Raw genomic sequence first — 57,671 nt, forward strand, 5'->3', positions numbered from 1 at the left:
GAAGGGATCCACGCGTTCCCATCTCGAACACGACCGTTAAGCCTTCCAGCGTCGATGGTACTTGAACCGCAGGGTTCTGGGAGAGTAGAACGTTGCCAAACAACTGAAAGAGCCTTACTTGGAGAAATCCAGGTAAGGCTCTTTTATTGCATTTCTCCATGAAAGAAGCGCTATGAAACCCAAATTAGCTGTAATTAATACAGCTAATTCAGTTAATGACATTTTTCAAGTTAATTATTTAGCTAAACTTGGTTACTGTATATAACAGGAAGTATCCTTACTTGATATTTTTACTAAACCAGCTTTACGATAAGGCTGGAAACGGAACAGCATCCACAACCGCGGCAGAAGCATCCAACAGTGGAAGATCGTCAGGTGGATCAGCCAAGTACCAGGTATCCAAGGATACAAGATAAGGATCAAGGCAAGTCCAATGCAGAACAGGTGAAACTGTACTTTGGTAACGAGACGTACGGATGCATTGCCTTCAGGCAAGAAACCGGACCAGAAGATGCCAAAGCGGTAGGACCAACCGCGCATGGCCATGCCAATGGTGAAGTGGAAATAAGCGCGAATGAGCAGGGTGTGGAAGATGAGCAAAAGTGGGTAGCTCACAAGTAGTGGGAGCCAATGAGATGGGTCAAATTTGTACAAGACTATTAGAATAAGGGACGCATAATAGAGAACTATTTTATAGATAGAATGATAAAATCGCCTCATTAACGTGTAGCTGTAAATCGTAGATTGTTTAGATAAATTGGATTCTTGTTTGATTGACATAAAAGGGACCTCCGCGCTGCGGTAACGTGTTATGAAGGTATTATCGGCATCTCCCTGCCAAAATATGAGCATTTAGCTAGTTTAGGAGAATCGAGAATCGGACATACTAGTCATAAAAGATCGTGGGGTGATCATATGGAGGAGAATCGGCTTGGACTATGTATGATTTGTGAGAAACAGCGGATTGGCGGTATTCATATTGTGACGGCGTTCATATGTGATGAATGTAGTGAAGAGATCGTCAAAACCAACGTTTCAGACCAGAAATATCCGTTTTTTGTGAATCAGATGAAGAAGGCATTTTACATGGGAAATTCGAGGCAGTATATGAATTAAGAGGAGAAGCTTCTTTATAGAAGCTTTTTTTGTTTTTTTATCGGTAATCCACTACTATAGAAGGGTAAATTGAAAATTGAAAGCTATTGTAGCTGGGGGAGTTTGATCTGTTTGTGCAGCGAACATTTACATAAGGCTCAAGCCCCTCTTTTTGAGGCTATGGTTGCCCATCACGCTACGAGGTCCATTAGCCTGCATGTGCCAGGTCATAAATCAGGCCAAGGGCTGCTCGAAGAAGGAACAAGCTTTCTACAATCGATCATGTCTATTGATTATACAGAAATAACGGGACTGGATGATTTACATCATCCGGAAGGCGTTATTAGGGAGGCAGAACAGCTCGCGGCAGCATGTTTTGGCGCGGAGGAGACGTATTTTCTCATTGGAGGGAGTACGATTGGTAATTTAGCCATGATCGGAGCTGTTTGTCAGAGGGATGACCTCATTCTTGTTCAAAGGAATGTACATAAATCAGTCATTCATGGGCTCATGCTGGCAGGTGCGCAAGCTATATTCTTAGCGCCAGAGGTCGATCAAGAAACAGGTGTAGCAACATATGTACATATCGAAGTTGTTAAACAAGCGATGGAGCAGTATCCAAATGCGAAGGCGTTATTTATAACGAATCCGAATTATTATGGTATAGGAACGGATTTGAAGCCTTTTGCAGAGCTAATGCATGAGAAAGGAAAGCTTTTGCTAGTGGATGAAGCGCATGGTGCGCATTTCGGCTTCCACGAAGAGGTGCCAGCATCCGCCTTGTCCCAAGGCGCTGACGCCGTCGTACAGTCGACACATAAGATGTTAACCGCTATGACCATGGGAGCTATGCTGCATGTACAGGGGCCCAGGATCAACCGGAAAGCCATCCAGCATTTGTTGGCGATGCTGCAGAGCTCAAGCCCATCCTATCCAATCATGGCGTCTTTAGACTTGGCGAGGAAGCGAATGCATACGGAAGGGCACGCGTGGTTGGAACAAGGACTTCATATGATGAAGGAATTCAGAGAAAACTTAGAGGCGTTGCCATGTTTCCATGTCTACCCAAGGGAAAATCAACAGGCGATCGGCGCGGGAGTCGTCGAAACAACAGATCCTTTTAAAATTGCTATATATGACCCTACTCTTATCCTTTCTGGAGCCGAGCTCAAAGAACGTTTAGAGGCCGAGGGCTGTTATATTGAGATGACTGATGGCTATCTAGTTTTACTGGTATTTACCCCTGCTAACTCAAGGGAGGATATGTTGCGTGTAGTCCAAGTTTTAAGCAACATTTGTTTGGACATCATGAACCGTAAGCAGGAACTTCAGGCGCCTATCTCGAATATAATTAAATTACCCACCTACGCACCCATCTCCTCACCGATAAGGTTTGACCATCGTGTCTTGTTTCAAGGGACAACTCAAATGGTTAATATAGAGGAAGCGATTGGGAAGCGTTCAGGTGAGATGGTCATTCCTTATCCGCCAGGTATTCCTTATTTATATCCAGGTGAAGTCATAACGGCTTCTGTAGCTGAGGCACTCGTATTTTTGGCTAGACAGGGGATCAGGTTCCAAGGAACCTATTTTGGACAGACGCACAAATTAACTATATACACAGATCACGAAGAGACTTCGTGAGGCAGTATGCAGGAGGAACACGTGAACGGAATATTCATAACGTTTGAAGGGCCAGATGGCTCCGGAAAAACAACACAGCTCAAAAAGATAGCGAAGGAGCTACAAAAGTTAGGACATGACGTACTTGTTACAAGAGAACCGGGTGGCACTGCAATTAGCGATAAAATCCGCAGTATTATTCTCGATCCTGTGAATGGGGAGATGGTGGATCAAGCAGAAGTATTGCTTTATGCAGCATCGCGTGCGCAACATGTTCATGAGCTTATCCTTCCAGCACTGAAAGCTGGTCGAATTGTCCTTTGCGATCGATTTATTGATGCTAGTGTAGCCTACCAATCTTATGGGCTTGGTGTAGATATCGAGATGGTGAAGAATATTTCGAAATATGCGAGCTCAGGGCTGCAGGCAACTAGGACTTATATGATGGACGTTCCCGTTGAAGTGAGTTTGGAGCGGTTAAATCAGCGAGCAGGTGCTACGGAGTTTACACAACAGTTGGATCGCATTGAGCAGAAAAATGTCGAATATCACAGCAGAGTACGAGCAGGCTTCCACCAAATTGCAGCCGATCATCCTAAACGAGTCATCATGATTGATGCTAATCGAGATGTAGAACGCATCGCCGCGGATATATGGCAGGATTGCAAACAGTTGCTTGAGGAACATATTTCCGTCTAAAGCAGAAAACCAATTCTTAGTTTATAATATAAGGAGGCATCACTTATGAAACTAGTCGTAGCCGTTGTTCAGGATAAAGACAGTAACCGTCTCTCTAACGCTTTAATTAAGGAAGGGTTTAGAGCCACGAAGTTGGCAAGTACCGGTGGGTTTTTGCGTGCGGGGAACACAACCTTTATGATTGGTACGGAAGATGATCGTGTGCAAGAGGTGATGCAGGTGATTCGAGCAAATTGTAAAATTCGCGAGCAGTTGGTGACACCTGTTTCTCCAATGGGAGGAACGACGGATTCGTACATTCCATTCCCTGTGGAAGTACAAGTGGGTGGAGCGGCCGTTTTCGTATTGCCAGTCGAACGATTCGAGCATTTCTAAATATAATCAGCTCTACACAAGGATGGATGCGTCTTGAAAATTAACCCGGGGCTGCAGCCCATCGGTAAGAATATTAAAGTTGGTGAGAATGTTCCTCCGCCGCAGATGGCTCCGCGCAATTTCTCTGACATCATGCAGCAGCACGATGAGAAGTATACGCAGGAACAGTTGACCAAAATGGTACAGCAAATTACACTTCAAGGCGACCGCTTATCGAGAGGCATGACAGTTAGAGAGCTTCTGCAATATAAGCTTCTCATTCGTCAGTTTCTCGAAGAAACGGCTCGTCGAGGTGTTAACTTAAGAGATACGAAGGGCTGGGATCGTCGCGGTCGTTCGAAGCGATATAAGCTTTTGGAAGCAATCGATCAAGAGCTCCTCTTGTTAGCCGATGAATTATTGGAGAATGAGCAGGGGCGGATCGAAATTTTGCATAGAATCGGAGAAATCCGAGGCATGTTGATTAACTTGTTATTTTAAAAATATAAGTGTGTAATGGGGCGAAAATAAATGTCCTTTCAAGCTATACCGGGACAAGCAGCAGCCAAACGGCTGCTGCAGAACGGACTACGTCAAGACAGGCTGTCGCATGCGTATATTTTTAGTGGTCCTGTTGGGACAGGGCGTTCCGAGATGGCAATCGCACTCGCCAAAGCGATCTATTGTCAGAATGGGACAGATGATGCATGCGGTGAATGCCTAGAATGCCGTAAGGTCGAACATGGCAATCATCCAGATCTCCATATGGTCGCTCCTGAAGGCGCTTCAATTAAGATTGAGCAGATTCGGGAGTTGCAGAAAGAGTTCGCCTACAGGGCAACAGCGTCTGGAACGAAAATATATGTCTTATACCATGCAGAGAAAATGACGGTACAGGCTGCGAATAGTTTGTTGAAATTTCTAGAGGAACCGAACTCTCGTGTGGTCGCGATTCTGATCACCGAGAACGGAAATGCGCTGTTACCTACGATTCAATCGCGGGCACAGTGGATCCAATTTACACCAATGGCACGTGAACAGATGGTGCTCACATTGCTGGAAGAAGGACTTCCAGCGGCATTAGTACAACCTGCAGCGCATGTAACAGCAGGTTTGCAAGCGGCAAGAGATTTAATTGCAGCAAATTGGTTTGCAGAAATGAGAACCGTAATGTTACAATTAGCGAAGGAGACGCTCACACGTTTCCCTACTTCCATGATTACCGTACAACAGCGGATTGTGAAAACAGAACTTGCGGATCATGTTTCGGCTTTGTTCGACTTATTGATCCTCTGGTTTAAAGATATGGTGCAGTTGCGCCTTGAGCGCAGAGATAAGCTTGTATATAATGACCAGCTAGACTGGATGAGCTCCCTCGCTTTAAGTCGAGATGTCTCGGTCTGGGTGCGTATGATGGAGCAAGCCGTAGATTTACAAAAGCGACTGCGTTCCAATGCCAATTCTCAGCTGGTTATAGAGAAAATGCTCGTGGAGATGCAGGGGGTGTAAGATGTACTCAGTGGTTGGCGTCCGCTTCAAGAAGGCGGGTAAAATATATTATTTTGATCCCATTGATTTACCGATCGAGAAAGAAAGTGCCGTTATAGTTGAGACCGCACGCGGTGTAGAATACGGCAAGGTCGTGGTGGGCAAAAAGATCGTCAAAGAAAACGATGTGGTTCTGCCACTCAAAAAAGTCATTCGCATTGCGGATGATACGGATGCTGATCTGGTTGAAGAGAATAAAAAAGCAGCCAAGGACGCTTTCCAAACGTGTCATGATAAAATAAAAGACCACAGTCTTAAGATGAAGCTAGTGGACGTAGAGTATACCTTCGACCGAAATAAAATTATTTTTTATTTTACAGCTGAAGGACGCGTCGATTTCCGTGAGCTTGTGAAGGATTTGGCTAGTATTTTTCGGACAAGAATCGAGCTCCGTCAAATTGGTGTGCGTGATGAAGCGAAGATGTTGGGTGGCATAGGTCCGTGTGGGCGAATTCTATGTTGTTCTTCCTTCTTAGGTGATTTCGAGCCAGTCTCCATTAAGATGGCGAAAGATCAGAATCTGTCCTTGAATCCGACCAAGATATCAGGGTTATGCGGAAGATTAATGTGTTGCTTGAAATATGAACATGATAACTATGAAAGTGCCAAAGATTCGTTGCCGACGGTTGGCCGATTAGTGATTACTTCTTTTGGCAGTGGCAAAGTATTGGGACTTAATATTAAAGAACGTACGGCAAAAGTTCAATTGTTTGATCTTGGGAAAGCGCTAGATCTACCATTCGATGATGTTGTTGAACAAGAGTAGAAGATCGAGGATCCAAGGAGGCGCTGGCCAGTAAGCATGCATGGCACTAGAGGTGAAAGCGTGGATAAACAAGATATTTTTGGACAAATAGATGGGATCGAAGAACGAATGGGTACCACGTATGCGGAATTAGGTGCCTTGAAGAAACGGATTATTACCCTCATCGAAGAAAATAAGAGATTAAGCATAGAGAATCAGCAGCTGCGTAAGCTCATTCGCCAAGAGGAAACGGTGGTTGAGGAGCCGACGAGAGATACTGCTGAGGAACCGGTACAGCTACCAGGAGCCGGATATGATAATTTAACCCGCTTATACAATGAAGGATTTCATATTTGCAATGTGTATTATGGACACCTTCGGACCGAGGGAGATTGTTTGTTTTGCTTATCCTTTTTAAATAAATAAGACGTTTGGCCGTAGGGGTGTATCCCTTACGGTTTTTTTCCATAATAAGCAACAAAGAGAAAGGAAAGACGTATGAAGCAAGTTTCGTTACTACAGACTGAACGAATTGATGATTTATTGACATATGATTTGAAAATTATCCAAAGTGATGAAGTGTTCAGCTTCTCGATGGATGCAGTACTCCTAGGGAGGTTCAGCAGTGTTCCGCCCAAGGGGCGAATCGTAGACTTATGCACAGGTAATGGCGTGGTGCCCCTGTTGCTGTCAACAAGGACACGTGCGGAGATCTGGGGCGTTGAGATCCAGGAACGCTTGGCGGATATGGCTGTGCGCAATGCAGAGATTAATGATCTATCGGAACGGCTGCATATGGTGCAGGGCGATTTGAAAACGATTCACAAAACCTTGGGACATGGACAATTTGATGCTGTCACGGTGAATCCACCCTATCTGCCTGTTCCCAATGGGGAGCAGAATAGTAATGCGCATTTTGCGGCGGCGCGTCACGAGATTCATTGCACGCTGGAGGATGTGATTGCGGCAAGTGCTAAGCTTGTCAAAGCAGGCGGTAAAGTGGCCATGGTACACCGGGCTACGCGGCTGGTGGACATCGTTTGTCTCATGAGGCAGTACCGTATCGAACCGAAACGAATCCGTTATGTCCATGCACGTGCTGGAGAAGAAGCGATGATGGTGCTAATCGAAGGGATGAAGGACGGTAAGCCAGAAATTCGCACCCTGCCACCTCTGATCGTATACACAGAGAAGGAAGAATACTGCCAAGAGCTGAAAGACATCTACTATGGAGGACGGAGCGCTCTGGAGTTCTCGTAGATAGGCTAACTGTACGATTAATATAAAGTGATGAGGGATTGAACTGTGAGTGTAACGATACAGAAAAGCTACCGCGAGGATGCTAGCGGTGTAGGCACACTATACCTGGTTGCCACACCGATCGGCAACCTTGAAGATATGACCTTCCGCGCGATCCGCACGCTGAAGGAAGTAAGCATGATTGCCGCGGAAGACACGCGGCAAACGCGCAAGCTGCTGACCCATTTCGAAGTCGCTACGCGACTGGTCAGCTATCACGAACACAACAAGCAAGCAAGCGGCCCGGAACTCGTCCGCTTGCTGCTTGAAGGGCAGAGCATCGCGCTAGTCAGCGATGCTGGCCTGCCGGCCATTTCCGACCCAGGTTATGACCTGGTGCGGATGGCCGTAGACGAGGGCGTGCCGGTGGTGCCCATCCCCGGCGCCAATGCGGCCCTGTCGGCGCTGATTGCATCAGGGTTGCCGACAGAGAGATTTGCCTTCGTCGGATTTCTCCCTCGGGAGAAAAAGGATCAGACGAAGTTGCTTGAAGGGCTGCAGCATGTGCAAGACACATTGCTGTTCTATGAATCGCCGCACCGCGTGGAGAAAACACTTCTGCGCATGGCGGAAGTGTGGGGGGCGGAGCGCAGGGTTTGCCTCGCCCGCGAGCTGACGAAGCGGTTCGAGGAGTTCCTGCGCGGCACAATCGCAGAGTGCCTCGCGCACTTGGAGCAGTACCCGCCTCAGGGCGAGTACTGCGTGATCGCCGAAGGCGCATCCGACGCGGCCGTGCAGATTGCTGCTGACGGCTGGTGGGAGGCGAAGTCGCTCGGTGAGCATGTCGCCCACTATGAGGAGCGCGGAATCGATCGCAAGGAAGCGCTGAAGCTGGTTGCAACGGATCGCGGATTATCGAAGCGTGATGTATACAATGCGTTACTGGAGCGTTAAGGGGCCAAGCTAAACATAGAAAAGGAAAAGGCCCCTTAAGGGGCCGATTCATCTACCATATATAGGATCATAATATTGTTGAGTCACTTCTAGATGTCAGTCTTCTATCTTCTAAGGTCTATACAAAAAAAGATCTCTAACCCGTGGCCGAAGCCAACAAAGTTAGAGATGAAAGGAGATATGAAAAAGGTTAGAATTACCAATAGGATAAGTGCTACTTCTATTATATACTACTTTTCTTATTTTGTCACAGGTGTTGGCATTTCTGATAAACAAATATGACAAACAATTTTTCCTTTGAAGTACGATACATTCTCCGCATTGCCACAGAAGATACAAGCTGGCTCATATTTCTTCAGCATGATGCGCTCACCGTCTACATATATTTCCAAAGCGTCTTTCTCGCCAATACCCAATGTGCGGCGCAGCTCGATAGGAATAACAACGCGTCCTAGTTCGTCCACTTTTCTAACGATTCCTGTAGATTTCATCATATATATAAAACCCCTTTCGATTTTATCAATTTTTTATCAATATCGTCATGTTTCGACATTTGCTTATGACTTATGATACCAACGATTCCCAAAATAGTCAACCATATTTTCACTGAAAACGAGTAGTTTCATGTCTATTTTGATTTATTATGTAAAGCGGTAAAAAACGATGATGGCGCTATCTATAAGGGGTTGTAAGGATTATATTACGAACTTTTCAAGGGCCTATTTCATAAGAAATACTGGAAAATCAGCGATTAAGTACTGAATAAATTGGAATTTGATATTCGACATTAATCGACATGACAAAAGGTTTCATGTCGAAAATGTCGAAAGTATTTAACTATATCAAGGGAGGTTCAAGCTGTATGAATGAAGAGAAGGTGTTTAAAGATCCCGTTCACAAATACATTTATGTGCAAGACGATACGATTTGGGATTTGATTAATACCCGTGAGTTTCAACGGTTGCGCCGTATTCGTCAATTAGGTACGTCCTATTTAACTTTTCATGGTGCTGAGCATAGCCGCTTCTCCCACTCGCTTGGTGTCTATGAAATTACGCGAAAAATTATTTCGCAATTCGAGCGCAATCACTATGAGGATTGGCCGAAGGAAGAGCGTCTGCTATGTTTATGCGCCGCATTGCTGCATGATTTGGGACATGGTCCTTTTTCACACTCGATTGAGAAAGCTTTTGGTACAAAGCACGAGGACTGGTCCTGCCGCATCGTGTTAGGGGATACTGAGGTGAACGAAGTACTGAGTCGTGTCTCACCTGATTTTCCGAAGAAGGTGGCAGGTGTCATTTGTAAATCCTATAATGAAGAGATTGTCGTCAGCTTGGTTTCCAGTCAATTGGATGCGGACCGTATGGATTATTTGCTGCGCGATGCTTACTTTACCGGTGTGAACTATGGCACATTCGATCTGGAGCGCATTCTACGTGTGATTAGGCCTTACAAAGGGCATATTGTTGTCAAAGAGAGCGGTATGCATGCTGTTGAGGATTATCTAATGTCTCGCTATCAAATGTACTGGCAGGTTTATTTTCATCCCGTTACGAGAAGTGCAGAAATTCTTTTGCATAAAGTATTTGCACGAGCTAAACATTTGTATGAGGAAGGCTATACGTTCGGATTTATGGTCGAGCCGATTCTTCATCTCATTCAGAATCAAATCTCCTTAGAAGACTATTTGCTGCTGGATGAGTCTGTCATGCAAACGATGCTGACCTTCTGGATTCAAGAAAAGGATGATATGCTGAGGGATATGTGCAAGCGCTTCTTGGATCGTAAATTGTACAAGTACAGTACCTTCGATGGTGAGCAGGGGGAGCTTATTCAGCGTATGGAAAAAGTGATGAGAGAAGTTGGTTTCGATCCGACGTACTATATGGAAATCGACTTCCCTTCGAATCAATCCTATGACGTGTACAGAGCTGGTGAAAACGATGATAATTTGCCGATTTTCTTGCTGGATCACAAGGAGACGTTAACTGAAATTACGCATCGGTCCGAAATTGTACAATCGATTAGTGGCTTCCAGATGGGTAAGCATCATGTATACTATCCTGAGGAGTTTCTTGAGCGGTTGAATGCTGAAGAGTATCCGGATGTTTGGGAGATGTTGGGGGAGCAAGAATAAGCAGGTATAAGTAGCTATAAGCAAAATGATGGAACATCATTCATATTCAGTTACATAAGGGAGAACAGTCATGCTAACGGATTCACATACACATTTAAATGCTGAGCAATTCAAAGATGATCAAGATGCAGTCATTCAGCGGGCGTTAGAGGCCGGGGTTACAAGAATTGTGAATGTCGGCTTTAATCGAGAAACGATTCCTAGCTCAATCGAGCTAGCTGAGAAATATGATTTTATTTATTCGACGATTGGCTGGCATCCTGTAGATGCGATAGATATGATGCCTGGCGATTTGGAATGGATTGAGTCCTTATGTCAGCATGAGAAGGTGGTCGCGATCGGGGAGATTGGTCTGGATTATTACTGGGACAAGTCGCCCAGGGATGTTCAGCAACGAGTCTTCCGGGAGCAAATTCGGCTTGCGCGGAAGTTGGGGATGCCAATAGTGATTCATAATCGGGATGCACATCAAGACATTCTAACGATTCTCAAAGAAGAGAAGGCGGCGGAGGTCGGAGGTATCATGCATTGTTTCTCAGGCAGTTGGGAGACGGCGAAGCAGTGTCTGGATATGAATTTCCATATTTCCTTTGGAGGCCCTGTTACGTTCAAAAATGCAGTGCAGCCGAAAGAGGTGCTGGCGCAGGTTCCGCTTGATCGATTATTGATCGAAACGGATGCGCCATACTTAACGCCACATCCTTTCCGCGGTAAGCGCAACGAAACCGGTTATGTTCGCTTGGTGGCCGAGACTGCCGCGGAAATTCGAGGGATGACGTTGGAAGAGATAGCTGAAATTACAACCAACAATGCGATTCGGTTACTCGGCCTCAAGTAAGGCGTTTTTCTTGAACTTCCGGCGTAAAACAACGCCGCATGCGAAAGAAATAAAGGCAAGACTGAGTAAAGGGACTACGATATACAGGATGGGGGTTCCCATCATAAATGGAATCGTTAGGATAACAAGCTCTAGCAAAAGGGTTAGCCAGATGATAAAGGCTAGGGAACCTGCTCTTGCTTGAGGCTCCAATGGGTACATATGGAGCCAAAATGTATATCGATGTGCACGTTCCAATGAAGTAAGCTGAACCATCGAGATCACAAGTGCGATGAGTAGGATGACGCTTCGTGCAGTCGTAGAGTCTGCAACGACTAGGGCTAAGATGCCGATCACAATCAGACGGAGTACAATGGCGAACATCTCGGTGCGCAGCAATGTCTTCATATATAAGTAGAGAAACGCCGAATCCTGTCGAAATGGAATCGTTCGGGTAATCCCGCTGATCCAACCTCGGCGGGCTATTCGCGTTGGTAATTGAGGTACATCCACGAACCAGTTAAAGAAGGCGTAGAGTCTCGCTTGCTGTTGTTTCTCTTTGGCAATCAGATAGTCCCATCCGATCACATATTTACCCGCGTATCGGAATGCAATCAGCCAGACGAATACAAGAAGTATTGCGGCAATGCTTGCCCATAAACTGCTATAGTGAAATTGGACCGTAATTAAGGCGAGGGATGCTATCCAGCGGTAACAAACAGATACGAATCGAGTTCGTTCAGCGGCAAATCTTCCTTCCTGCCAACTCGCTAATAGGTTCGCTACTTTTAATAGAAGTAATAGAGCGAAAATGAGAAGAAATGGCTGCGCTTCGGTACCTAGACAGTGCTTATATAGGGGGGTTACTGCGACCCAACCGAGAAATAACCAAGCACCCTGAAGTGATAAGCTATACAAGAAGCTGCTTCGAAAATAGACGCCCATTTCGTGTTCAATCCGTAATAGAAACATCCGATCGGCACTGCGAGTCAGTGTTCGAATGGAGCTTGAAACGACGAGTGGAACGAGCACGAGCAGCACGATCCATAGGTACGGATAATCTGTCGGAAGACGCTGTAATGTTTTTGCATAATAATAGGAAGAAACGATGACAAGAAACAACAAAAAGCCGATAAAGTTACTGCGTGCGGCATACTGCCAATATCCCATGGATTCCTTCCAATAATGTTGAAAACGCTGCTTCCATAATGCATGTGTGTTAAATGCAGGTGTACTATCCGTTATGTAACTCATGCCATGTCTCCTTGAACGAGCTTGTAGAAGATGTCGTCTAATGACGCCTGAGGCAGCGCTGTCTGGGCGCGTAATTCGACTAAATCTCCCTGAGCCACCATGTGACCTTTGTGGAGAACGACATAAGCATCGCAATATTTTTCAATTGTAGACAAAATGTGTGAGGAAATGAGAAAGGATGCACCTTTCTTCTTCATTTGAACCATGAGATCAAGCAAGGAACGAATCGCTAAAGGATCGAGTCCGAGAAAGGGTTCATCGATGATATATAAAGAGGGTTCGATTAGGAAGGCATTCATGATCATGACCTTCTGCTTCATCCCTTTAGATAAATGACTTGCGAAGCTATTGAGCTTGTCTTTCATTTGAAACTGCTCTAATAAAGATCGAGAACGGGTTTCATAATCCGCTTTAGAAATACCGTAAGCCATCGCTGTTAGCTCGAGGTGTTCACGAATCGTAAGCTCTTCGTATAACTCCGGACTTTCAGGTACATATGCGTATGTCGTTCGGTAAGGCAATGGATTTTCGGCTAATGTTAAATCGTTAATGCGAATGGACCCTTTTTGCGGTTGAAGCAGCCCGAGAATATTTTTGATGGTGGTACTTTTCCCTGCACCATTGAGTCCGATTAGCCCCATCATTTCACCTTGACGGATCGAGAAGGTAAGGTCATGAAGAACAGGTTTGTTGGGTAAATAACCACCGAATAAAGCGTTTACTTGCAAGATGGGACCCATCTCAATTGCCTCCCTAAATAGCAAATTTTTGGTATTTTTCAATCAAATACTTCCAGAATCATTATAAACAAATTTGCATTTATAGCCTAGTTTTGACCATTATACACTAAAAAATCGCGTATACGTACGTTAAAGTTAGATACGTGTAGATATAAGTGGGTTATATATGAAAAATAAACGAAATTTAAGCGATTTAGCCCTTTTTAACGGGTGTTAATCCCTTTACAGGTTGAGATTAACAGCGTAATATACTTTTCATAATAACTTAATATCCAATTTGCCAATTTTCCATTCGCTGAGTTCCAAATGTGGGAACGGGGGAACCACTGCAAGCTTAATGAGCATTCCAATGCGGTTAAGTAAGCAGACAGTAATAGGGGTGAATCATAGACGTCAAACAAGCAGTTTGCGTCTACGTAGGGCGACTCTCACGTCCGAATCCGTCAGCTAACCTCGTAAGCGTAAGAGAGGTAACGATTGTCGTGCGTGCTATTTGTATTTCATTATGCAAACTAAGCCAGCGAGAAGAGTCCTCTTCTTGCTGGCTTTTTGTCCTCATTTAGGGTTATACACAGATCATAAGACATAAAACAACCCGGAATTCATAGGATGATGAATAGGTAAAAGGGGGGGACGACCAGATTCAGCGGAATAACTTGCTGATGATGGCGAGCGTTAAGTTAAACTAAAAACCTTAGTCGCGTCAAATTAATCATGCTGTAACCTGGCGGCGAGGCTTTGAAGGAGGACCGAAGAAGTGGGCAGTATCTCAATTAGCGAGACCCATGTAAAACGATCATCCAGCATGTCCTTCGCATTGCGATGGAAGCATGAAAACTTGCGTTTGATTTTAAGCCTAGCTATAATCTCAATCGCAATGACTTTCATGTTTTTGGTGTTGTTGTACGGAACGGCTACCAAGAGCGTATCCGTGGTTGTTAATGGACAAGAAACTATTGTGCACACGAAGCAATGGGTCCTGCAACGCCTACTGGATGAACAAGCCATAACGATTGGTGAGCACGATGAAATTTCAGCTTCACTCACGACCAAGCTCAAGGGTGGAGACAAAATTGTTATCGAGCATGCCTCACCGATTCAATTGACTGCTGATGGAAAGACCACCACTGTTTACACAACTGCAAGAACGGTAGAAAGTGCATTGCAACGTTTACATATTGCACTTGGGGAGAACGATCGTATTTCTCCCGAACCGACGTCCGCTCTTACCACTGGCGATGAAATCAAGATCGTCCGTGTGAAAAAAGAGACGGAGGAAGTCTCTGAACCGATCGCATTCGAGACAGAGAAAAAGAATGACGCATCTTTACTCAAAGGGAAAGAGCAAGTGGTCCAAGAAGGTAAAGAAGGCGTATTGGTCAAGAAGAAAGAAAAGACTTTCGAAGACGGTGTTTTAGTCGCGGAAGCAGTTGTGGGTGAAGAAGTACAAACAGAAAGTGTTAAGAAAGTAGTGTCCGTAGGCACGAAAAATCCTGTGGTTGTTCTCTCCGCCTCTTCACCGAGTGTGGATGAGGTTTCCAAGAATGGTGTGACCTTCGGTTACAAGCAAATTCTCAAAAACGTGAAGCTTACTGCTTATTCAGCGGACGCTGCGTCGACAGGCAAAACCGAGGGCTCGTCTGGGTATGGTAAAACCTACACAGGTACTACCGTGACTGAAGGGCGTACAATTGCCGTCGATCCGAAAGTTATTCCGCTTGGTTGGTGGGTGTACATTGAAGGGATTGGTTTCCGTCGTGCTGAGGATATTGGCAGCGGCGTGAAAGGCCAAATGATCGATGTATATTATGAAGATCACGGATATGCAAATAAATTCGGCACGAAGCAAGGGTACACTGTGTATGTGGTTGGCCCTACAAAACCGTCCCAAAACTAACGTGTAAACGGTAGTTTCGACGGGAACACTACAATATACACGTAGCTTGGCATCTGCCTGCGCGAAAGAAGAGGAGACCCCTCTTCTTTTTCTGCGTACTGGGGAAGGAAAACGGTGATGATAAAAGAAATGATCGTTGTGGAAGGTAAGGACGATACAGCTGCGATCAAGCGGGCTGTGCAGGCGGATACAATTGAAACAGGCGGCTCCGCCATCGGACAAGCCGTACTCAAGCGAATTGCACTGGCTCAGCAGCGCAGAGGCGTCATTATATTCACGGATCCGGATCACGCAGGGGAACGGATTCGCAAAATTGTAGCAGCCAAAGTTCCTGGCTGCAAGCATGCTTTCATTACGCAGGAGCAAGCGGCGTATAAAGGTGACATCGGTGTCGAGAACGCGACGCCGGAGACGATCCGTCAGGCGCTTCAGAGCCTGCGGACAGAGTATAATGCAGCGGTCTCGCAGCTGACGATGGAGGATCTGATCGCGGCCGGTCTCATCGTGCATCCGGATGCCGCAGCTCGCCGTTTGGCCGTGGGCAATGCGCTGGGCATTGGTTATTGCAATGGCAAGCAATTTTATAAGCGCTGCGCAATGTTTCAGATTTCACGAGAGGAATTTGAGGCTGCGCTTGAATATTTGAATCAGTAGAATCCCTAGAGTCACTAGAACCCTATAGATACGAGGTCTATACTATGAATATAACCGGACAAGAGGTTGTTGTAACAGCAGAAGATGTAGCAACACCAAGTAAAACAAAACAAATTATTAAGAAGAATGGTCTCGTGCTGAAAAAAAGCTTGGGCCAGAACTTCTTGATTGATCAAAATATATTGAGCAAAATCGTTATGGCTGCTGAGCTTGGGCCTACAAAGGCTGCACTCGAGATCGGCCCCGGCATCGGCGCGCTCACACAGCAGCTAGCCAAGCTGGCTGGCCGCGTGCTGGCCGTCGAGATCGATCAGCGTCTGCTGCCCATCCTGGACGAGACGCTGGCTCCTTACCCCCATGCCACTGTCGTTCATGGGGATATCTTGAAGACCAACCTGCCGGAGTTGTTCCGGCAGCATTTCGAAGGCATGGAAGGCGTCAGCGTTGTCGCCAACCTGCCTTACTACATTACGACGCCGATCATCATGAAGCTTCTTGAAGAGAAGCTTCCCCTGGAGAATATCGTCGTGATGATCCAAAAAGAAGTGGCCGACCGCATGGCGGCTCGTCCGGGCACCAAGGATTACGGCAGCCTTAGTATTGCCGTGCAGTTCTACTGCAAGCCGGAGCTCGTCACGATCGTGCCTCGCACCGTCTTCGTGCCGCAGCCGAACGTCGATTCCGCTGTTATCCGGCTGCGTGTGCGTCAAGTGCCGCCTGTTGAAGTGGCGGACGTGGACTTCTTCTTCGCTGTTGTCCAAGCGTCCTTCGTTCAGCGTCGCAAAACCCTGTATAACAACCTCGCGGCGAGGTTCTTTACCAAAGAGAATAAGCCTGAGCTGGAAGCGTTGCTGCACGGCATTCAGATCGAGCCTTCACGCCGGGGTGAAACACTCAGCATGGAAGAGTTCGCGCGTTTGTCAACGGCGCTTCGTGCGCACGGCTGCAAATAACCCGCACCAAATGCCTAGTCTCGCCATAGGATACCCTTAGGAGGGGATTTGTGCGATGAGGCAAGGAGATTTTGTTACCCGTATTTCCTATGGCGGCGACGTCGTGTTTAAAATTGAACGAATTGAGCATCTCAAGGCCATTCTGAGGGGTGTCGATTTTCGGTTACTTGCAGATGCGCCGCTCACGGATCTGACGAAAACGAATCCTAAGGAGACCTTAGATCATCCACGGTCAAGCTCGCCTGAATTTCGTGAGTCACTGCGTCGACTTGCGGTGTCCCAAGTGCAATTGCAGGAGAAGAATCAGATAGCCGTCAACCATAAACAAAAATCACAACCGGCTCATAACAGTTATTTTGAAGTGCCGGGAAGAGTTCTTCACTTGGATGGCGATCCGAGTTATCTGCGAAAAAGTATGCAGCTCTACGGCGAATTACGCGTACCGGCAGAAGGGTTCTTCATTCCTGAGGCACAAATGGCGGAAGCGCTGCAAAGATTGCTTCCTCAATATAAACCGGACATTGTTGTCATTACGGGTCATGATGGTATTTTGAAAAATCGGCAAAGCGTGAGCCCGAGCAATCTGTCGAGCTATAAGAATTCCCAAAACTTTGTGAATGCGGTGCGAGTGGCTAGACAATTTGAGAGGAATCGGGATTCCTTAATTATTGTGGCGGGTGCTTGTCAGTCGCATTTTGAAGCGTTATTGCGGGCTGGGGCTAACTTCGCAAGTTCTCCTGCACGAATACTTATTCACGCCTTAGACCCTTTGTGCATCGCTGCTAAGCTGTCCTATACCCCAACAAGAGAAACGATTTCGATGTTGGATATTATGGATTTAACGGTGACAGGCCTGGAGGGACTAGGTGGGGTTGAGACGCGCGGTAGCTATCGGATGGGTGTTCCTGGTATTCAGCACACAGAAGAGTCTGTGTAGCTGGATTAGGCGTCTCTAGAAGAGGGGATAGGGCAGTAGTCATTTTAAGCTAATGAAAGCCTTTCTGATTCGTGTGATTCATAGAAACACTTTTTGTTCTGAACTCCGTGTGGGTGATGACAGGAAGTGTTCTTTTTTTGTCCTCATCAGGCAGTAGTTCCTTGGTATTTGCTCCATATTCGTATGTACAAGGGAAAGAAGTTTCTCCTTAACTGGAAAAGTGTGAATAATTTGCGAACATTGGTGACAACCTGAAGGGAGGAGAAATCGGAAAACCTATAAAAATGCCGTTGACAACGGGAATAGGGTGCTGATATAATATTTGCCCTCATTTGACATGGTGGGGTGAATGGGTTATAATTGACTAGGAAAGAGGTGGTAGTTGACAATGGCAAAAAATGCGCTATTGGAAATCAAACGCAGTTTGGAGCCCCATGTTGGGCAGAAGATCATGTTGAGAGCGAATGGTGGCCGTCGTAAGACTGTCGAGCGTTCCGGTGTTTTAGAAGAAACCTACCCTTCTGTGTTTATTGTGAAATTAGATCAAGAATCCCATGCCTTCAAACGAGTGTCATACAGCTACGCCGATATCCTCACCGAGTCCGTCGAAGTTACCGTATGCAACGATGATGGTCAGGTTCGCATCACTTACATACAGCATTAGCTTAATAGCGTTCCGATATTGAACAGGCCTCTGTGGCCTGTTTTTGCTTTGTATCTATCCTAACGATCAGGGCATACTATTCGAAATCGTCATTCAATCACTGCTTATGATGGTTGCAGCGTTCATTGTGCGCAAATGATAAGGAGGATTTGGTATGAGTCGAAGAAGAAGTGTGATGTCTGAGAGTTTTAAATATGAGTTAGCGAAGGATCTTGGTTTCTACGATGTCGTACAGCGAGAAGGCTGGTCAGGGATTCGCACGAAGGATGCAGGGAATATGGTGAAGCGGGCGATTCAAATTGCACAGGAGCATTTGGCCAAACAATACGTTTCGGCTCCGACCAACGCGCACACCCCCTCGTCTAACTATCGTCAGACGACCGCTAGTCAGCCGGCATTTAACGGACAGGGACATACAAACTATTCACCGTCATATAACAGTCATCATCAGCAACAAATGGGCACAGCGAATTATCCGCCGGCTGGCTACCAGCAGTCTAATCAGCAGTCCGGACAAGGCACGCAACGTCCGTATTACAGCTAAAGCAAATGCTTTAGCTTTTTTTTTATGCTTTTGTTATAATATCGGGGTGGCTAACGAGCAAAAGAAGGTGATCGGATGAAGATTTTTGAGAAAGCACCGGCTAAAATTAATTTGTCTCTTGATGTTTTACATAAAAGGCCAGACGGCTACCATGAAGTTGAGATGGTTATGACGATGGTGGATTTGGCTGATCGGATCGAAATGCAGGAGATGGCACGTGACACGATTATCATATCGAGTCAGGCGGGGTACATTCCGCTCGATGAGAAGAATCTAGCCTTTCAGGCTGCACGTCTCATTAAAGACCGCTACGACGTCAAACAGGGCGTCTATATTCACTTGGACAAGCGGATACCTGTGGCTGCAGGTTTAGCGGGCGGGAGCAGCGACGCGGCTGCAACATTGCGAGGGCTCAACCGTCTCTGGAACTTGAATATCCCAAATGAGGAGCTTCAAGTGCTAGGTGCAGAGCTTGGCTCGGATGTGCCTTTCTGTGTGACAGGAGGAACTGCTCTTGCAACAGGGCGTGGCGAGAAGCTGGAACATATCTCAGCACCGCCTCAGTGCTGGGTTGTCCTAGCGAAGCCGCCTATTAATGTGTCGACCTCAGAGATTTACGGAAAGCTGAACGCGCGCGAGATCAAGCATCATCCTTCCACGTCTGGTGTATTAAGTGCGATACGGGACAAGCAGTTCGATCGTTTATGCGACAATTTAGGCAATGTACTGGAGGAAGTGACGCTGGATCTGTATCCAGAGGTCAGACATCTGAAGGAGTGCATGCAGCGCTTAGGGGCAGACGGTGTATTGATGTCGGGCAGCGGGCCAACCGTCTTTGGTCTTGTTTCCAAGGAGGCGAAAGTGCCGCGCATCTATAACGGGCTGCGAGGCTTTTGTAAGGATGTTTACGCTGTGCGCATGCTGACCTAAAGAAGCTTGTTGGAGCCCCGCGACGGGGCTCTTTTTCATCTAAAGGGGTATAATGGTAAGGATGGATCATGAGCCTTAATCGATGTCAGATGCATGTTAAGTTTATGTTAACATATTTTTCATGGTTCGCTTGAACAAATACGTATAAAAGTGGTATATTTTCATTATAATATTCGGATTTTGGGGGGTAGTGCGATGAAAAAGTTGAAAAGGAGCGCTAGGCTGGTAGAAATGACACAATATTTGTTATTTCGCCCCCACTCGTTAATCCCTTTAACGACTTTTGCCGAGCGTTACAACTCCGCGAAATCTTCCATAAGCGAAGATCTTGCCATCATCAAGGAAGTTTTTGAAGAAGAAGGATTGGGCGAACTGAATACGCTGGCCGGAGCAGCCGGAGGCGTGAAGTTTTCACCGAAGGTGCCCAAAGAAATATCACTGAAGTTTATCCAGAACCTATGTTTGCAACTTCAACAACCAGAACGGATTCTCCCGGGTGGCTATTTGTATATGTCAGATATAATGGGACAACCCCAGTATTTGAACGAAATTGGCAAAACCTTTGCATCCGCTTTCGCTGGTCGCGATGTGGACGTAATTATGACCGTTGAAACCAAAGGGATACCGCTTGCTTATGCAACGGCTACCTATATGAATTTACCTGTTGTTATCGTACGTAGAGACAGCCGGGTGACGGAAGGTTCAGCCGTTAGCATTAACTATGTGTCGGGCTCCAACAAAAGGATCCAGACGATGTCACTTGCACGGCGTGCACTGAAGGAAGAATCCAAGGTACTGATCATCGACGACTTCATGCATGTTGGCGGAACGATTCATGGCATGATGGACCTGCTAGCCGAGTTTAAAGCAACTGTACAAGGTGTTGGTGTATTCATGGAATCCTGCGAGGCCGAGGAGCAGTTGGTGGATAACTATGTGTCACTAGCTCGGTTATATGGCGTAGACTCCAAAACGAAACAAATTACGGTAGAGCCTGGCAACTATTTTGATTCCAAATAAAGGAGATTTATACAGATGGAATTCATTTCAACATCAGCAGCACCTGCTGCGATCGGACCATACTCACAAGCGGTTAAACTGGGTAACCTGTTGTTTACTTCCGGACAAATCCCGTTAGGCTTAGATGGACAAATCGTAGAAGGCGGCATTAAGGAACAAGCTGTTCAAGTTTTCGAAAATTTGAAAGGCGTGCTTGAAGCAGCAGGCTCATCGTTCGGGCAAGTTGTGAAAGCGACTGTCTTCTTGAAGGATATGAACCAATTCGGCGAGCTGAATGAGATCTACGCTAGCTACTTCGGAGATCATAAACCTGCTAGATCTACCGTAGAAGTTGCGAGATTACCTCGTGATGTTTTTGTCGAAATTGAACTAATTGCTGTGATTCCTGTCGAAATTTAACAGAAACATTAAGAACACATTAAGTTATCAAAAATTTCAAAAAAATAAGAAGGAATTTGCATGGAGATGTTGAATATATCACCCAAGTCTCAGAGATGGAAAAAGGTGGTGAACACAAGTGCAAATTACAGATGTAAGACTCCGCCGGGTAAACTCCGAGGGGAGGATGAAGGCGATTGCTTCTATTACCATTGATAACGAGTTCGTCGTACACGACATTCGTGTCATCGATGGCAATAACGGAATGTTCGTTGCTATGCCGAGCAAGCGAACACCTGACGGTGAATTCCGCGATATCGCTCATCCGATTTCGTCCACGACTCGTGAGAAAATTCAAGCAGCAGTACTCGCTGAATATGATCGCGCGGCTGTAGAAGAGGAAGTTATTGAAGAAGGCGCATAATTCAGATTATTGAGAGAGCCCTTGGGGCTCTCTTTTCTTTTGGCAGGTAATGATGCTATATTGGGGGAAGAACTCATTGTTTTAGAGATAAGCATTAGAGATATAAAGAGAAATCATGAAATCATAATAAAGGAGTTGGATATTCGTTGAAGCTCATGGCAATTGTGCTAGCTGCAGGACAAGGGAAACGAATGAAATCAAAGCTATACAAGGTGCTTCATCCGGTCGTTGGTAAACCGATGGTGGGTCACGTTGTGGATACGCTGCAACATATAGAAGTAACGCAAACCGTGGTGGTGGTTGGATTTGGTGCGGAAGCCGTAAAAGGCTACTTAGGCGATCGTGCTCAGTATGCACTGCAAGAGCAACAGTTAGGAACGGGTCATGCCGTGCTCCAGGCCAAGGATCTGCTTGGTGAGGAAGAGGGAATGACGGTTGTTATTTGCGGGGATACGCCACTTATTACAGCAGCTACGCTGCAAGAGACGATCGAACTGCACCAACAATCTGGCGCGGCAGCGACGATTTTGACTGCAAAGCTAGGTGAGCCGCAAGGTTACGGACGAATTATTCGTGGAGAAGACGGACGCGTCGCGCGGATCGTTGAGCAGAAGGATTGCACAGATGAGGAAGCGGCTGTTCAGGAGATTAACACGGGTACGTACATTTTTGATAATCGCAAAATGTTCAATGCACTGGCGTCAGTTACGAACAAGAATGTACAGAATGAGTACTATTTGACCGATGTTATTGGGATTATGACAAGCGCAGGCGAAGTCGTTCAAGGCTATTGTATGGCAGATCCGGCTGAATCGATTGGTGTGAACGATCGTGTGGCATTGTCCGAAGCGGAGCAACTGTTTAAAGCGCGGATTAATCGCCAGCATATGTTGAATGGGGTTACGATTATTGATCCACTCCATACGTATATCGAGAAGGATGTTACGATTGGCGCGGATACGATTCTGCTGCCAGGTACGATTTTGCGCGGAAACACGCAGATTGGCGAGCTTTGTACGATTGGACCGCAAACTGAAATCATCGATTCCACGATTCAGGACGAAGTAACAATTAAGCAATCCGTTCTTCAAGAGGCTTATGTGGATAGTGAAACATCCGTTGGGCCATTCGCCTATTTAAGACCTGGCGCTAAGCTTGGCAAACAAGTGAAGGTTGGCGATTTCGTTGAGATCAAAAACGCGACGCTGGGTGAAGGAACGAAGGTTTCTCATTTGAGCTACGTAGGTGATGCGGTGGTTGGAACGAATGTGAATATCGGCTGCGGTGCCATAACGGTGAATTATGATGGGTTTAATAAAAACCTAACGGAAATCGGAAATGATGCGTTTATTGGCAGTAATGTCAATTTGATTGCACCTGTGAAAATAGGGGATGGGGCTTATGTGGTTGCTGGCACCACGATCACACATAATGTGAACGAAGGTGATCTGTCTATCGCTCGTGTACGCCAAGAGAATAAAGCGGGCTATGCGGATAAAATTAAGGCGCGGATGAAGGCGAAGAAAGAAAATAAAGGTCGTTAATGGACTGTTTATTGCCATATGCGACGGAGTAATTGAGCAATAGGAATGGAACCTCTTGAGGCGGGGTACGCTAGAAATGAAGTGCTGCCCACTCAGCCTGGTTTACGTGGAAGCGTCCGGGCTGAGCGAAACCGATAGAGGTTCTTTTTCATAGGCTAGTCCATGGAAAAGCAACTGAATTGGGGTTTGCCCCTTCAATGAAAGCGCTTAATATCCAGGGCGCGAAACAAAAGTATGCTTCTTTCTGCTATAAAAGATACGATTAATCTTAACGAAATGACGGTTGTACATTTCAATAAAGCCTATATCCTTGTGCAGATTTTGATAGTATACTTGGACGGGTACGTCCGCATCGATATGATCTTGAAAATGATCATCTTCTGTAAGCTGTTCTCCATGAAGATACATCTTTCTTTTATCACCTACAGCTTTTATGGGATGGATAACATTAGGTAACAGGTATATTGTAAACAATAACCTTTAGAAGCGGGTTCCGCAAAGGTTTTTTAGTTTATCGCTAGTTGAAATAGAAAGTTTTCGTTTTTACTTTCTAGTCAACCTGGACAAACACGCTCGTCCCTCGAAAGACAGCGTATTCGTTTATCTATGGGGGGATTTTGAAAATTATGAAATGTTTTATCGGACTGGGAAATCCGGGAAAGCAGTATGAGCTGAATCGGCACAATGTCGGGTTCATGGCGATTGATCGCTTTGCCGCCAAGTGGGGGATTACCTCTTTTCAGAATAAAGGAAAAGGGCTGCTCGCAGAAGGTAATGTGAACGGGACGAAGGTGTATTTACTGAAACCGATGACGTACATGAACCTTTCAGGTGAATCCATGCGCGCCTTCCTTGATTTCTATAAAGCGAAATTGGAAGACGTCGTGATTGTTTATGATGATATGGACACATCATTCGGTCAAATTCGTCTTCGTTATCAAGGGAGCCCAGGTGGACATAACGGTATTAAGTCCATTATTCAGCATGGAGGCACACAGATCTTCAATCGGATTCGGATTGGTGTGAATCGCCCGGCGCCAGGCTATAACATTGCGGATTATGTACTGTCTAACTTTTCCAAAGATGAGATGAAGTCCATTAACGACGTGTTGGATTTAACCTGTGATGCAATGGAGTTTAGCTTAGGCGAATCCTTCGAGAAGACGATGGCTAAGTTTAACAAATAATCTCAACACATGAATCTACTGTATATATGATGATATGTAAGCTCCCCATTCGAAAATGACAATGGCAGATTCGGCTAATTATTCCGAAGAATGGTCATACTAGGATGTAATCGAATTATCGAAGGAGGCATACATATGATCAAGTATATTTGCAGACATTGTCATACCTTTGTCGGGGAAATTAATCAGCGTGCGATTACCGAGCAGCAGTTAGGCTTCCATTTCTTGACCCCTGATGAGCGTAGAGATATAATATCGTATAATACGAACGGAGATGTTACGGTTAGGGTCGTTTGCGACTACTGTCATGAGGCATTAGAAGCGAACCCAGAATTATCCCTGCTAGCCAGTCCGTTGCAATAATTTATGATGAAGATAAAGAGTTAATAGCCGAGGCAAGTGTGCCGAGGCTTCTTTTTGTGAGGGGAGTGTACTTGTTTGCAAGCTTTAATTCAAGCTTTTTCTGCGGATTCCGACTTTCAAACGATCGTGACAGGCCTCAAGTCCGAAATGAAAGAGCAGCTCATTGCCGGTTTAACTGGCTCCTCCAGGCAAATCATGCTGGCCTCACTTGCGCGTGAGCTGGAGCGTCCGCTTTTCGTTGTTACGCACAATATGTTCGCTGCGCAAAAAATAGCGGAAGACCTCTTGGAGTGTCTATCCCCTGATGAAGTGCTGCTCTATCCATCTCAAGAGCTTCTGACTACCGAAGAAGCGGCTTCAAGCCCAGAGATGCTGGCGCAGCGTATTGACGTTCTCACTAAACTTGCTGGCGGATTCCGCGGCGTAGTTATTGCGCCATTTGCTGGTGTGCGAAGATTGCTGCCACTCAAACAGGTGTTCGAAGAATCCCGAGTAACGATAAATGTCGGTGACACGGTTCAATTAGACGAGCTGCTGGCTTCTTTATCCAGCCTAGGCTACGAACGGGTTGAACGGGTTGAAACCAAAGGTGAAATGAGTGTACGAGGCGGCATTCTCGATTTATTTCCGTTAACGTCGGAGAATGCGATTCGGATTGAGCTCTTTGATATCGAAATCGACTCTATTCGGACTTTCGATGTAAGTGACCAGCGGTCAATTGATAAACTAACAACGGTGACGATCCCTCCATGCCGTGAGATTCAAGCGGATAGAAAGCGTTTACAGTCAGCTGCACAGCATGCGTATGAGCTGCTGCAAGCGCAATTGGCGAAGATGACCGAGCGCTCAGCCAAAGACAAGCTGTTGGAGGTTGTAGGCCGCGATATCGAGCTTATGCGAGAAGGTCAGACGTTCCCAGGCATTTATAAATATATTTCTCTCCTATACACGGAAAGACAGACGCTCATGGACTACATGCCCACAGACTCGATTCTCATTATCGACGAACCTGCTCGCCTCTTGGAAACAGCGAAGCAGCTCGAGCGTGATGAAGCCGAGTGGATGATGCATGCGTTGACTGAGGGGAAGAGCTTGCCGGCTTTTGTGCTGTCTAAATCTTACGAAACCCTGCTGCACCGCAGACCGTTCCCGACGTTGTATGTATCCCTTTTCCTGCGTCAGGTAGCGGGTATTCAGCCGCAGAATATCGTGAACTTCGTATGCCGTGTCATGCAAAACTTCCATGGGCAAATGAATCTCCTCAAGGCGGAGATGGAGCGGTGGAAGAAGAATGGCAGTAAGGTCATTCTTCTAGCGAATGGCGATGACCGTGCAGAACGTGTACGTCGTGTTCTGGGCGACTACCAGATTGAAGTTCCTGAGATTGTAGATGGCAATCTGCAAACAGGCTTTGAAATGCCTTCGATTCACCTTGTCGTGATTACAGAGGGTGAGATTTTCACTCAGAAGCAGCGTAAAGCACGTAAAGTGGAGAAGAAGCTGGAGAACGCAGAACGGATCAAAAGCTATCAAGAGCTGAAGGTCGGCGACTACGTTGTTCACGTCAATCACGGGATCGGGAAATACGTTGGCATCGGAACATTAGAGGTTGGCGGGATTCATAAGGATTATTTGCATATTATGTATGCCGGCGGCGATAAGCTGTCTGTTCCGATCGATCAGATTGATTTGATTCAGAAATATGTTGGTTCCGAAGAGAAGGAGCCGAAGGTATATAAACTTGGCGGCGCTGATTGGGCACGGGTGAAAAGCAAAGCACGCGCATCTGTCAAAGATATTGCAGATGAGCTGATTAAGCTGTATGCCGAGCGTCAAGCTGCGACGGGTTACGGATTTAGCAAGGATAGTTCGTATCAGAATGAGTTCGAAGCGATGTTCCCTTACGATGAAACGCGCGATCAGCTTCGTGCGATTGAAGAAATTAAAACGGATATGGAAAAAGCACGTCCCATGGATCGATTGTTATGCGGAGATGTTGGCTATGGCAAAACCGAAGTTGCTGTTCGCGCAGCCTTTAAGGCAGCCATTGACGGGAAGCAGGTTGCTGTTCTCGTACCTACGACGATTTTGGCGCAGCAGCATTATGAAACCTTCCGTGAACGCTTCTCCGGTTATCCGTTCAATGTGAAAGTGTTAAGTCGTTTCCGTTCTAAGAAAGAACAGACGGAGGTCATGAAAGGGGTCAAGAAAGGCGTCGTTGATGTCGTGATTGGAACCCATCGCCTCTTGTCGCAAGACATTCAGTTCAAAGACCTAGGCCTGCTCATCGTCGATGAGGAGCAGCGTTTCGGCGTGTCCCACAAAGAGAAGCTCAAGCGTCTGAAGACGAACGTAGACGTGCTGACGCTAACGGCGACGCCAATTCCAAGAACCCTGCATATGTCTATGTTGGGCGTTCGTGACTTATCGGTCATTGAAACCCCGCCAGAGAACCGCTTCCCGGTTCAGACCTATGTGGTGGAATACGGGCCGACACTGGTTAGAGAAGCTATCGAGCGTGAGTTGGCGCGTGAAGGGCAAGTTTATTATCTATATAATCGCGTACAAGGCATTACACAAATCGCTGATCAAATCTCGATGATGATTCCGGATGCACGTGTAACCGTAGCGCATGGTCAAATGGGTGAGCAGGAGCTCGAGAAAACGATTCTCGATTTCTTGGACGGGGAGTATGATGTTCTCGTCAGCACAAGCATTATCGAAACCGGCGTAGACATCCCGAATGTGAATACACTTATTGTCCATGATGCGGATAAAATGGGCCTTTCCCAGCTCTATCAGCTGCGCGGACGTGTAGGCAGGTCGAATCGCGTCGCATATGCGTATTTCACGTATCAGCGTGATAAAGTGCTGACAGAAGTAGCCGAGAAACGACTTCAAGCGATTAAAGAGTTTACAGAACTTGGTTCAGGCTTTAAAATTGCGATGAGGGACTTATCCATTCGTGGCGCAGGAAACTTATTGGGTGCTGAACAGCACGGCTTTATTGCATCTGTCGGTTTTGATTTGTACTCCCAAATGTTAGCCGAAGAAATTGCAAAGCTGAAGCTGGAGATAGATGGAGAAGCGATCATTCCAGAACCGGAATGGCATACGTCAATCGACATTCAATTGGATGCGTATCTGCCATCTGATTATATCTATGACAGCATGCAAAAAATCGAAATTTACAAAAAAGTGGCCGCCATTCGTACGCTGGAAGAAGCCGCGGATCTGCATGATGAGCTCGTTGATCGCTTCGGTGATCTGCCGCAGGCCGTGTTCAACCTACTGACAGTGGCTCGTTTGAAAGCATACGGTTCGGATTACCGGATTGAAACGATTAGCCAAAAAGGGGAGGATTACCTAATCAAGGTGCATATCGACCAGAATGGCAGGCTGGATGGCCAGAAGCTGCTCGCTTTGTCCAAAGGCTTTGATGGTCGTATCAAATTGAACGCAGATCCGCAGCTACTTATTGTTATCCGCTTTAAAGGCATGAAGCCGGAAGCCTCCATCGAATTGTTGGAGAAATTCTTGGTACAATATAAGGATGTTCTGAAAACGAAAGGGGAATTACAGGATGTTGCCAAATGAAACTAGCAGACAACGACGTACTTCGAGAAAATGGATATTAGGTTTGGTGACAGTTGTCCTTGCATTCTCTGTCCTCAGCGCGTGTGGAGACAAAAAGGAAGGCGCTGCAACAGCTTCGCCTTCCGCATCAGCGGCTGCTACAGGTAATCCAAGCGATATTATTGCTACGTACAAAGAAGGCGGGAAAATTACACGCGGTGAATTCGATTCTTTCATCAACGTAAATAAAATGTTCTCCCCGCAATTAGCTCAATACTTGGCTGATCCAGCTTTTCAACAAGATATGTTGAAGCAAATGGTTACTTTCCGTGTTCTTTCCGCTAAAGCGGACGACAAAGTGAAAGCGGATGCTGACAAACAAGTAACAGAGCAAATGAAGGCCATTACTGACTATTTCGGTAAACAAGAAGGCGGAATGGACAAGCAGTTGAAAGACAACGGTATCGAATTAAAAGATATCGAGTCCTTGATGAAATTAAGCTTCTACACAATGGGCAGCATGGAAAGCAAGATCACAGACCAAGCGGTTCAAGATTCTTACAAAGAACAAGCAGCTGCGCATGCGTTTGACGTTGCGACCGTTAGCCACATTCTGATCGCGTTGAAGGATTCTGCTACACAAGCAGATCTTCGTACGAAGGAAGATGCGTTGAAGAGAGCGAAAGAAGTAAAAGCGAAGTTGGATGCAGGCGGCGATTTCGCAGCACTTGCGAAAGAATTCTCTGACGATCCAGGTTCCAAGGATACAGGCGGTACGTACAAAGATGCCAACATCAACGAATGGGTAACAGAGTTCAAAGATGCAGCAAGCACCCTTCCATTGAACAAAATCAGTGATCCTGTAGAATCCACTTTCGGTTATCACGTGATGAAAGTTGAATCCAGAAGCACGAAACAACTGGATGATACACTTAAAACACAAATCAAATCTCAGCTTGCAGAGAAATCCTTGTCTGAATTTGCTGAAACAGAATATCCGAAATTGATCGAAACGAATAACCTTCCTAAAGTAGAAGCAGCACCAGCACCGGCGGCAAGTCCAGCAGCTAGTCCTGCGGCTAGCCCAGCTGCAAAGTAAGAACTTACCAGGATGTCCGATAATGGACATCCTGTTTTTATTTCTCATTTTTGGACATGATAAGCGCAGCAGGATGCAGAGCTAAATAAAGTAAATTGCTTAGTCGGGGCGTCTGCATAGAAGAATGGGAAGTGAAGAATACTATGGATAGATTTCAAGTTCCCACCAAATCCCGATCTAGCATACAAGTTTCATGCTCGTGTCGTATCTAATTCGTAAGCGGAAAGTGAGGCATCTAGAGGTATGAAAGCAACTGGAATTGTCCGTCGGATAGATGATTTAGGGAGAGTTGTAATCCCAAAGGAAATACGGCGCACCCTACGCATTCGTGAAGGTGACCCTTTGGAAATTTTCGTGGATCGTGATGGAGAAGTTATTCTGAAGAAGTATTCACCGATTGGTGAGCTTGGTGATTTTGCGAAGGAATATGCGGAGTCGCTGTTTGAAAGCACCAATCATGTTGCCTTGATTTCGGATCGAGATCATATTATTGCTATGGCTGGCGGATCTAAGAAGGATTATTTAGAGAAATCGGTTGGGGCGATTATAGAGTCTTGCATGGAAAATCGTAAGGCTGTCATTGAAAGCAGTTCAGGTCAATTCGAGATTATTAAAGATACCAATGAAACATTCACTTCCTTCGTAGCTGCGCCGATTGTTGCAGGGGGAGATCCCATTGGTTCAGTTATCCTGATCTCGAAAGACGAGAATGTGAAAATGGGCAATATGGAAGTTAAAATGGTCGAGACTGCCGCTGGATTCCTAGCGAAGCAGATGGAGCAATGAACACATAATTCCAAACGAAGGCTTCCTTACGGAGATGATGCATCTGTAAGCGAAGCTTTTTTTTGTCTGTACTGGCAGATTTCGCTATAATACGTACATAGGAATCATGTTTGTGTAGAGGAGTAAATCGGAATGAGGGCTACCATCAAGGAGCAAGATCAGCAGAAAGAAGGGCTCCAGAGGCATGGTGATGGTAAACAGAACAAGCTGTTAAAGGGTGCTGCGCTGCTCGGGGGTGCGGCTGTGCTCTCTAAGCTACTAGGGACGCTTCAGAAGATTCCTTTGCAAAACGTAGCTGGAGATGTAGCTTTTGGTATTTATAATGCGGTTTATCCGCTCTATATTCTGATCTTATTTGCAGCCACGGCTGGATTTCCAGTTGCAGTGTCTAAATTTGTAGCCGAACGCGTCATGGAAGGAGATCATCCGGGCGCGAAACGGATTGTGGTTGTCTCATCTGCGCTATTAATGAGTGCGGGGCTTGTCTTATTTCTCCTGCTGTATTTTGGTGCGGAGACGATTGCTGGTTGGATTGGCATTACGCAGACCGCGACGGCGATCCGCAGTGTATCTTTTGCCCTGCTCTTATCTCCCGTTCTTGCTGTCCTGCGGGGGTATTTTCAAGGGTATCAAAACATGGTGCCTACCGCGGTATCGCAAGTTATTGAGCAGCTCATTCGTGTAATTACGATGGTCGCGCTATTGTTGTATCTGGTGGCGCTTGCCTATGATGAGGCATGGATCGCGGCGGGGGCTACGTTTGGCTCTGTGACAGGCGCAGGAGCGGGTCTTGTAGTGATGGCTGTGTTTTGGCGGCGAGAGCGACGTGGGGATGCTAGGAAAGCGATAGAAGCCAGCTTTGAAACTAAGCAAGTGATCTCATCTTGGCAATGGGCGAAACGAATTACGATATATGCGATCCCTGTCTGCCTTGGTGCAATTGTGGTGCCGCTGCTCACGCTCGTGGATACCTTCACGATGCCTCGTCTGCTGGAAGCATCATCTGGCAGCGAATTGGAGGCAATGCGTCAGTTTGGCCTTTATAACCGTGGGTTTCCACTTGTCCAGTTGGTCGTGATGGTGGCGTCCTCGATGTCGGCTGTCTTGGTGCCAGCTATTGCGGAAGCTAAGATGAACAGGCGAGTGGATCTCATCCGCTTTCGCGCGGAGATGTCCGTCAGGCTCGCATGGTTGATCGGGCTTGGCGCCTCGTTTGGCCTCGCCTTCTTAGCGATGCCGATCAATCTGATGCTCTATACGAGCACCGAGGCGAGCTGGACGATGGCCGTGTTGGCCTTCACGGCCTTGTTTAGTACGCTGAACGCTGTCAGTGCCAGCGTTCTCCAGGGGGCCGGCACGATCCGCACGCCGGCGAATGCCCTGCTCGTTGCCATCGTGCTGAAAGCACTCGGCAACATCGTGTTGGTGCCCCGCTGGGGCATCGACGGCGCCGCGCTCAGCGCGGTGATCGCCTACGCCGCTGCGGCGGGGCTGAATCTGGTGCAGCTGCGCCGCAGCACCGGGGTGCGCTTCGCGCTGCGGCCGTACGCCGTCAGTCCCCTGCTTGCCGTGGGGCTGATGGGCGGCGGCCTCGCAGCGCTGCAAGGGCTGGCCATGCTCGCTAGCGCGGCATGGCACGTGCCTGAGCGATGGAGCGCTAGCGCCATCGCGATCATTGGCGTAGCCGGCGGTGCGGCCGTCTACGCGCTTGCGCTGCTGCGCAGCGGCAGCATCAGCCGTGAGGAGCTGAGGCTGATGCCGGAGCTGGAGCGGAAGCTGGTGGCGCTCCTCGCGAAGCTGAGGCTGACCAACCGTGATAAGTAGCAGCGTGGGATCTGTTGTTCAAACTAGGGAGAAGCTTGATAATGATGTATTTCATACAACATTATGGAGTCGAATTGGTGAATCTCTCGCTTATATTGTATTCTGTGCAACGATTTAGCCCAGAAACAACGGATTGTGCACAATTCAGGCAAAGTTGTTGTACAAAGTACAACATTCCATCCCAAGAGCACGTGAAACACGATTTCATGTTGTATAATGTACAACTCGATGAAGATAACTGGTGGATTCGCCGTATTACTCAACTACAACCATTAATCAGGAGGTGTCATCCCATGGCAACAAGCAACCCGCAAATTACCGTCCTTGGACTCGGGACAGGAGACGAAGATCAATTAACCTTAGGCGTATGGAAGAAGCTTCAACTAACAGCAAAGTCACAAGCCAAGCTATTCCTGCGGACGAAAGACCATCCGATGGTGCAACTGCTGGATGCCAACGAGATTCCGTACGAAACGTTTGATGCGAATTACATGTCGAATGAGACGTTCGAAAGAGTGTATGAGTCCATTGCGGAAGAATTAATCACTGCAGCGAAAAGCCATACGACTGCAGTGCTTTACGCTGTCCCTGGTCATCCCATGGTCGCGGAGTACACGGTGCAACTACTGAAACAACGCTGCCCATCTGAGGGGATTGAACTCCAAATCACCGGTGGAGAGAGCTTCTTAGACCAGGCCTTCTTACGATTTGGCTTCGATCCGATTGACGGCTTCCAGTTGCTGGATGCGACGAGCATCAGCCGTTATGCATTGAATCCACAGCTGCATACGGTGATTGGGCAGGTGTACGATACGTACACAGCCTCTGATTTGAAAATCAGCCTGATGGATGCCTATCCAGACGAGTATAAGGTCGTTGTGGGTCACTCGTTGGGCGTGGCAGGTCAGGAGCAGATCATCGAAGTACCGCTCCACGAGCTGGATCATGTCAAAGGTTATGGCAATCTGTCGCTGGTTTGGGTGCCGCGCAGTGAGCAGGAGGGGCCGTACAACCGGACATTTGGTAAGCTGCATGAGATCGTTCAGACCCTGCGCAGCCCAGAAGGTTGTCCGTGGGATCGTGAACAGACACATGAGAGTCTGCGCAAGAATCTGATTGAGGAAGCTTACGAAGTACTGGAAACCATTGATGAAGATGATCCGGACCACATGTGCGAGGAGCTTGGCGATTTGCTTTTACAAGTCATGCTGCACGCGCAAATGGAAGAGGAGATCGGCACCTTCTCCGTGTATGATGTGATCGCTACGTTGAATGAGAAGCTCATCCGTCGCCATCCGCATGTGTTTGGGGAGTCGAAGGCAGAGGATGCTGATGAGGCTTTGGTTAACTGGAATGCGATCAAGGTCGAAGAGAAGCGGAAGAAAGGCATCGATGTTACGCAGCAGTCAGTGCTGGATGGCATTCCGCGTGAATTGCCAGGCTTAATGAAGGCAATGAAGCTGCAGAAGAAAGCGGCAGCGGTCGGTTTTGACTGGACAGAGCTAGATGATGTGCTGGCTAAGGTGGAAGAGGAGCTCGCTGAGCTGCGTGAAGCGATTGCACTAGGGGCGGAAGACGGGGCTCAGGAGCGTCGTGACGAGTTGGGGGATGTTCTCTTCTCTATCGTCAATGTTGCTAGATTCCTCAAAGTAGACCCCGAAGAGGCGCTAGCACAAACGAATCGGAAATTTATGCAAAGATTTTCATATATTGAGGAACAGTTACGTTTAAAGGGGTTATCTTTTGAACAAACTGGGTTATCAGAGATGGAAAAATACTGGCAAGAAGCAAAAAAGTTATAAAACTTGATAAACGCTAGAAGGATTTTGCCGAAAAAAGCAGAATACTAGACTTGTTGCAAGGTATAATCATGAAATGTAACCACAGTTGGTACATAGAAGACCTGATCTTCAAACATTTTGGGAGGTAAAGAAAACACATGAACAAAACAGACTTGATCAACAACATCGCTGAAAAAAGCGGACTTACTAAGAAAGACGTAGAAGTTGTCCTTAACGGATTCCTTGGTGAAGTGACAGACGCTCTTTCATCCGGAGATAAAGTACAATTGATCGGTTTCGGTACATTTGAAACTCGTAAGCGTTCTGGCCGTACAGGTCGCAACCCGCAAACGGGTAACCCAATCGAAATCGCAGAATCCAATGTTCCTGCTTTCAAAGCGGGCAACAAGCTTAAAGACGCTGTAAAATAATGCGTATCGATAAATTTCTCAAAGTATCTCGTCTTATCAAACGCCGTACAGTTGCAAAGGATGTGTCCGACCAAGGGCGCGTGTGGATTAACGGTAGGGACGCTAAAGCGAGTACGCATGTGAAAGTTGGAGATGAGTTATCCATTCAGTTCGGTCAAAAGAAAGTGACGATTCGCGTTGAGCTTTTGACAGAGTCGACCCGTAAGGAAGACGCTGCGCAGATGTACACGCTGCTGAAGGAAGAGCCCTTCCAATCCGAATAACGCATACCGATGAAGTAGCCTGGGATTCCTGCAGAAGGGATTTTAGGCTGCTTTTTTTATAGGCATAGGATGCAAGGCTTGGTTCTAAAAATGGACATCCTCCCATATCGTAAGATTAGGTGAAGGAGGGGTACAGGCCATGATTGAACCTGTGAAAAACAGCAACAAAAGGCAAGAAATTAAGATGCTGAATCGCAAGCTCTTGGAAATATCAGGAGTTTTGAACGTAGAAAGTTTTGATAGCGAAGAATTCCTCCTAGAAACGGAAATGGGCTACTTGATGATTAAGGGGCAAAATTTGCACATCAAGAACTTGAGCTTGGAGCAAGGATTAGTCGCCATCGAAGGTATTATTCATGAATTAGCCTATGTGGACGGGAATACCCAGGAGAAATCCAAAGGGTTTCTTGGTAAGCTATTTAAGTGACGCTTCACGTTCAATTTCAGACGATTTTCATGATGTTCCTGAGTGGAATTTGCATAGGGGCTCTGTTCGATATTTTTCATGTGCTCTCGGGCAAGCTGCGGTTGCCACGATGGACCATCCCCATTGTAGATAGTATCTATTGGATTGTGGCGATAATCCTAGTGTTTAAGATGCTCATTTACAGTAATGAAGGACAAGTTCGTATTTTTATTTTTCTTGGAATGGGGATCGGAATTTGCTTCTATTTCGCTCTTCTTAGCTCGCTTGTCATTCGTCTAACGCTCATTCTCATACGAATTATTGTGGCGATTTACCGCTTCTTTACGAGGACTGTCGAAATTCTCATCATTAAACCGATTATTGGCTTATATCGTCTAACGGTGATAATTTTAGGCTTTTTGCTAGCCGTAGCTATATTCCTTTACAGAATTGTGCTACAATTGCTCTATCCTATGTGGAGACTATTCCTCTGGATGACTAAGCCTGTGCATAAGTACTTGGTGATCCCTGACTGGTTGAAGAAACTGAAGGGACGCATCATTGCGCTTTATCGCAGGATATTCTCGAAGTAGGAGGATTTCCTATTCATGCATGCTCAAGCAACCGTTTCAACCAAGCGCATCAGTCGGGAAGGCTCGAAGCGAAGACTGCGTATCCTTTTGATCATTGTCTTATGTTTTCTGAGCTGGGCTGCTGTTAACATCTGGGGGCAGTTCGCCAAGCTGCACGAGAAGAAAAGTGTCGTAGCGAATATGGAACAACAACTCGTCGAAGCACAGAAGATCAATGCTCTCACGACGAAGGAAATCGCACGGCTGCATAACGACGAATATTTGGATCAGATCATTCGCCGAGACTTTCATTACAGTAAAACGGGAGAGACGCCACTAAGTGTCTCGAAGTCGCAATAAGAAACGTTATGAAGAAGTGGCGAATGCCGTGTTGACCGTGGTTTCTGCATCGGTTATAATCGGCGTAGCCAGTGTTTTCAACATTTTAAGGGAGGAACATTTTACTTTATGGCAATTGAAGTTGGCACCAAGTTAGAGGGAAGAGTGACGGGGATTACTCACTTTGGAGCATTCGTCGAGCTTGCTGAAGGAGTTACCGGTCTTGTTCACATTTCGGAGATCGCGGACAATTATGTGAAGGACGTTAATGACCACTTGAAGCTAGAAGACAAGGTAACGGTCAAAGTAATTAACGTGGACAAGGATGGCAAGATCGGACTGTCGATCAAGCAAACGATTGACAAGCCAGTTGAGGAAAGACCAGCTCGTCCTGAACGTACAGGTGGCAGCAGCTATCAAGGTCGTCCTAGTGGAGATCGTCCAAGCGGCGGTTACCAAGGTGGTCGTCCAAGCAGCGGTGGAGACCGTAGTGGTGCTCCAAGCGGTGCTCCAGGTGGTGGTGGCGGTCGTCCAGGTGGCGGCGGTGGCTTCAATCGTGGTGGTGGCGGTGGTGGTCGCGGCGGCTTTAACAAGCAGCAAGGCGGAGCTAGACCGTTTTCGTTCGAAGATAAAGTATCTCGTTTCCTAAAAGATAGTGAAGAGCGGATTTCGTCCTTGAAGAAGAACACCGAGTCCAAACGCGGTGGCCGAGGCGGAAGAAGAGACTAATAGATGCAGATGATGAACCACATTCGCTCCAGCGAATGTGGTTTTTTCTTTGTCATGTGCGACAAGTCCGGCAAAAACAATGAAAATCAATCGACATGGAGTTACGGGTATCTCCCTCATATGCGGCGCGTAGTTTCGAGGTAATCAGACTTTTGGAAACGTTTTCAACTTAAGGAACCTAGAGCTGGCAAGGGCTGGGGCCTGTTGACAAGGCTATCAGGACATGTCGGAAATTTCTTTGAATCTATCAACTCATTCTGACAAACTTTCTGCTAGATTGTCTCTATACTAGAGTAACAAATAAGGGAAGAAATGGATGGTGTTCGAGAATATGCAAAGACGAAGCTTAGGCGCGGTGATGGGTAGCGGATGGTCGGGAATTTGGCAGAAAGCAAAAGTAGGTGTTCACAGTGCAGCTGTGGAGAATCGATGGGTACAAGCTTTTGTTGCTAAGAAGTGGTCGTTACTGCTCATCGTTATGGGCTTCTTGCTCGGTCGGGCGATGATTCTGGAACAGTTATCACCATTTGCTTTGGCGTTTGTCGCAGTCATCTATTTTACAAGAAAGGATATCTTGCATTGGGTGGGTATTGCTGCATTTGCTGGTAGCTTGCTTGCGGTGAATGGGAACACCGGTTATCTAGTGACAGAAATCGTTATCTTCCTACTGATCCAGAAGGCACTTGAGAAATATGAACGCTCAGACGTTTCGTTAGCGCCGATCCTCGTTTTTAGCTCAACGTTCCTCGTGCAGCTCTTTGCGGAGCTGGTTGTTTCAAACTTAACGTGGTACTCCTTGATGATGCTTACTGTGGAAGCGTTGCTGAGTTTGGTGCTGACGCTCATTTTCATTCAAGCGATCCCTGTATTCACGCTTACCCGCAAAAACTATCATCTGAAACATGAGGAAATTATTTGTTTAATTATTTTGCTGGCATCGGTCATGACAGGTACGGTTGGTTGGCTTGTGGGTCCTGTCACGGTAGAGCATGTGCTATCGCGTTACTTGATACTCCTGTTTGCGTTGGTAGGAGGAGCGCCGTTCGGAGCGTCCGTTGGTGTTGTCACAGGGCTTATCCTGAGTCTTGCGAATAGCAATGCGATCTATCAGATGAGTTTACTTGCATTCTCTGGTATGCTCGCAGGTCTCCTTAAAGAGGGGAATCGCTTAATGGTAGCCTTCGGGATGCTGATCGGCTCGGTTATTCTATCTTTCTATATGGGTTCTAGTGTGGATATGATCAATTCGGCCTGGGAATCTCTTGCGGCTGTTGCCTTGTTCCTTCTTACGCCGCGCAGCGTTATTCTCATGCTTGCTAAGTATGTGCCTGGTACCCAAGAGAATCTGAAATCGCAGCAGGATTATGCGAAGCGTGTGCGGGATGTGACGGCTGGTCGCGTTGAGCAATTCTCTGAGGTATTCCGCCAGTTGGCGCGCAGCTTTAAACAGCTAACGACTGAAGATGAGGTGAGTCGGAAGGAGGAAGATGTCGGACATTTCATGAATGCTGTCACCCAGAAGGCGTGTGAGTCTTGTTGGAAGAAGAGCCAGTGCTGGGATCAGAAATTCTATCAAACTTACACGTATATGACGGATATGATGAGCCAAATCGAGACGAAGGAGAGTATGACGAAGAAACAGATTCCACCTGAGTGGAAGAAGGTGTGCATCCGTACGGAACAAGTGCTAGATGTGATGAAGCAGCAATATAGTTTATATAAGAATGACAGGCATTGGAAAAAGCAGATCATCGATAGCCGGCATCTTGTTGCCGACCAATTGTCAGGTGTTTCGCAAGTTATGGAAGACTTAGCGAAGGAAATTAAAAGGGAAGGACAGGAGTTGTTCCTCCAAGAAGAGCAAATTCGTAATGCCCTAGAGGAGCTTGGCTTATCTATTCATACGATCGATGTGATTTCCTTAGACGAAGGCAACATCGAAATCGAAATCATCCATCAATATACGAAGGGATTTGATGAATGTCGTAAGATCATCGCGCCGCTTCTGAGCGAAATCATCGGCGAGAATGTCGCCGTGATGCGTGAGGAAATGCACACGCGCGGCGAGGGCTACAGCACGGTCGTATTCGGCTCCGCCAAGGAATACGAGGTGGAAACCGGAGTCGCCGGCGCTGCCAAGGGAGGCGATCTCTTCTCCGGCGACAGCTACTCCACGGTGGAGCTGGGCAATGGCAAGTATGCCGTTGCGCTGAGCGACGGCATGGGGAATGGCGAGCGAGCGCGCGCGGAGAGCGAAACGGCGCTTAGCATCCTGCAGCAGCTGCTGCAGTCAGGAATGGACGAGAAGTTAGCGATCAAGTCGCTGAACTCGGTGTTGATGCTGCGTTCATCGGATGAGATGTACGCCACGGTGGATATGGCATTGATTGATATGTACAGTGCCAATACGACATTCATGAAGATCGGCTCTACGCCAAGCTTTATTAAGCGCGGCACGGAGGTTATTCCGATCTCGGCCAACAATTTGCCGGTAGGCATCTTGAGTGAGATTGATGTCGATCTGGTCTCCATACCTCTGCAATCAGGAGATATCCTTGTGATGATGACTGATGGTATCTTTGATGCCCCGGGCCATGCTGTGAACAAGGAGATGTGGATGAAGCGGATGATTCAGGAAATTGATACGACGTTACCGCAGGATTTCGCGGATTGCTTATTGGAGCGTATTTTCCGCCATCATCACGGGGAAATTCAGGATGATATGACAGTCGTTGTAGCACGTATTGAGAAGCGGCAGCCGGAATGGGCGACGTTCCGTTGGCCGGGTATTACACGCATGGAGCGTCCGAAAACAGTTAGTTAAAGGTTCTAATAAGCCGTGCCGGCTCATTTGCCGGCGCGGTTTTTGAGTCAAGAAAGGCGGTTAATTGAATGATCAGGAGGATGTTTGCCATATTGCTCATACTTCTGGGAGTATGCCTGTTTCTGTATCCCACGATAAATGATCGATATGAAACTTATCAACAACATCAGATTTTGAAACAGTGGCAAGACAATATGCAAGCGATGGACCAGTTGCCCGGAGAGGAAAATGTGGAGGTACTTGCTGCAGGAGGTTCGAAGGCTACACCCGTTGGGAGTGATGTGACCCCCTCACCAGATGCAAGTGTATGGATCAACGAACCATTGGTGTCTGAATCCGCAAAGCCCACAAGCGTGAGCGACACGGTTGTGAAGGTTGTGGCGACAGCCAAGCCTCCCCCTGCGAAACCAAAGAACATGGAGGGGGTTCTGAGTATTGATAAAATTGATTTGAAGCTCCCCATTCTATCTGGTGCGACCATGGATAATATGAAAATCGCAGTTGCTAGTATTGCGAATACAGGAAAAGCTGGTGCAATAGGCAATTATGCGATTGCTGGGCATCGGAATTTGACGTATGGTAAAAATTTTAATCGCTTAGATGAAGTTGTTCCTGGTGATTTATTAGAAGTAGATACAGGGAGCAATAAATTCGTCTACCGTGTAGATGAAAAGTTATATGTTCTACCTACAGATGTGTGGGTCTTGCAGAGCAAAGATAGTAATCGGGAAATTACATTAATTACGTGTGATCCCATGGTAGACCCGACGCATCGCTTAATTGTGAAAGGGAAATTAGTTGAATAGTTAGAAGTTCACGTATAGAAAGGATGGATATTACATATTTTCAAAACATGTGTACTACCCGCTTGTCAAAAATGATACAATTTGTATCAAAAGGAAAATAAATGTTCTTTCTTTTCAATGAAAAGGTACATATCTGAAATGGAGGTCTAAACAAAGATGGTGAAGAAACAAACAAAGGCTTTGCTAATTGCTCTTCTTATGTTTATGCAATGTCTTTATGGGATTACCTTATCTAGCCAGGTGAATGCAACTGAAATATCGGGCAACATCCTCGATAGTGTCACATTAGCGGTATACGATAGTAATGGGCAAGTGGTAACGGGGAATGTGTATAACCAGAATGCTCAAGCTAAGCTGGACTACACTTGGTCTTTGCCGAATGGTCATGGCTACCATAACGGGGATACGTTTACTTTTACGCTGCCGCAAGAGTTTGAGTTATTCAATAATGTAAGCGGTGCTCTCGTCATAGACAACAGTTCTACTGTTGGAAATTTCCATGCCGATAAAGATAGTCATCATGTGGTGATTACGTTTAACGAATTTATTGAGAGTCATGATAATTTGAAGGGAACGTTGAGCTTCCTTACGCAATTTAATAAGAGCCAAATAACAGGGACTACGGAACAAACAATTGTGATTCCTGTTCGAAGCGGCGACCAGATATTTACCATAAAGTTCAGGCCTAACGTGGATTCAACGATTAGTAAATCAGGTGTCCCTCAAGGTTACAATGCCAAATCGATAAATTGGACGGTGGATGTGAACAAATCACTGGATACGGTTCAGGATGCTGTAATGACAGATCCGAACGTGGAGGGATTATCCACGCCAACAGGAGTCAAAGTTTATGCTTTGAATGTGCAACTGGACGGCACTGTCACACAGGGGGCAGAACTGGATAGTGGTCAGTATACAGTGAGCACAACTGGAGGCGTGTTGACGGTTCATTTCACAAACAACCCGATGACGTCGGCTTACCGGATTCACTATGTAACCAATATTACTGACCTCAGCAAGTCGTCATTCACGAATACTGCCAAGTTTGGTGGAAGTCATACGTCATCAGTTGAAGCAACGTCAACAGTTGCAGTGCAACGAGGAAGTATACTCAAGAAAGAAATTACGGATTATCAAGCGATTCAGCAGAAAATAGATTGGAGCGTTCTTTACAACGGTGGAGAGGTATCGATTAGTGAAGAAAACGCTTATATCATAGACACTGTGAGTGTGCCGCATCGACTTATGGAGGGATCTCTTCATGTGTATCCGGTGACTTTTGATGCAGGGGGCAATGAGACTCGCGGCGCTGTTCTGTCAGCCGACCAGTATACTATTACACCGATGGGTGAGAGCGGCAACATCTTTAAGTTGAAATTTAAAATGGCTATTACTGGCGCGTATCGAATTGATTATCAAACCCAAGCTACCCGCCCAATCGTCGCTGATGTTGTCATCACGAATGAGGTGACAATATGGACGGAGGAGCATAGCAGTGCATCACAGAATACTAAACAAGTAGGTCTAATTAAAAACGTAGGAGCGGCCAACTATATCGAAAAGAAGGTAGGTTGGAAAATTGAATTAAACGGCAGCAGCCAGATTATGAATCATGTTGTCGTGAAGGATACGTTCCCTCATAAGGGTATGTACTTTATAGAGGATTCTTTAGTCATAACGCAGGGTAATGAGACATTGCATAGTCCCGCCGATTTCACCTTGGATAACAGTGTGAGTAAATATGATGGCTTTACAATAAACTTTACAGCGCCTCTAACGCAGCCAGTTATCATCACTTATCAAACGAATTTTGATTTGACTTGGATTGTCCCGAAAGATAGTACAGCCATTTTCCATAATACGGCTCAGATGGACTGGAGTTCGACGGATGAAGTGACCTATTCGCAAACCGTTGGGGCCGCTTTCTATGCGCGAGATGAATATATTAACAGTGGTTATAAATATGGTAATTATAATGTGGTGAATAAACAGCTAACTTGGACAGTAGGTGTTAACTACAGTGAGAAGGAGATTGCTTCACCGAGAATCGAGGATGTCTTACAAGAGAATCAGAAGTTCGTTGATGGCTCGCTTGTTGTGTACAACATGGACGTTTCTGTAGATGGCGACCCATCGCCAGGCACAGTCGTAGACGCTTCCCGCTATGGGGTAAGCCTTGATGCTCAGAACAAGCTTGTTGTTACGTTCCACGAACCCCTTTCAACAGCCTATATAATCGTGTTTAAAACAAGTTTAGAGGGAGAGTTGATTCCTAGTACGGTTGCTAATACGGCTAAGGTATATGATGGGCAATCCCCGGTGTCTAGAAATCTTAGTGCCAGCGTAAATATCCCTCATGGTGGGGAATATGTGAGTAAGAATGGCTCACAAAGCGGTGATAAGATCGATTGGAAAATAACCGTTAATCAGGGACAATCGAAGCTGTGGGATGCGGAAATTTTCGATAGACCATCTAGAAATCAAGTCCTGCTATCGAATTCTTTTCTTTTATACAGTATGAAGGTAGCTGCCAATGGTGATTTGACCAAGGATGTCGAATTAGTAAAGGATGTCGGCTATACAGTTGATATTCAGACGGATACAGAAGGGAATCAGACGTTCCGCTTAAAATTCAAGAGTCCCATTTCGACAGCCTTTGTGTTGGAATATCAATCTGTCATTGCGGCCCGCGACCAAGAGTCTGTCACCAATGTGGTTAATTTCAGCGCGAGCAATCTGACAACGATCCCGATAGAAACAGTTAAAAATATCGTGGTTGGCGTATCCACAGGCTCAGGCACAGGGAATGGTGTCCGCGGGTCTTTAGAAGTCAAAAAGGTTGATGCAACGAATAGAGAATTACCGCTTAGCGGCGCTAAATATGAGCTAAGTCGGAAGTCTGGTGAAACGACCAATGTCATACAAACGCAAACGACGAACGAAGCAGGGATTGCTATTTTCCAAGGCTTGCTTGCAGGTGACTATGTGATTAAGGAAGTGACAGCTCCTAGTGGGTATATCCTAGATGGGAGTGATCAACCGTTCACACTACAAGCGGCGGAGAATAAAAGGGTGACGTATACGAATAGTAAAACGCCGCCGCCGACTACTACACCGACACCACCACCAACATCGACACCGACACCACCGCCATCATCGACACCGACACCACCGCCGTCGTCGACACCACCGCCATCGTCGACACCGACACCATCACCATCACCGACACCAAGTATAACACCAAGTCCTTCTATTACGCCGTCACCTAAGCCTTCACCACCGGCTGCGACGGTGCCGTCACCTAAACCTTCCGATCCTGGTGTTGTGAATCCTCCGACTATGGTGCCTGCAACATTGCCGGTCACGGGTGAGTCTAGCCATCTCTATGTCAAGCTTGCGGGCCTAACCTTCGTGTTGTTTGGTATTATACTAGGAAGGAAAGTTCGGAGGAGACGCTAACTTAATCGCGATTGACTATCACTACAATAAGCAGGGGGATGCCCCCTGCTTATTTGGTGCTTATCATAGGCTGTATAGGATAAAATCGAGTAAATACCTTTCGCAATCCCTACCTGCAAGATGATTAGACACTCTCATAAATGGAAAAACTAGGATAAGAAACTACTAGAGAGCGAATCTTATCGGCCAGGGAGGCAGAAGTTCATGATGAAGCAAATTTTATTGATTACAGATGGTTGTTCCAATGTTGGCGTAAGTCCCGTGATAGCGGCGGCACAAGCGCAGGCAGAGGGTGTTGCAGTAAATGTCATTGGTGTGATTGATCATGGGGAGTTAGGCGTATTGGGCTCAGAAGAGATTCGAGAGATTGCAGCAGCAGGCGGTGGCATGAGTCGGATTGTTAATTCCGAACAGCTGTCGCATACGGTGCAAATGATGACACGCAAAACTGTGAATGCGACCATCCAGCATGCTGTGGGCAAAGAGTTGCAAAGTATATTAGGGATTTCACAACTGGAGCAATTGCCACCAGAGAAGCGAGCTGAGGTTGTACAAGTTATTGATAATATGAGTGAAACCACGTCGCTACGTGTTGCCCTTTTAATAGATGCAAGTGCTAGTATGAAGCCGAAGCTTGCCGCGGTACGTGAAGCGATTCATGACCTTTTGCTTAGTTTAAGAGCCAGAAGTGGCGTGAGCGAGCTTGCTGTTTTCCATTTTCCATCTACCAAATCGAGTGATCAGGAACTAGAAATGGATCATGGTTGGACGAATCAGCTTGCAAATGTCGACAAGATGTTCTATAAAATAAACATGAAGGGTACGACACCAACCGGTCCAGCGCTGCTGCAAACGTTGCAGTTCGTGACAGAAAAGCCTTTCTCACCAAAGACGACTGAGGAAGGGATGCTGAGTGACTACGTGGTATGATGAGGCCTTTCGCCCAGGGGCTGTAATTAAGGGGAAGTGGAATGGCCATGTGTATGTGGTCGAACGCTTACTAGGTGCAGGCTCCAATGGCATTGTTGCTCTTGTCCGAAGGGGAAACGCTAGATTTGCGCTTAAAGCAGGATATGAAACGGTTGACCATCAGTCAGAGATCAATTCCCTACTTGCTATTTCGATGAAAGAGAATTCTTTTAAGAACTTTTTGATTGATTCAGATGATATGATGATTCAAGGAAAAGGGATTTCCTTCTATGTCATGCGATATATTGAGGGTGTGACTCTTTCCGAATTTATACATAAGCGCAGTCAAGATTGGATCTATGTGATAGGCACGAATCTATTGCGAAAGCTCACTGAAATCCACAGGAGTGGGTATGTATTTGGAGACTTGAAGGTCGAGAATATGATTGTATCTAACTATGGCGATGTGGACCTTATTGATTTCGGGGGCGTATCACCCAAGGGACGAGCGATAAAACAATTAACAGAAGTTTACGATCGCGGTTTTTGGAATATGGGGGAACGGGTTGCGGAGGAAAGCTACGATCTATTTTCATTTGCTATTTTACTATTAAAAACACTAGATCACCGCAAACGCTTCGCTGGCTTTATCAAAACACTCCCTCAAAACCGTGAGTTAGATCAATTAACGTCAATCATGCGGGAAAATCCAGTTGCTGCTCAGTTGGCACCTTTTCTGAATAAAGCTCTGCGCGGCGAGTTTAATACGTCGGAAGAAGCAATTGTGGAATGGAAAAAGCTGATTGCAGGTAAGAAGGTCGCTCAGTCGACGCTGAAAATGCCATGGCTTAAAATATGCTTTGCTGCATCTATTTTTATTTGTGGAGCAACGATTTATATGTATTGGTAGGCAGGGTAAGAAAAGGCCGAAAGGAATGCGAGATGGAAACGGATCTTGTTGCCAGAGTGGAACGACGAATTGAGGAAGAAATGCTTGCAGATGCAGGGGATGTGATTGTCGTCGCGGTTTCAGGGGGACCTGATTCGGTGGCGCTGTTGCATGTCCTTTTTCGTCTTGCAGATGCCCATCAGTGGTCGATCGTTGTTGCCCATGTGAATCATCAATTTAGGGGCAAGGAATCGGATGCGGAAGCAGACTTCGTTGCGGAGCTTGCGGCAGGGCTAGCACTTCCTTGTGAAATTGGAGTTATTGATGTTCCTGCTTATATAGAGGAAGCTTCTTTAAATGGCCAAGCGGCAGCGCGGGAGAAAAGATATGAATTTCTCCATCAAGTCGCTGACCAGTATGGTGCACAACGGATCGCTTTGGCCCATCATGCCGATGACCAAGCGGAAACGATGTTGATGCGAATCTTGCGTGGGACAGGCCCATCGGGGTTAGTTGGCATGCCAGAACGAAGGCGCGAAAAAAAAGTGGAACTGATTCGTCCTTTTTTACGTATATACAAATCAGATATTGTGAATTATTGCGCTCAGCATGAAATTGCCTATTGTAAGGACAGCAGCAATGAGCTGCGGAAGTATTTCCGCAATCGGATTCGGTTAGATCTTATGCCGATGCTGAAACAGTATAATGAACAACTTCCAGAGTCACTCAATCGATTGACGGATGTGATGCAAGCTGAGAATGATTATTTGGATGCAGAAACGGATAAGATTTTTCGCCGAATCGTGTCATTGCAGTCGAACGTCTGCCGCTTAAATCGGAGTGATTTCACCGAGCTTCACGTTGCTTTACAAAGGCGTTTGATTAAATTAATATTAAACTGTCTTTGTTTGGAAAGGGAACGGCTGGTATTTACACGAATTGAGCGCGTGCGTGAGTTAATGATTAAAGATCAGATGTCGAATCAATTCCTTCAGGTGGATGAACAGATTTATATTGTGAGAGAATATGGATCTATTCAATTTCAGACCTATGCACCAGATCCTAAGCCTTATGCTTATGAGATCCTGTTAGCATCAAGTGAGCTGGACCTCCCGGACATGAACGCCAAATTGATCTACTCATGGCTGCCTCTAAGCTCGTATGAGCAAGCTGCTTCATCACTAGACCATAATGGCGACGTTTTTTTGGATGCAGACCAGGTAGAATTGCCACTTTGTTTGAGAAGCCGAAGATCGGGAGACCGATTGGAACCACTTGGTTTAAACGGGTCCAAAAAGGTAAAGGATATGTTCATTGATGCCAAAATGCCACCAACTCGGCGTGAGGTTATCCCACTACTGGTCGACGCATCCGGACGGATTCTCTGGATTGCTGGATTTCGTAGGTCCAAACACGCTTTGGTCGGACCAGACACAGAACGTGTGCTTCATATGAAGCTAGTGCTGCAGGAACATACGTAAATTTCGTTCTTCTAGAATGTAAATTTATAAGGATTCATAATATAATCTAGGGGGTTCATCCTTGTACAGCGACATTCAAGAAGTACTTTACAGTGAAGAACAAATTCAAGGCAAGATCAAAGAATTAGGGGAATTGCTTTCCACTGATTACGAAGGTAAGAATCCATTGGTTATTTGTGTGCTGAAGGGCGCTTTTATTTTCATGGCGGATCTTGTAAAGCAAATTAGAGTACCTTTGGAAATTGATTTTATGGCGGTATCCAGCTACGGTCAATCCACGAAATCCTCTGGAGTTGTTAAGATTATCAAAGATCTTGATGTACCCGTGGAAGGACGTCATATCCTGATCGTGGAAGATATTATCGATAGTGGCTTAACGCTAAGTTATCTGATAGATGTGCTAGAACGTCGCAATGCTAAGACAATCTCGGTTGTTGCGCTGTTTAATAAACCGGCACGCAGAACGGTAGAGCTTGAACCTGATTATGCGGGTTATGTGCTACCAGATGAGTTCGTTGTCGGATATGGTCTGGATTATGCAGAGAAGTATCGTAACCTTCCATTTATCGGCATATTGAAACCAGAGATCTATTCGAGCTAGTGTCACGTCCGCAGGCGCACTAAGGCAGTAATGTTGTAGCGCTTTACCGGGGTGTGGTAAAATAATAATTGTGTGCCGTTTGAGAGGAGGCTCGTTATGAATCGAATTATCCGGAATACCGGCTTTTATTTGCTTATATTTTTGGTTACCGTGGGGATCGTTCATTTCATCAGTACCCAGAATGAACAGAAGGAGTTAATCACTTACGATAAATTCCGACAAGCAGTTGTAAACAAAAATGTAGAGTCCGTAGTGTTAAAGTTTGATGGGTATACCTATTCGATTAAGGGTAAGTATATTAACCCGCCTAATGGCGCGGATAAGAAGAGCTTTGAAACACATGCTCCTTATGAGCCGTTAGTTGTACAAATGATTGAAGCGAACGGCGTACCTTCGGAAGAGTACGGGCCGATGGAACGCGATAGCGTTTGGATTAGCTTTCTTACGTCCATTATTCCATTCGTCATTATCTTCATTTTGTTCTTCTTCTTATTGAATCAAGCGCAAGGCGGCGGCGGTAAAGTGATGAACTTCGGCAAGAGCCGTGCGCGCCTATATAACGAGGAGAAGAAACGTGTCACATTTGAAGATGTGGCAGGTGCGGATGAAGAGAAGCAAGAATTAATCGAGGTTGTTGAGTTCCTTAAGGATCCTCGTAAATTCGCAGCAGTTGGCGCTAGAATTCCTAAGGGTGTTCTATTGAATGGTCCTCCAGGAACAGGTAAAACGCTACTTGCTCGTGCCGTTGCCGGTGAAGCAGGCGTTCCTTTCTTCAGTATCTCTGGTTCTGACTTTGTTGAGATGTTCGTCGGTGTCGGCGCATCCCGTGTTCGTGACTTGTTCGAGAATGCGAAGAAGAATTCACCTTGTATTATCTTTATCGATGAAATCGATGCGGTTGGTCGCCAACGTGGCGCTGGTTTGGGCGGCGGACATGATGAGCGTGAGCAAACACTCAACCAATTGCTTGTTGAAATGGACGGATTTGGCGCGAACGAAGGTATTATCATCGTAGCAGCAACGAACCGCCCTGATATTCTAGACCCTGCCTTATTGCGTCCAGGCCGTTTCGACCGTCAAATCACGGTGGATCGCCCGGATATCAAAGGCCGTGAAGCGGTATTGAAAGTTCATGCGCGTAATAAACCGCTTGCTAAAGATGTGAAGCTAGATTCACTTTCACGTTATACAACTGGTTTTACGGGTGCTGATCTTGAGAACTTATTGAATGAAGCAGCTTTGATTGCAGCTCGTCGTAATCGTAAAGATATTTCGATGGCGGAAGTTGAAGAAGCATTTGACCGTATTATCGTAGGTACACAGAAGAAAAGTCGTATTATCTCCGAAACTGAGAAACGTATCGTAGCGTACCACGAAGCGGGTCATGCGATTATCGGTTATCATGCGGAGAATGCGGACATGGTTCACAAGGTTACGATCGTACCTCGTGGACGCGCTGGCGGATATGTGATGATGCTGCCTAAAGAAGGCGAAGATCGCATGATGCAAACGAAGAACGAGCTTCTGGATAAAGTAACTGGACTCCTGGGTGGTCGTGTTTCCGAAGAATTATTCATCGGAGAAATTGGCACTGGGGCATACAGTGACTTCCAGAAAGCAACGGGAATCGTTCGTCGCATGATTATGGAATACGGGATGAGCGATAAGCTTGGACCGATGCAGTTCGGCAGCTCCCAAGGTCAAGTGTTCTTGGGCCGCGATATCGGTCATGAGCAGAATTATAGTGATGCGATTGCTTATGAGATTGATCAGGAAATGCAAAGCTTTATTCGTACGTGCTACGAACGTGCACGCACGATTCTTACAGAGCATGCGGATCAGATCCACCTTGTTGCCAAAACATTGCTAGAGAAAGAAACGTTGGATAAAGACGAAATCATCGAACTCTTGGAAAAAGGCAAGCTTAACGCTAGCACCGATGAGGAAGATGTTAAGGTTACTATTCAAGGTCAAAGCCAAGCTAGCGAAAGCAATAAGCTGGAGTTTGACAAAGACAAAGAAGTTAAAGAGATTAAGCCGGATCAAACAGAAGAGTAAGTTGCAATGCGAACTCGGAAATCCGTTGTACACGTCCAGTGTGCGCGGAATTCCGAGTTTTTTCAATGTATTTGCGCATTGACAGGCGATGTGAGAATGTGTAAATTAGTTGTAAATCTCTAATTTTATTGCTTTTAGATCATACTACTTTTAGATAGACGATTGAGACGATTCTTACGTCCCAGATAGGGGAGGAAGCACCATGGAAGCCTTAGCATTAGAGCGCAAAGCGGAACAAAACCGCGAGCTCAAAGAACGACTGTTGCAATTGAAGAAAGAACGGAATGCCATTATTCTTGCTCATTATTATCAGCGTGACGAAGTTCAAGAGGTAGCGGATTTTCGAGGAGATTCCTTTTTGCTTGCTCAGAAGGCGGCACAAACCGATGCGGATGTCATCGTATTCTGTGGTGTTCATTTCATGGGGGAAAGCGCGAAGATTCTTGCACCCAATAAAACCGTAATTATTCCAGACGAACGGGCTGGTTGCCCGATGGCAGATATGGTGAATGTTGAAGGTCTACGTGCCCTTAAACGCCAGCATCCGAATGCCAAAGTCGTTGCTTATATTAATACTTCGGCTGATGTGAAGTCCGAAACCGATATTTGTTGTACTTCTGCGAATGCGATCAATGTCATCAATTCCGTCGATTCAGATGAGATTATCTGGGTACCGGATAAAAATTTGGGTGACTATGTATCAAAATTCACAAGCAAAAAAGTGATCATTTGGGAAGGCTACTGCAATACGCATGATATGCTGACTGTTAAAGATGTAGAAGAAATGAGAGCGCAATATCCGAATGCGCAATTCGTTGTTCATCCTGAATGTCGCCCAGAAGTAGTGAAGCTCGGGGACTTCGTAGGCAGCACGACGGCGATTATTAAATACTGCAAAGAGTCCGACTGCCAAGAGTTTATTGTAGGGACAGAAGATGGAACCGGTTATCAGTTGCGTCTAGATAGCCCTAATAAGAAATTTCATTTTGCAACGAAATACTTAGTTTGCCCTAATATGAAAGTGAACAATTTGAAGAAAATCGTGAAGTGTCTTGAGACGATGCAACCAGAGATTTATGTACCAGAAGACGTAGCTGATAAAGCAAGATTGTCCTTGGAGCGCATGTTACAAGTTAAGTAGCATGCGCTACTCTCTTGTTTTGAATAGGTGCCCTCGTAAAGCAAGGCTAGATCGATCCATAAGTGAAGCGAATTGTGGACGAACTGACGTTGCTTTTCGAGGTATTAATGGTGGAGAACAGGTGAAACGTCATGATTCCTAGATATCTCGTAGATGTTGATTTAGATTCTATTCCTCATATACATACGGATGTAATTGTTATTGGTGCAGGTATAGCGGGGTTATTCGCGGCGCTTCGTGCCAGCGAGACTAAAAAAGTGCTCATGATTACGAAGAAATCTCTCCTGGATAGCAACACACGCTATGCGCAAGGCGGGATTGCTGCCGTAATCTCAGATGAAGATTCACCGGAATATCATCGTCAGGATACTGTGATCGCTGGCGCTGGACTCTGTTCAACAGAAGCTGTTGATGTACTTGTTCATGAAGGGCCAGAAGGCGTTCAAGATTTGATTCGAATGGGAACCCAGTTCGATCTAGAGAACGGGGAATTTGCTTTGACGAAGGAAGGAGCACATAGTCAGCGTCGAATTTTGCACTCCAATGGCGATGCGACTGGTGCGGAAATCGTCAGAGCTCTTTCGGAGCGTACGAAGCAAGATCCGAATATTGAAATCTGGGACGACCACTTTGTGATCGACCTGATTACCCAAGACGGCGAATGCTACGGCGCGCTCGTTCAGAAACCAAACGGACAGCGAGTGTTTGTGCGTGGCAACGCCACAATCCTTTGCTCTGGTGGCGCGGGACAGCTGTTCCGTTACACAACGAATCCGGACATCGCTACAGGTGATGGGATTGCGATAGCCCACCGCGCTGGCGCACAAATTCAGGATGTGGAATTCATTCAATTCCACCCAACAGCGCTATGCTACCCAGGCGCACCGCGGTTTCTGATCTCCGAAGCGGTGCGAGGAGAAGGTGCCTATTTGCGCAACATCAAAGGAGAGCGCTTCATGGAGCGCTATCATCCACAATTAGAGCTAGCGCCAAGGGATGTTGTCGCACGTGCCATTGTTGACGAGATGGAGAACTGTAAGTCAACCTTTGTCTACATTGACATTACGCATGAATCCGAAGAATTGATTAAACATCGCTTCCCAACGATATATGAATATTGCTTGAATTATGGACTCGATATGAGCACGGATTGGATTCCAGTTGCCCCAGCAGCGCATTATATGATGGGCGGCGTAAAAACGGATCTATACGGAGAAACCAAAGTTCGTCGCCTATTTGCATGTGGTGAAGTTTCATCTACAGGCGTACACGGTGCAAACCGTTTAGCGAGCAACTCGTTATCGGAAGCCATTGTATTCGGACGTCGAATTATTGAACGTATCCAAGAGCTACCTGCCCTACAAGGGGATATTCAGATCCGTTCGGCTTCCGAAGCCCCTCGGACGGAGATCCCGAATCAAGCCGTTGTAGAGAAAAAATTGAAGCTTCAGAAAGTCATGCTCCGTTACGCAGGTCTTAAGCGCTCTGCCAAAGGCTTGCAGAAGGGTTATGAGGAATTGGCGAGACAATTGTCGATATTTGATTCGTTGATGACCAAACGTGAAGAGTATGAGTTTGCTAATTTACTTAACGTAGCCCTTTTAACAACGACAGCAGCATTAACCCGTGAGGAAAGTCGCGGCGGTCACTACCGAGAAGATTTCCCGGATCGGGATGACTTGGTATGGAGGAAGCATATAGTTTTCCAGCGCGGGGAAGATAGGATTGAGGAGTGGATCTAGAATGTTAGAAATAAATATGGAAATCGTTCGGAAGCAAATTCGCCTTTGGCTTGAAGAAGATATCGGCACTGGCGATGTCACGACTCTGACAACAATCCCTTTGGAACAAGTATCCAAAGGGATTATCCACGTCAAAGAAGATGGAATCGTCTGTGGGCTTCGCATCGCACAGGAGGTTTTTGCTGTGATCGATGCTTCTCTTCGTTTTGAAACAAAAGTGGTCGAAGGATCGTCTGTTAATAAAGGGACCATACTAGCTGAAGTGGAAGGCAATACACGAAGTATCCTATTGGGCGAGCGATTAAGTCTGAATTTGATGCAACGATTGTCGGGGATCGCCACGAAGACGCATGAATTTGTGGTTGCTTTAGAAGGCTTGCCTACCAGACTGGTTGACACACGCAAAACAACGCCTGGACACAGATTGCTTGAGAAATATGCAGTGCGCGTTGGTGGTGGTTACAATCATCGTTTCGGTCTCTATGATGCGGTTATGATCAAAGATAATCATATCAAAGGCTCTGGTGGCATTACCCAAGCGGTTCAAGCAGCTCGTCAGAACATTCCCCACACGATGAAGATCGAGGTGGAAGTTGAGAATTTCGAGCAGCTTCATGAAGCGCTCCAAGCCCATGCGGATATCATCATGTTGGACAATATGGCTCCAGCTCAAATGAAAGAAGCAGTTTCGATAATTAAAAGCAAAGCGCCGCATATTGTAGTAGAAGGGTCAGGTTCGGTCACCCCGCAAACGATTAAAGCAATGGCAGAAACGGGTGTAGACGTGATTTCTGTTGGACGACTGACGTACTCGGTGGCAGCGCTCGATATTTCATTAGATCTGAATGAGCGGAAGGAGACGGCACTATGATTCTCGTTATCGATGTCGGGAATACCAACATAGTGCTTGGCCTCTACCAAGAACGTACGCTCTTGCATCATTGGCGGGTAAGCACGAATCGGTCGGCTACCGTAGATGAGTATGGCATGCAGCTGCACAGTTTGTTCCAACACTCGGGTATTTCCTTTGCGCAAGTAGAGGGTGTCATTATTTCATCTGTCGTGCCCCCGTTGATGAATGCGATGGAAAACCTCTGCTTACACTACTTGAAAAGGGCGCCGTTTATCGTAGGACCAGGGATCAAAACAGGATTGAATGTCCGTGTAGACAATCCGAAGGAAGTTGGCGCGGATCGGATCGTGAATGCGGTAGCGGCGTTGGAGCTATATGGAGCTCCGTGTATTATCGTCGATTTCGGCACAGCTACAACTTACGATTATATTGATTCCTCAGGGCAACTAGTGGGATGCGCCATTGCGCCAGGCATTGGGATCTCCACCGAGGCTTTGTATCAGAAAGCCGCGAAGCTGCCCCGCATTGAGCTGGTTAAGCCGAAAAGTGTAGTCGGTCGAAATACCGTTGCGGCTATGCAAGCGGGAATTATTTATGGGTATGTTGGCCAAGTGGACGGGATCGTCGGACGGGTCATTCAAGAGTTTAATGTAAATCCTACAGTTATCGCGACGGGTGGATTGGCTGAGCTTATTTCCAGTGAGTCACGGACGATTCAAGTCGTCAACCCTTTGCTTACCTTACAAGGTTTACAAATGATTTATGAGAAGAATGTTTAGGTTGTTTAAAGGAAGGACATGGACATGACTGATTATTTAATTCGAGGAACAGCGCTAGATGGGCGCGTACGCGCGTTCGCTGTTCAGACGACGCACCTAACGGAAGAGCTTAGTCAAAGGCATCAAACGACACCAACAGCGACAGCTGCCTTAGGAAGAACAGCCGCGGCAGCGCTTCTTATAGCTGCAATGCTCAAGGGAGAGGAACATCTCATTGTGCAAGTCAAAGGAGATGGCCCGATCGGGCAAATTGTGGTTGATGCCAATGCGAAGGGTGAAGTGCGTGGATACGTAGATAATCCTTTGGTAGATCCGCCTCTCAAAGAGAACGGTAAGTTAGATGTTGCTGCTGCCGTAGGCACAGACGGTTTTTTATACATAACAAAAGATCTTGGCATGAAAGAGCCTTATAAAGGAAGTGTTCCTTTAATTTCAGGTGAATTGGCAGAAGATTTTACCTATTATTTTGCAAAATCGGAACAAACACCTTCGGCTGTCGCGCTTGGCGTTTTGGTGAATACGGACCATACGATCCTTGCTTCGGGGGGATTTGTGATTCAGTTGCTTCCAGGTTTAACAAATAGTGAAATTGATGAGATTGAAGCGATGTTAGGCCAAATCCCGACGTTCACGCACATGTTAGGCGGAGGATTGAATTTAGAAGAAATTTTACAAACCGTACTCCCCTCCTTCCGTAAGCTTGACGAGATGGACGTCATGTTCCGCTGCAAATGCAGTAGGGAGAAAGTGGAGTCTACCTTGATTTCACTAGGCAAAAAAGAACTTCAAGAAATGCTGGAAGAAGAGGGAGTTGCCGAAGTTGTTTGCCATTTCTGTAATGAAGCTTACCGGTATGAAGGAGAAGATTTACAACGGATGATTGATCTGCAAGCGTGGTAATCTGCTTGATTTAGCTCATGAATACAGGTGCAAGCAGCAATATGGAAGTAAAAGAGGGAAATAGGATGCGCAATGTAAAGCGATTGTGGGGAGTCATCATCGCGATGGCGATATGCATTCTCGTGCTCGCATCCTTGCTGATCAGTCATGCCATCAACCAATCAGAACCAAGACAATCACCGGAGCCAGAACAGCAGGGTGAGAAAAAGCATACACGAGTTATCGCCAAAATTGGAAATCGTGAAATTACTATGGATGAGCTCGAATCAGCGCTCGCACGCCATTATGGCCCAGAGCAGCTAAGTCAAATGCTGGATCGTGAAGTAATTCGCCTAGAGGGAAATGAGTCGGGGATTAAGGTAGAGAGTGCGGAAATCAATCGTGAGCTGAAAAGGATGCAGCAAGGGTACGAAAGTGAACAGCAGTTTTATGACTCCATGCAAAGTCAATTGGGGATGTCTGAGGAGGAGATCCAAGAGGATGTATCGAATAAGTTGTTACTTGAGAAGCTAGCAACGGCATCTATTCACATCTCTGATACTCAGGTTGATACATACATAAAGTCCCATGCAGATGAGTTTGAACAAGAGACAGAATACAACATTCAGCAAATCATTGTATCCACGAAGGAACAAGCAACGAAAGTCATTGCGGAACTAGCCAAAGGGGAGAGTTTTGGGATTCTTGCCAGAGATCGATCCATTGATGATGCCACCAATAACACTGGTGGTGATTTGGGTTGGATTGAAGGGGATGATCCTTTTGTGGAGGCTCCGATCTTAGAGGCAGCGAAATTGCTGAAGGTCGGCGAAGTTAGCAAGCCCATCCCTGTTTTACAAGGATTTGCCGTCGTATTACTCAAGAGTAGACGGGACAAAAAGAATCCGGATCTGGTGTTCATTCGGGAGAATGTACGTAGGGAGCTTGCGTTGCAACAAGCACCTCCATTGAAAGATTTTGTCGCTCAACTAAGGGGTAAATGGAAGGTTAGTGTGTTGGATCCAACACTCCGATAAGGGATTGTGAGAAATTGATTGACAACCTGTAAGTGCATTGTTAAGATTAGTATAATTAATACCGACTAATTAACTCGGAAATCATTAAACTTAATCTGGAGGGGAAATATTATGGCAAGATTAGTACAAAGCATTACGGATTTGATTGGAGATACACCACTAGTTCGTTTGAACCGTGTTGTACCAGAAGGCAGTGCAGAGGTTTATGTGAAACTAGAATACCAAAATCCAGGTGCTAGCGTAAAAGACCGTATTGCCATCTCCATGATCGAAGTTGCCGAGCAAGAAGGCAAATTGAAGCCAGGTGACACAATTGTAGAACCAACGAGTGGTAACACAGGAATCGGGATTGCGTTGGTGGCAGCAGCTAAAGGATATAAAGCTATCCTAGTTATGCCAGAAACAATGTCATTGGAGAGACGTAACCTGCTTCGCGCTTACGGTGCACAGCTCGTTCTAACTCCTGGAGCAGAAGGCATGAAGGGCGCAATTAAACGTGCGGAAGAACTTCAAGCTGAGAATCCTTCCTACTTCATCCCACAACAATTTAAGAACCAAGCGAATGTGAAGGTTCACCGTGAAACGACAGGACCTGAAATCGTGGAAGCGATCAACGCACATGATGGGAAACTGGATGCTTTCATTTCCGGTATCGGTACAGGTGGTACAATCACAGGTGCAGGTGGCGTTTTGAAAGAAAACTTCCCGAACATCAAAATTTATGCAATTGAACCTGCGGCATCCCCAGTTCTTTCTGGTGGTAAGCCAGGTCCTCATAAAATTCAAGGTATCGGCGCAGGCTTTGTTCCTGATATTTTGAACACGAATGTGTACGATGAAATTATTGCCGTTGAGAACGAAGATGCGTTCGAAACTTCACGCCGTGTTGCCAAAGAAGAAGGTATTCTTGGCGGAATTTCCTCCGGTGCCGCGATTTTCGCAGCATTGAAAGTTGCTAAAGAGCTAGGCGCTGGCAAACGTGTTGTTGCTGTAATTCCGAGTAACGGTGAGCGTTACCTTTCTACGCCTTTGTACCAATTCGAAGAGCAATAAGATCAAGTTGCATTGTCAAAAAGATCAAGCCTTCAGCTATTACAGCTGGGGCTTTTTTTCTGTATAGGGTTGGAGTATACTAATGGACAACGAATTAACGGATTTTAAGGAGCGCAAGTATGATCTTAACTACAGTGGAACAATGGCAGGAGTGGTCTTCTAGCTACAACATGCTGCCGTATGTAATCAAATTAGGCTTAGCCGATGATCGAATTGCCTCGTGGGAAGACGCATGGAAAGAAGCTTCACCAGATTCCTTCGTACTTGAAAGTGGGAAAGGTGGACGCTATACGCACTTTGGGCTGCATCCCTTTTCTACTGTGCGGGGTACAGGTTTGAAAGCAGAAATCAAAGGTCATTCGACCTCGACGATCACACACCTGCAAGGGAAGCCGCTCGACATCGTTAAGCAGTGGATGTCCGCTTATCATAGTCCGAAAGTCCAAGGTGCGCCCAAATTTGTCGGTGGCTGCGTGGGCTATTGGAGCTACGATGTGATTCGCACCATTGAGAAACTGCCAGAGCAAGCGCAGGATGATCTTCCGATCCCTGATTACTGCTTCGCTATGTATGATCAGGTGTGGACCTTGGATCATACGGAGAAGAGCCTGTACATCGCTGTGCATATGCCCTGCTCCCCAACTGCAGACC

General features: G+C 46.3%; 56 protein-coding genes, 1 rRNA gene, 1 pseudogene and 1 riboswitch (1 of these 59 running past the window's edge). Of the genes and pseudogenes, 53 read left to right on the forward strand and 5 right to left on the reverse strand.

Translation table 11 applies throughout. The annotated features are described in order from the left end of the window. A 5S ribosomal RNA gene (gene rrf, locus L6I86_RS31725) occupies positions 1-101 on the forward strand; the annotation flags it as partial. A 151-nt stretch (positions 102-252) separates the two neighbouring features. Here the strand turns inward: rrf and L6I86_RS31730 are convergent. Continuing rightward, on the reverse strand, positions 253-780 hold the full coding sequence (locus L6I86_RS31730; protein ID WP_236292738.1) for a hypothetical protein: 528 nt from the start codon (positions 778-780) through the stop codon (positions 253-255). 135 nt (positions 781-915) lie between these two features. Here L6I86_RS31730 and L6I86_RS31735 point away from each other — a divergent pair, with 135 nt between their 5' ends. The 10 genes from L6I86_RS31735 (at position 916) to rsmI (ending at position 8,257) form a co-directional block, all read left to right on the forward strand. Further along, positions 916-1,116 carry a sigma factor G inhibitor Gin gene (locus tag L6I86_RS31735; protein WP_236292739.1) on the forward strand — a complete coding sequence of 67 codons (201 nt, stop codon included), beginning with the start codon at positions 916-918 and terminating at the stop codon, positions 1,114-1,116. A gap of 111 nt (positions 1,117-1,227) precedes the next feature. Then, positions 1,228-2,739, forward strand: a complete 1,512-nt coding sequence (locus L6I86_RS31740) for an aminotransferase class I/II-fold pyridoxal phosphate-dependent enzyme (RefSeq protein ID WP_236292740.1) — start codon at positions 1,228-1,230, stop codon at positions 2,737-2,739. A 21-nt stretch (positions 2,740-2,760) separates the two neighbouring features. After that, positions 2,761-3,417, forward strand: coding sequence for a dTMP kinase (gene tmk / locus L6I86_RS31745; RefSeq protein WP_236292750.1), 657 nt, complete (start codon positions 2,761-2,763; stop codon positions 3,415-3,417). 45 nt (positions 3,418-3,462) lie between these two features. Next, the gene (locus tag L6I86_RS31750) at positions 3,463-3,792 is read left to right on the forward strand and encodes a cyclic-di-AMP receptor (RefSeq protein WP_056618038.1); all 330 of its coding nucleotides are present in this window, start codon (positions 3,463-3,465) and stop codon (positions 3,790-3,792) included. 33 nt (positions 3,793-3,825) lie between these two features. Continuing rightward, the gene (locus L6I86_RS31755; protein WP_056618035.1) at positions 3,826-4,272 is read left to right on the forward strand and encodes a YaaR family protein; all 447 of its coding nucleotides are present in this window, start codon (positions 3,826-3,828) and stop codon (positions 4,270-4,272) included. A gap of 30 nt (positions 4,273-4,302) precedes the next feature. Beyond that, positions 4,303-5,280: a DNA polymerase III subunit delta' gene (gene holB / locus L6I86_RS31760; protein ID WP_171629537.1), complete on the forward strand. Its 978-nt coding sequence runs from the start codon at positions 4,303-4,305 to the stop codon at positions 5,278-5,280. Between the two features lies 1 nt (position 5,281). Then, complete coding sequence (locus L6I86_RS31765; protein WP_056618027.1) at positions 5,282-6,085, forward strand: PSP1 domain-containing protein; 804 nt, start codon at positions 5,282-5,284, stop codon at positions 6,083-6,085. 60 nt (positions 6,086-6,145) lie between these two features. Next, the gene (gene yabA / locus L6I86_RS31770) at positions 6,146-6,490 is read left to right on the forward strand and encodes a DNA replication initiation control protein YabA (RefSeq protein WP_056618062.1); all 345 of its coding nucleotides are present in this window, start codon (positions 6,146-6,148) and stop codon (positions 6,488-6,490) included. A 72-nt stretch (positions 6,491-6,562) separates the two neighbouring features. Beyond that, positions 6,563-7,324: a tRNA1(Val) (adenine(37)-N6)-methyltransferase gene (locus L6I86_RS31775; protein ID WP_236292751.1), complete on the forward strand. Its 762-nt coding sequence runs from the start codon at positions 6,563-6,565 to the stop codon at positions 7,322-7,324. Between the two features lie 45 nt (positions 7,325-7,369). Then, positions 7,370-8,257, forward strand: coding sequence for a 16S rRNA (cytidine(1402)-2'-O)-methyltransferase (gene rsmI / locus L6I86_RS31780; protein ID WP_236292753.1), 888 nt, complete (start codon positions 7,370-7,372; stop codon positions 8,255-8,257). Positions 8,258-8,496: 239 nt separating this feature from the next. Here rsmI and L6I86_RS31785 read toward each other — a convergent pair whose 3' ends face one another. Next, positions 8,497-8,751, reverse strand: coding sequence for an AbrB/MazE/SpoVT family DNA-binding domain-containing protein (locus L6I86_RS31785; RefSeq protein ID WP_028609554.1), 255 nt, complete (start codon positions 8,749-8,751; stop codon positions 8,497-8,499). Between the two features lie 368 nt (positions 8,752-9,119). On the opposite strand from L6I86_RS31785, the gene L6I86_RS31790 reads away from it, so the two are divergent. Beyond that, a complete protein-coding gene (locus L6I86_RS31790; protein ID WP_236292755.1) occupies positions 9,120-10,397 on the forward strand; it encodes an HD domain-containing protein in 1,278 nt (425 codons plus the stop codon). A gap of 70 nt (positions 10,398-10,467) precedes the next feature. Continuing rightward, on the forward strand, positions 10,468-11,235 hold the full coding sequence (locus tag L6I86_RS31795) for a TatD family hydrolase (protein ID WP_236292757.1): 768 nt from the start codon (positions 10,468-10,470) through the stop codon (positions 11,233-11,235). Here the strand turns inward: L6I86_RS31795 and L6I86_RS31800 are convergent. Then, the gene (locus tag L6I86_RS31800; protein WP_236292759.1) at positions 11,218-12,468 is read right to left on the reverse strand and encodes an ABC transporter permease; all 1,251 of its coding nucleotides are present in this window, start codon (positions 12,466-12,468) and stop codon (positions 11,218-11,220) included. The two genes, L6I86_RS31795 and L6I86_RS31800, sit on opposite strands and share 18 nt — an antisense overlap. Then, positions 12,465-13,208, reverse strand: a complete 744-nt coding sequence (locus tag L6I86_RS31805; protein ID WP_236292772.1) for an ABC transporter ATP-binding protein — start codon at positions 13,206-13,208, stop codon at positions 12,465-12,467. The genes L6I86_RS31800 and L6I86_RS31805 overlap by 4 nt, the downstream gene beginning before the upstream one ends. Positions 13,209-13,491: 283 nt before the next feature. Next, positions 13,492-13,685, forward strand: a riboswitch (cyclic di-AMP (ydaO/yuaA leader). Positions 13,686-13,965: 280 nt separating this feature from the next. Here L6I86_RS31805 and L6I86_RS31810 point away from each other — a divergent pair. From L6I86_RS31810 to glmU, 11 genes and pseudogenes are all read left to right on the forward strand, one after another. Next, on the forward strand, positions 13,966-15,105 hold the full coding sequence (locus L6I86_RS31810; protein WP_236292773.1) for a 3D domain-containing protein: 1,140 nt from the start codon (positions 13,966-13,968) through the stop codon (positions 15,103-15,105). A 117-nt stretch (positions 15,106-15,222) separates the two neighbouring features. Continuing rightward, the gene (rnmV, locus tag L6I86_RS31815; RefSeq protein ID WP_276574924.1) at positions 15,223-15,759 is read left to right on the forward strand and encodes a ribonuclease M5; all 537 of its coding nucleotides are present in this window, start codon (positions 15,223-15,225) and stop codon (positions 15,757-15,759) included. A gap of 44 nt (positions 15,760-15,803) precedes the next feature. Continuing rightward, positions 15,804-16,712: a 16S rRNA (adenine(1518)-N(6)/adenine(1519)-N(6))-dimethyltransferase RsmA gene (gene rsmA / locus L6I86_RS31820; RefSeq protein WP_236292777.1), complete on the forward strand. Its 909-nt coding sequence runs from the start codon at positions 15,804-15,806 to the stop codon at positions 16,710-16,712. A gap of 55 nt (positions 16,713-16,767) precedes the next feature. Further along, positions 16,768-17,649 carry a sporulation peptidase YabG gene (gene yabG, locus L6I86_RS31825; protein ID WP_056618001.1) on the forward strand — a complete coding sequence of 294 codons (882 nt, stop codon included), beginning with the start codon at positions 16,768-16,770 and terminating at the stop codon, positions 17,647-17,649. A 388-nt stretch (positions 17,650-18,037) separates the two neighbouring features. Further along, positions 18,038-18,313, forward strand: a complete 276-nt coding sequence (gene veg / locus L6I86_RS31830; protein ID WP_028557365.1) for a biofilm formation stimulator Veg — start codon at positions 18,038-18,040, stop codon at positions 18,311-18,313. A gap of 154 nt (positions 18,314-18,467) precedes the next feature. After that, positions 18,468-18,638, forward strand: a pseudogene (locus L6I86_RS31835) (small, acid-soluble spore protein, alpha/beta type); the annotation flags it as partial. 294 nt (positions 18,639-18,932) lie between these two features. Next, on the forward strand, positions 18,933-19,787 hold the full coding sequence (gene ispE / locus L6I86_RS31840; RefSeq protein ID WP_056617998.1) for a 4-(cytidine 5'-diphospho)-2-C-methyl-D-erythritol kinase: 855 nt from the start codon (positions 18,933-18,935) through the stop codon (positions 19,785-19,787). 195 nt (positions 19,788-19,982) lie between these two features. Then, positions 19,983-20,807, forward strand: a complete 825-nt coding sequence (purR, locus tag L6I86_RS31845) for a pur operon repressor (RefSeq protein WP_056617995.1) — start codon at positions 19,983-19,985, stop codon at positions 20,805-20,807. 15 nt (positions 20,808-20,822) lie between these two features. Continuing rightward, positions 20,823-21,206: a RidA family protein gene (locus L6I86_RS31850; protein WP_056617992.1), complete on the forward strand. Its 384-nt coding sequence runs from the start codon at positions 20,823-20,825 to the stop codon at positions 21,204-21,206. 118 nt (positions 21,207-21,324) lie between these two features. Beyond that, the gene (gene spoVG / locus L6I86_RS31855) at positions 21,325-21,609 is read left to right on the forward strand and encodes a septation regulator SpoVG (protein WP_028557369.1); all 285 of its coding nucleotides are present in this window, start codon (positions 21,325-21,327) and stop codon (positions 21,607-21,609) included. 146 nt (positions 21,610-21,755) lie between these two features. Beyond that, positions 21,756-23,153 carry a bifunctional UDP-N-acetylglucosamine diphosphorylase/glucosamine-1-phosphate N-acetyltransferase GlmU gene (gene glmU / locus L6I86_RS31860; RefSeq protein ID WP_276574923.1) on the forward strand — a complete coding sequence of 466 codons (1,398 nt, stop codon included), beginning with the start codon at positions 21,756-21,758 and terminating at the stop codon, positions 23,151-23,153. A gap of 207 nt (positions 23,154-23,360) precedes the next feature. Here the strand turns inward: glmU and L6I86_RS31865 are convergent, their stop codons facing one another. Then, positions 23,361-23,561: a hypothetical protein gene (locus tag L6I86_RS31865; RefSeq protein ID WP_236292779.1), complete on the reverse strand. Its 201-nt coding sequence runs from the start codon at positions 23,559-23,561 to the stop codon at positions 23,361-23,363. 218 nt (positions 23,562-23,779) lie between these two features. Here L6I86_RS31865 and pth point away from each other — a divergent pair, with 218 nt between their 5' ends. The 29 genes from pth to L6I86_RS32010 form a co-directional block, all read left to right on the forward strand. Beyond that, on the forward strand, positions 23,780-24,340 hold the full coding sequence (gene pth / locus L6I86_RS31870) for an aminoacyl-tRNA hydrolase (protein ID WP_056617983.1): 561 nt from the start codon (positions 23,780-23,782) through the stop codon (positions 24,338-24,340). Between the two features lie 135 nt (positions 24,341-24,475). Further along, positions 24,476-24,703, forward strand: coding sequence for an anti-sigma-F factor Fin (locus L6I86_RS31875; protein WP_056617980.1), 228 nt, complete (start codon positions 24,476-24,478; stop codon positions 24,701-24,703). Between the two features lie 75 nt (positions 24,704-24,778). Continuing rightward, on the forward strand, positions 24,779-28,300 hold the full coding sequence (gene mfd, locus L6I86_RS31880) for a transcription-repair coupling factor (protein WP_236292781.1): 3,522 nt from the start codon (positions 24,779-24,781) through the stop codon (positions 28,298-28,300). Beyond that, on the forward strand, positions 28,287-29,378 hold the full coding sequence (locus L6I86_RS31885) for a peptidylprolyl isomerase (RefSeq protein ID WP_236292783.1): 1,092 nt from the start codon (positions 28,287-28,289) through the stop codon (positions 29,376-29,378). The genes mfd and L6I86_RS31885 overlap by 14 nt, the downstream gene beginning before the upstream one ends. A 243-nt stretch (positions 29,379-29,621) precedes the next feature. Then, positions 29,622-30,164, forward strand: a complete 543-nt coding sequence (spoVT, locus tag L6I86_RS31890) for a stage V sporulation protein T (protein WP_056617966.1) — start codon at positions 29,622-29,624, stop codon at positions 30,162-30,164. Positions 30,165-30,296: 132 nt separating this feature from the next. Then, positions 30,297-31,988 carry a putative polysaccharide biosynthesis protein gene (locus L6I86_RS31895; RefSeq protein ID WP_236292785.1) on the forward strand — a complete coding sequence of 564 codons (1,692 nt, stop codon included), beginning with the start codon at positions 30,297-30,299 and terminating at the stop codon, positions 31,986-31,988. A 293-nt stretch (positions 31,989-32,281) separates the two neighbouring features. Beyond that, entirely contained in the window at positions 32,282-33,790 is a 1,509-nt protein-coding gene (yabN, locus tag L6I86_RS31900; protein ID WP_236292787.1) for a bifunctional methyltransferase/pyrophosphohydrolase YabN, read from the forward strand. A gap of 137 nt (positions 33,791-33,927) precedes the next feature. Beyond that, positions 33,928-34,200: an HU family DNA-binding protein gene (locus L6I86_RS31905; protein WP_028557378.1), complete on the forward strand. Its 273-nt coding sequence runs from the start codon at positions 33,928-33,930 to the stop codon at positions 34,198-34,200. Then, entirely contained in the window at positions 34,200-34,463 is a 264-nt protein-coding gene (locus L6I86_RS31910) for an RNA-binding S4 domain-containing protein (RefSeq protein WP_056617957.1), read from the forward strand. Before L6I86_RS31905 ends, L6I86_RS31910 begins: the two co-directional genes overlap by 1 nt. Positions 34,464-34,602: 139 nt before the next feature. Next, a complete protein-coding gene (yabP, locus tag L6I86_RS31915; protein WP_056617955.1) occupies positions 34,603-34,890 on the forward strand; it encodes a sporulation protein YabP in 288 nt (95 codons plus the stop codon). Further along, on the forward strand, positions 34,887-35,462 hold the full coding sequence (gene yabQ, locus L6I86_RS31920) for a spore cortex biosynthesis protein YabQ (RefSeq protein ID WP_056617950.1): 576 nt from the start codon (positions 34,887-34,889) through the stop codon (positions 35,460-35,462). The genes yabP and yabQ overlap by 4 nt, the downstream gene beginning before the upstream one ends. 15 nt (positions 35,463-35,477) lie before the next feature. Further along, on the forward strand, positions 35,478-35,801 hold the full coding sequence (locus tag L6I86_RS31925) for an FtsB family cell division protein (protein WP_056617947.1): 324 nt from the start codon (positions 35,478-35,480) through the stop codon (positions 35,799-35,801). Between the two features lie 108 nt (positions 35,802-35,909). Further along, positions 35,910-36,509 carry a S1 domain-containing RNA-binding protein gene (locus L6I86_RS31930; protein ID WP_056617944.1) on the forward strand — a complete coding sequence of 200 codons (600 nt, stop codon included), beginning with the start codon at positions 35,910-35,912 and terminating at the stop codon, positions 36,507-36,509. Between the two features lie 331 nt (positions 36,510-36,840). Further along, positions 36,841-39,333: a stage II sporulation protein E gene (gene spoIIE / locus L6I86_RS31935; protein WP_236292789.1), complete on the forward strand. Its 2,493-nt coding sequence runs from the start codon at positions 36,841-36,843 to the stop codon at positions 39,331-39,333. A 173-nt stretch (positions 39,334-39,506) separates the two neighbouring features. Next, positions 39,507-40,139 (forward strand): class D sortase, encoded by a 633-nt coding sequence (locus L6I86_RS31940; RefSeq protein ID WP_236292791.1) that lies wholly within the window; start codon positions 39,507-39,509, stop codon positions 40,137-40,139. A gap of 156 nt (positions 40,140-40,295) precedes the next feature. Continuing rightward, a complete protein-coding gene (locus L6I86_RS31945) occupies positions 40,296-43,598 on the forward strand; it encodes an LPXTG cell wall anchor domain-containing protein (RefSeq protein ID WP_236292792.1) in 3,303 nt (1,100 codons plus the stop codon). A 207-nt stretch (positions 43,599-43,805) separates the two neighbouring features. Next, entirely contained in the window at positions 43,806-44,528 is a 723-nt protein-coding gene (locus L6I86_RS31950) for a vWA domain-containing protein (RefSeq protein ID WP_057313332.1), read from the forward strand. Beyond that, on the forward strand, positions 44,512-45,417 hold the full coding sequence (locus tag L6I86_RS31955; RefSeq protein ID WP_236292794.1) for a protein kinase domain-containing protein: 906 nt from the start codon (positions 44,512-44,514) through the stop codon (positions 45,415-45,417). Before L6I86_RS31950 ends, L6I86_RS31955 begins: the two co-directional genes overlap by 17 nt. 32 nt (positions 45,418-45,449) lie before the next feature. Beyond that, positions 45,450-46,877 (forward strand): tRNA lysidine(34) synthetase TilS, encoded by a 1,428-nt coding sequence (gene tilS, locus L6I86_RS31960; protein ID WP_236292796.1) that lies wholly within the window; start codon positions 45,450-45,452, stop codon positions 46,875-46,877. 61 nt (positions 46,878-46,938) lie between these two features. Beyond that, the gene (hpt, locus tag L6I86_RS31965; RefSeq protein ID WP_056617930.1) at positions 46,939-47,478 is read left to right on the forward strand and encodes a hypoxanthine phosphoribosyltransferase; all 540 of its coding nucleotides are present in this window, start codon (positions 46,939-46,941) and stop codon (positions 47,476-47,478) included. 96 nt (positions 47,479-47,574) lie between these two features. Then, complete coding sequence (ftsH, locus tag L6I86_RS31970; protein ID WP_056617926.1) at positions 47,575-49,536, forward strand: ATP-dependent zinc metalloprotease FtsH; 1,962 nt, start codon at positions 47,575-47,577, stop codon at positions 49,534-49,536. A gap of 202 nt (positions 49,537-49,738) precedes the next feature. Next, on the forward strand, positions 49,739-50,677 hold the full coding sequence (gene nadA / locus L6I86_RS31975) for a quinolinate synthase NadA (protein ID WP_056617922.1): 939 nt from the start codon (positions 49,739-49,741) through the stop codon (positions 50,675-50,677). Between the two features lie 131 nt (positions 50,678-50,808). Then, the gene (gene nadB, locus L6I86_RS31980; RefSeq protein ID WP_236292798.1) at positions 50,809-52,419 is read left to right on the forward strand and encodes an L-aspartate oxidase; all 1,611 of its coding nucleotides are present in this window, start codon (positions 50,809-50,811) and stop codon (positions 52,417-52,419) included. A gap of 1 nt (position 52,420) precedes the next feature. Continuing rightward, positions 52,421-53,290 carry a carboxylating nicotinate-nucleotide diphosphorylase gene (gene nadC, locus L6I86_RS31985; RefSeq protein WP_236292800.1) on the forward strand — a complete coding sequence of 290 codons (870 nt, stop codon included), beginning with the start codon at positions 52,421-52,423 and terminating at the stop codon, positions 53,288-53,290. After that, positions 53,287-54,051, forward strand: coding sequence for a type III pantothenate kinase (locus L6I86_RS31990; protein WP_056617913.1), 765 nt, complete (start codon positions 53,287-53,289; stop codon positions 54,049-54,051). Before nadC ends, L6I86_RS31990 begins: the two co-directional genes overlap by 4 nt. 24 nt (positions 54,052-54,075) lie before the next feature. Further along, positions 54,076-54,951, forward strand: coding sequence for an Hsp33 family molecular chaperone HslO (hslO, locus tag L6I86_RS31995; RefSeq protein WP_056617909.1), 876 nt, complete (start codon positions 54,076-54,078; stop codon positions 54,949-54,951). A 65-nt stretch (positions 54,952-55,016) separates the two neighbouring features. Further along, positions 55,017-55,967, forward strand: a complete 951-nt coding sequence (locus L6I86_RS32000; RefSeq protein ID WP_236292802.1) for a peptidylprolyl isomerase — start codon at positions 55,017-55,019, stop codon at positions 55,965-55,967. Between the two features lie 111 nt (positions 55,968-56,078). Continuing rightward, positions 56,079-57,020 carry a cysteine synthase A gene (gene cysK / locus L6I86_RS32005; RefSeq protein ID WP_173120980.1) on the forward strand — a complete coding sequence of 314 codons (942 nt, stop codon included), beginning with the start codon at positions 56,079-56,081 and terminating at the stop codon, positions 57,018-57,020. Positions 57,021-57,139: 119 nt separating this feature from the next. Next, positions 57,140-57,671, forward strand: the 5' end (the start) of a protein-coding gene (locus L6I86_RS32010; protein ID WP_236292804.1) for an anthranilate synthase component I family protein. The gene runs 998 nt beyond the window's last position; the window shows 532 of its 1,530 coding nt (coding positions 1-532); its start codon is at positions 57,140-57,142; the stop codon falls past the right edge of the window.

Source organism: Paenibacillus allorhizoplanae (assembly GCF_927798215.1).
Classification (GTDB): Bacteria; Bacillota; Bacilli; order Paenibacillales; family NBRC-103111; genus Paenibacillus_E; species Paenibacillus_E allorhizoplanae.

What these genes read in the sequence shown, in the direction of transcription:
- L6I86_RS31730 (WP_236292738.1), bottom strand. Translation starts at nt 780, where the DNA reads ATGTCAATCAAACAAGAATCCAATTTATCTAAACAATCTACGATTTAC.
- rnmV (WP_276574924.1), top strand. Translation starts at nt 15,223, where the DNA reads ATGATAAAAGAAATGATCGTTGTGGAAGGTAAGGACGATACAGCTGCG.
- spoVT (WP_056617966.1), top strand. Translation starts at nt 29,622, where the DNA reads ATGAAAGCAACTGGAATTGTCCGTCGGATAGATGATTTAGGGAGAGTT.
- L6I86_RS31905 (WP_028557378.1), top strand. Translation starts at nt 33,928, where the DNA reads ATGAACAAAACAGACTTGATCAACAACATCGCTGAAAAAAGCGGACTT.
- tilS (WP_236292796.1), top strand. Translation starts at nt 45,450, where the DNA reads ATGGAAACGGATCTTGTTGCCAGAGTGGAACGACGAATTGAGGAAGAA.
- L6I86_RS31765 (WP_056618027.1), top strand. Translation starts at nt 5,282, where the DNA reads ATGTACTCAGTGGTTGGCGTCCGCTTCAAGAAGGCGGGTAAAATATAT.
- purR (WP_056617995.1), top strand. Translation starts at nt 19,983, where the DNA reads ATGAAAAAGTTGAAAAGGAGCGCTAGGCTGGTAGAAATGACACAATAT.
- nadA (WP_056617922.1), top strand. Translation starts at nt 49,739, where the DNA reads ATGGAAGCCTTAGCATTAGAGCGCAAAGCGGAACAAAACCGCGAGCTC.
- L6I86_RS31945 (WP_236292792.1), top strand. Translation starts at nt 40,296, where the DNA reads ATGGTGAAGAAACAAACAAAGGCTTTGCTAATTGCTCTTCTTATGTTT.
- L6I86_RS31775 (WP_236292751.1), top strand. Translation starts at nt 6,563, where the DNA reads ATGAAGCAAGTTTCGTTACTACAGACTGAACGAATTGATGATTTATTG.
- pth (WP_056617983.1), top strand. Translation starts at nt 23,780, where the DNA reads ATGAAATGTTTTATCGGACTGGGAAATCCGGGAAAGCAGTATGAGCTG.
- ispE (WP_056617998.1), top strand. Translation starts at nt 18,933, where the DNA reads ATGAAGATTTTTGAGAAAGCACCGGCTAAAATTAATTTGTCTCTTGAT.
- L6I86_RS31785 (WP_028609554.1), bottom strand. Translation starts at nt 8,751, where the DNA reads ATGATGAAATCTACAGGAATCGTTAGAAAAGTGGACGAACTAGGACGC.
- ftsH (WP_056617926.1), top strand. Translation starts at nt 47,575, where the DNA reads ATGAATCGAATTATCCGGAATACCGGCTTTTATTTGCTTATATTTTTG.
- yabP (WP_056617955.1), top strand. Translation starts at nt 34,603, where the DNA reads ATGATTGAACCTGTGAAAAACAGCAACAAAAGGCAAGAAATTAAGATG.
- L6I86_RS31930 (WP_056617944.1), top strand. Translation starts at nt 35,910, where the DNA reads ATGGCAATTGAAGTTGGCACCAAGTTAGAGGGAAGAGTGACGGGGATT.
- L6I86_RS31800 (WP_236292759.1), bottom strand. Translation starts at nt 12,468, where the DNA reads ATGAGTTACATAACGGATAGTACACCTGCATTTAACACACATGCATTA.
- L6I86_RS31910 (WP_056617957.1), top strand. Translation starts at nt 34,200, where the DNA reads ATGCGTATCGATAAATTTCTCAAAGTATCTCGTCTTATCAAACGCCGT.
- hslO (WP_056617909.1), top strand. Translation starts at nt 54,076, where the DNA reads ATGACTGATTATTTAATTCGAGGAACAGCGCTAGATGGGCGCGTACGC.
- nadC (WP_236292800.1), top strand. Translation starts at nt 52,421, where the DNA reads ATGTTAGAAATAAATATGGAAATCGTTCGGAAGCAAATTCGCCTTTGG.
- veg (WP_028557365.1), top strand. Translation starts at nt 18,038, where the DNA reads ATGGCAAAAAATGCGCTATTGGAAATCAAACGCAGTTTGGAGCCCCAT.
- L6I86_RS31885 (WP_236292783.1), top strand. Translation starts at nt 28,287, where the DNA reads ATGTTGCCAAATGAAACTAGCAGACAACGACGTACTTCGAGAAAATGG.
- L6I86_RS31950 (WP_057313332.1), top strand. Translation starts at nt 43,806, where the DNA reads ATGAAGCAAATTTTATTGATTACAGATGGTTGTTCCAATGTTGGCGTA.
- L6I86_RS31865 (WP_236292779.1), bottom strand. Translation starts at nt 23,561, where the DNA reads ATGTATCTTCATGGAGAACAGCTTACAGAAGATGATCATTTTCAAGAT.
- rsmA (WP_236292777.1), top strand. Translation starts at nt 15,804, where the DNA reads ATGAATATAACCGGACAAGAGGTTGTTGTAACAGCAGAAGATGTAGCA.
- L6I86_RS31990 (WP_056617913.1), top strand. Translation starts at nt 53,287, where the DNA reads ATGATTCTCGTTATCGATGTCGGGAATACCAACATAGTGCTTGGCCTC.
- L6I86_RS31875 (WP_056617980.1), top strand. Translation starts at nt 24,476, where the DNA reads ATGATCAAGTATATTTGCAGACATTGTCATACCTTTGTCGGGGAAATT.
- L6I86_RS31795 (WP_236292757.1), top strand. Translation starts at nt 10,468, where the DNA reads ATGCTAACGGATTCACATACACATTTAAATGCTGAGCAATTCAAAGAT.
- L6I86_RS31925 (WP_056617947.1), top strand. Translation starts at nt 35,478, where the DNA reads ATGCATGCTCAAGCAACCGTTTCAACCAAGCGCATCAGTCGGGAAGGC.
- L6I86_RS31805 (WP_236292772.1), bottom strand. Translation starts at nt 13,208, where the DNA reads ATGGGTCCCATCTTGCAAGTAAACGCTTTATTCGGTGGTTATTTACCC.
- L6I86_RS32000 (WP_236292802.1), top strand. Translation starts at nt 55,017, where the DNA reads ATGCGCAATGTAAAGCGATTGTGGGGAGTCATCATCGCGATGGCGATA.
- nadB (WP_236292798.1), top strand. Translation starts at nt 50,809, where the DNA reads ATGATTCCTAGATATCTCGTAGATGTTGATTTAGATTCTATTCCTCAT.
- L6I86_RS31790 (WP_236292755.1), top strand. Translation starts at nt 9,120, where the DNA reads ATGAATGAAGAGAAGGTGTTTAAAGATCCCGTTCACAAATACATTTAT.
- L6I86_RS31735 (WP_236292739.1), top strand. Translation starts at nt 916, where the DNA reads ATGGAGGAGAATCGGCTTGGACTATGTATGATTTGTGAGAAACAGCGG.
- yabN (WP_236292787.1), top strand. Translation starts at nt 32,282, where the DNA reads ATGGCAACAAGCAACCCGCAAATTACCGTCCTTGGACTCGGGACAGGA.
- L6I86_RS31895 (WP_236292785.1), top strand. Translation starts at nt 30,297, where the DNA reads ATGAGGGCTACCATCAAGGAGCAAGATCAGCAGAAAGAAGGGCTCCAG.
- L6I86_RS31850 (WP_056617992.1), top strand. Translation starts at nt 20,823, where the DNA reads ATGGAATTCATTTCAACATCAGCAGCACCTGCTGCGATCGGACCATAC.
- L6I86_RS31750 (WP_056618038.1), top strand. Translation starts at nt 3,463, where the DNA reads ATGAAACTAGTCGTAGCCGTTGTTCAGGATAAAGACAGTAACCGTCTC.
- spoIIE (WP_236292789.1), top strand. Translation starts at nt 36,841, where the DNA reads ATGCAAAGACGAAGCTTAGGCGCGGTGATGGGTAGCGGATGGTCGGGA.
- holB (WP_171629537.1), top strand. Translation starts at nt 4,303, where the DNA reads ATGTCCTTTCAAGCTATACCGGGACAAGCAGCAGCCAAACGGCTGCTG.
- yabG (WP_056618001.1), top strand. Translation starts at nt 16,768, where the DNA reads ATGAGGCAAGGAGATTTTGTTACCCGTATTTCCTATGGCGGCGACGTC.
- cysK (WP_173120980.1), top strand. Translation starts at nt 56,079, where the DNA reads ATGGCAAGATTAGTACAAAGCATTACGGATTTGATTGGAGATACACCA.